Annotated in this window: 47 protein-coding genes, 2 tRNA genes and 2 pseudogenes; 36 read left to right on the forward strand and 15 right to left on the reverse strand. The window is 35.3% G+C overall.

Annotated features, from left to right (window positions below; genetic code table 11):
• The 9 genes and pseudogenes from iscB to FDO66_RS12725 all read left to right on the forward strand — a co-directional run.
• Positions 1 to 1,082: RNA-guided endonuclease IscB (iscB, locus tag FDO66_RS12680; RefSeq protein WP_141433031.1), on the forward strand; the 1,082-nt coding region annotated here is incomplete at its 5' end.
• Positions 1,083 to 1,801: 719 nt separating this feature from the next.
• Positions 1,802 to 2,353 (forward strand): DUF6241 domain-containing protein, encoded by a 552-nt coding sequence (locus FDO66_RS20905; protein WP_181444565.1) that lies wholly within the window; start codon positions 1,802 to 1,804, stop codon positions 2,351 to 2,353.
• A gap of 466 nt (positions 2,354 to 2,819) precedes the next feature.
• A complete protein-coding gene (locus FDO66_RS12695; protein ID WP_141433034.1) occupies positions 2,820 to 3,458 on the forward strand; it encodes a Crp/Fnr family transcriptional regulator in 639 nt (212 codons plus the stop codon).
• 17 nt (positions 3,459 to 3,475) lie between these two features.
• Entirely contained in the window at positions 3,476 to 4,372 is an 897-nt protein-coding gene (locus FDO66_RS12700) for a nucleoside hydrolase (protein ID WP_141433035.1), read from the forward strand.
• A 28-nt stretch (positions 4,373 to 4,400) separates the two neighbouring features.
• Positions 4,401 to 5,744, forward strand: a pseudogene (locus FDO66_RS12705) (sugar ABC transporter substrate-binding protein).
• A gap of 135 nt (positions 5,745 to 5,879) precedes the next feature.
• On the forward strand, positions 5,880 to 6,743 hold the full coding sequence (locus FDO66_RS12710; protein ID WP_141433036.1) for a carbohydrate ABC transporter permease: 864 nt from the start codon (positions 5,880 to 5,882) through the stop codon (positions 6,741 to 6,743).
• A gap of 14 nt (positions 6,744 to 6,757) precedes the next feature.
• The gene (locus FDO66_RS12715) at positions 6,758 to 7,597 is read left to right on the forward strand and encodes a carbohydrate ABC transporter permease (RefSeq protein ID WP_141433037.1); all 840 of its coding nucleotides are present in this window, start codon (positions 6,758 to 6,760) and stop codon (positions 7,595 to 7,597) included.
• Between the two features lie 88 nt (positions 7,598 to 7,685).
• A complete protein-coding gene (locus FDO66_RS12720) occupies positions 7,686 to 8,795 on the forward strand; it encodes an ABC transporter ATP-binding protein (RefSeq protein WP_141433038.1) in 1,110 nt (369 codons plus the stop codon).
• Between the two features lie 358 nt (positions 8,796 to 9,153).
• Complete coding sequence (locus FDO66_RS12725; protein WP_309475277.1) at positions 9,154 to 10,011, forward strand: dimethylarginine dimethylaminohydrolase family protein; 858 nt, start codon at positions 9,154 to 9,156, stop codon at positions 10,009 to 10,011.
• A gap of 345 nt (positions 10,012 to 10,356) precedes the next feature.
• Here the strand turns inward: FDO66_RS12725 and FDO66_RS12730 are convergent, their stop codons facing one another.
• Positions 10,357 to 10,815, reverse strand: coding sequence for a VOC family protein (locus FDO66_RS12730; protein ID WP_141433039.1), 459 nt, complete (start codon positions 10,813 to 10,815; stop codon positions 10,357 to 10,359).
• Between the two features lie 558 nt (positions 10,816 to 11,373).
• On the opposite strand from FDO66_RS12730, the gene FDO66_RS12735 reads away from it, so the two are divergent.
• The 7 genes from FDO66_RS12735 (at position 11,374) to FDO66_RS12765 (ending at position 20,105) form a co-directional block, all read left to right on the forward strand.
• On the forward strand, positions 11,374 to 12,009 hold the full coding sequence (locus FDO66_RS12735) for a metal-dependent hydrolase (RefSeq protein WP_309475278.1): 636 nt from the start codon (positions 11,374 to 11,376) through the stop codon (positions 12,007 to 12,009).
• A gap of 157 nt (positions 12,010 to 12,166) precedes the next feature.
• On the forward strand, positions 12,167 to 13,855 hold the full coding sequence (locus FDO66_RS12740) for a glycoside hydrolase family 13 protein (protein ID WP_141433041.1): 1,689 nt from the start codon (positions 12,167 to 12,169) through the stop codon (positions 13,853 to 13,855).
• A 291-nt stretch (positions 13,856 to 14,146) separates the two neighbouring features.
• On the forward strand, positions 14,147 to 15,049 hold the full coding sequence (locus FDO66_RS12745; protein WP_141433173.1) for a carbohydrate ABC transporter permease: 903 nt from the start codon (positions 14,147 to 14,149) through the stop codon (positions 15,047 to 15,049).
• The gene (locus tag FDO66_RS12750; protein WP_141433042.1) at positions 15,049 to 15,876 is read left to right on the forward strand and encodes a carbohydrate ABC transporter permease; all 828 of its coding nucleotides are present in this window, start codon (positions 15,049 to 15,051) and stop codon (positions 15,874 to 15,876) included. Before FDO66_RS12745 ends, FDO66_RS12750 begins: the two co-directional genes overlap by 1 nt.
• A 237-nt stretch (positions 15,877 to 16,113) precedes the next feature.
• Complete coding sequence (locus tag FDO66_RS12755) at positions 16,114 to 17,376, forward strand: ABC transporter substrate-binding protein (protein WP_141433043.1); 1,263 nt, start codon at positions 16,114 to 16,116, stop codon at positions 17,374 to 17,376.
• 163 nt (positions 17,377 to 17,539) lie between these two features.
• Positions 17,540 to 19,312, forward strand: coding sequence for a sensor histidine kinase (locus FDO66_RS12760; protein ID WP_141433044.1), 1,773 nt, complete (start codon positions 17,540 to 17,542; stop codon positions 19,310 to 19,312).
• 1 nt (position 19,313) lies between these two features.
• On the forward strand, positions 19,314 to 20,105 hold the full coding sequence (locus tag FDO66_RS12765; RefSeq protein WP_141433045.1) for a response regulator transcription factor: 792 nt from the start codon (positions 19,314 to 19,316) through the stop codon (positions 20,103 to 20,105).
• Positions 20,106 to 20,202: 97 nt separating this feature from the next.
• On the opposite strand, the gene FDO66_RS12770 is transcribed toward FDO66_RS12765, so the two are convergent.
• A complete protein-coding gene (locus FDO66_RS12770; protein WP_141433046.1) occupies positions 20,203 to 20,403 on the reverse strand; it encodes a cold-shock protein in 201 nt (66 codons plus the stop codon).
• Positions 20,404 to 21,090: 687 nt separating this feature from the next.
• Here FDO66_RS12770 and FDO66_RS12775 point away from each other — a divergent pair.
• The 5 genes and pseudogenes from FDO66_RS12775 to FDO66_RS12795 all read left to right on the forward strand — a co-directional run bounded on the left by FDO66_RS12775 (position 21,091) and on the right by FDO66_RS12795 (position 26,861).
• Complete coding sequence (locus tag FDO66_RS12775) at positions 21,091 to 21,858, forward strand: ABC transporter ATP-binding protein (RefSeq protein WP_141433047.1); 768 nt, start codon at positions 21,091 to 21,093, stop codon at positions 21,856 to 21,858.
• Positions 21,859 to 21,882: 24 nt separating this feature from the next.
• A pseudogene (locus FDO66_RS12780) lies at positions 21,883 to 22,862 on the forward strand (aliphatic sulfonate ABC transporter substrate-binding protein).
• A gap of 75 nt (positions 22,863 to 22,937) precedes the next feature.
• On the forward strand, positions 22,938 to 23,789 hold the full coding sequence (locus FDO66_RS12785) for an ABC transporter permease (protein WP_141433048.1): 852 nt from the start codon (positions 22,938 to 22,940) through the stop codon (positions 23,787 to 23,789).
• Between the two features lie 20 nt (positions 23,790 to 23,809).
• On the forward strand, positions 23,810 to 24,958 hold the full coding sequence (gene ssuD / locus FDO66_RS12790) for an FMNH2-dependent alkanesulfonate monooxygenase (RefSeq protein ID WP_141433049.1): 1,149 nt from the start codon (positions 23,810 to 23,812) through the stop codon (positions 24,956 to 24,958).
• 397 nt (positions 24,959 to 25,355) lie between these two features.
• Complete coding sequence (locus FDO66_RS12795; RefSeq protein ID WP_141433050.1) at positions 25,356 to 26,861, forward strand: NCS1 family nucleobase:cation symporter-1; 1,506 nt, start codon at positions 25,356 to 25,358, stop codon at positions 26,859 to 26,861.
• Positions 26,862 to 26,927: 66 nt separating this feature from the next.
• Here the strand turns inward: FDO66_RS12795 and FDO66_RS12800 are convergent, their stop codons facing one another.
• Both FDO66_RS12800 and FDO66_RS12805 read right to left on the reverse strand, forming a co-directional pair.
• Positions 26,928 to 27,260 (reverse strand): ArsR/SmtB family transcription factor, encoded by a 333-nt coding sequence (locus FDO66_RS12800; protein ID WP_141433051.1) that lies wholly within the window; start codon positions 27,258 to 27,260, stop codon positions 26,928 to 26,930.
• A gap of 25 nt (positions 27,261 to 27,285) precedes the next feature.
• Positions 27,286 to 29,043: a SulP family inorganic anion transporter gene (locus tag FDO66_RS12805; protein ID WP_141433052.1), complete on the reverse strand. Its 1,758-nt coding sequence runs from the start codon at positions 29,041 to 29,043 to the stop codon at positions 27,286 to 27,288.
• Between the two features lie 314 nt (positions 29,044 to 29,357).
• Here FDO66_RS12805 and FDO66_RS12810 point away from each other — a divergent pair.
• Both FDO66_RS12810 and FDO66_RS12815 read left to right on the forward strand, forming a co-directional pair.
• Positions 29,358 to 29,431, forward strand: a tRNA-Gly gene (locus FDO66_RS12810).
• 398 nt (positions 29,432 to 29,829) lie between these two features.
• A tRNA-Gly gene (locus tag FDO66_RS12815) sits at positions 29,830 to 29,903 on the forward strand.
• A gap of 142 nt (positions 29,904 to 30,045) precedes the next feature.
• Here the strand turns inward: FDO66_RS12815 and FDO66_RS12820 are convergent.
• Positions 30,046 to 30,717, reverse strand: a complete 672-nt coding sequence (locus FDO66_RS12820) for a B3/B4 domain-containing protein (RefSeq protein WP_141433053.1) — start codon at positions 30,715 to 30,717, stop codon at positions 30,046 to 30,048.
• Positions 30,718 to 31,100: 383 nt separating this feature from the next.
• Between FDO66_RS12820 and queG the strand changes: the two genes are divergently transcribed.
• From queG to yhbH, 6 genes are all read left to right on the forward strand, one after another.
• Entirely contained in the window at positions 31,101 to 32,237 is a 1,137-nt protein-coding gene (gene queG, locus FDO66_RS12825) for a tRNA epoxyqueuosine(34) reductase QueG (protein WP_141433054.1), read from the forward strand.
• 75 nt (positions 32,238 to 32,312) lie between these two features.
• Positions 32,313 to 33,188, forward strand: coding sequence for an amidase domain-containing protein (locus FDO66_RS12830; RefSeq protein ID WP_141433055.1), 876 nt, complete (start codon positions 32,313 to 32,315; stop codon positions 33,186 to 33,188).
• A 61-nt stretch (positions 33,189 to 33,249) separates the two neighbouring features.
• The gene (gene trmL, locus FDO66_RS12835) at positions 33,250 to 33,723 is read left to right on the forward strand and encodes a tRNA (uridine(34)/cytosine(34)/5-carboxymethylaminomethyluridine(34)-2'-O)-methyltransferase TrmL (RefSeq protein ID WP_141433056.1); all 474 of its coding nucleotides are present in this window, start codon (positions 33,250 to 33,252) and stop codon (positions 33,721 to 33,723) included.
• A 99-nt stretch (positions 33,724 to 33,822) separates the two neighbouring features.
• Positions 33,823 to 34,572, forward strand: coding sequence for an oxygen-insensitive NADPH nitroreductase (gene nfsA / locus FDO66_RS12840; protein WP_141433057.1), 750 nt, complete (start codon positions 33,823 to 33,825; stop codon positions 34,570 to 34,572).
• A 600-nt stretch (positions 34,573 to 35,172) separates the two neighbouring features.
• Complete coding sequence (locus FDO66_RS12845) at positions 35,173 to 37,068, forward strand: PrkA family serine protein kinase (RefSeq protein ID WP_141433058.1); 1,896 nt, start codon at positions 35,173 to 35,175, stop codon at positions 37,066 to 37,068.
• Positions 37,069 to 37,598: 530 nt separating this feature from the next.
• A complete protein-coding gene (gene yhbH, locus FDO66_RS12850) occupies positions 37,599 to 38,768 on the forward strand; it encodes a sporulation protein YhbH (RefSeq protein WP_141433059.1) in 1,170 nt (389 codons plus the stop codon).
• Between the two features lie 80 nt (positions 38,769 to 38,848).
• On the opposite strand, the gene FDO66_RS12855 is transcribed toward yhbH, so the two are convergent.
• From FDO66_RS12855 to FDO66_RS12865, 3 genes are all read right to left on the reverse strand, one after another.
• Positions 38,849 to 39,835, reverse strand: coding sequence for an HD-GYP domain-containing protein (locus tag FDO66_RS12855; RefSeq protein ID WP_181444566.1), 987 nt, complete (start codon positions 39,833 to 39,835; stop codon positions 38,849 to 38,851).
• Positions 39,836 to 40,150: 315 nt separating this feature from the next.
• A complete protein-coding gene (locus FDO66_RS12860; RefSeq protein ID WP_258535722.1) occupies positions 40,151 to 40,765 on the reverse strand; it encodes a spore coat protein in 615 nt (204 codons plus the stop codon).
• Positions 40,766 to 40,855: 90 nt separating this feature from the next.
• A complete protein-coding gene (locus FDO66_RS12865) occupies positions 40,856 to 41,512 on the reverse strand; it encodes a DNA-3-methyladenine glycosylase (RefSeq protein WP_258535723.1) in 657 nt (218 codons plus the stop codon).
• Between the two features lie 306 nt (positions 41,513 to 41,818).
• Between FDO66_RS12865 and FDO66_RS12870 the strand changes: the two genes are divergently transcribed.
• Together FDO66_RS12870 and FDO66_RS12875 are read left to right on the forward strand one after the other, a co-directional pair.
• A complete protein-coding gene (locus FDO66_RS12870) occupies positions 41,819 to 42,664 on the forward strand; it encodes a response regulator (protein ID WP_141433062.1) in 846 nt (281 codons plus the stop codon).
• Positions 42,665 to 42,667: 3 nt separating this feature from the next.
• Entirely contained in the window at positions 42,668 to 43,447 is a 780-nt protein-coding gene (locus FDO66_RS12875; RefSeq protein WP_141433063.1) for a diguanylate cyclase, read from the forward strand.
• Positions 43,448 to 43,622: 175 nt separating this feature from the next.
• On the opposite strand, the gene FDO66_RS12880 is transcribed toward FDO66_RS12875, so the two are convergent.
• Together FDO66_RS12880 and FDO66_RS12885 are read right to left on the reverse strand one after the other, a co-directional pair.
• Positions 43,623 to 46,637: an efflux RND transporter permease subunit gene (locus FDO66_RS12880; RefSeq protein WP_141433064.1), complete on the reverse strand. Its 3,015-nt coding sequence runs from the start codon at positions 46,635 to 46,637 to the stop codon at positions 43,623 to 43,625.
• Positions 46,638 to 46,857: 220 nt separating this feature from the next.
• Positions 46,858 to 47,424, reverse strand: coding sequence for a YitT family protein (locus FDO66_RS12885; protein ID WP_141433065.1), 567 nt, complete (start codon positions 47,422 to 47,424; stop codon positions 46,858 to 46,860).
• 262 nt (positions 47,425 to 47,686) lie between these two features.
• Between FDO66_RS12885 and FDO66_RS12890 the strand changes: the two genes are divergently transcribed.
• Positions 47,687 to 49,345 carry a M20/M25/M40 family metallo-hydrolase gene (locus FDO66_RS12890; protein WP_141433066.1) on the forward strand — a complete coding sequence of 553 codons (1,659 nt, stop codon included), beginning with the start codon at positions 47,687 to 47,689 and terminating at the stop codon, positions 49,343 to 49,345.
• Between the two features lie 57 nt (positions 49,346 to 49,402).
• Here the strand turns inward: FDO66_RS12890 and FDO66_RS12895 are convergent, their stop codons facing one another.
• Positions 49,403 to 50,401, reverse strand: a complete 999-nt coding sequence (locus FDO66_RS12895) for an inorganic phosphate transporter (protein WP_141433067.1) — start codon at positions 50,399 to 50,401, stop codon at positions 49,403 to 49,405.
• A 12-nt stretch (positions 50,402 to 50,413) separates the two neighbouring features.
• Positions 50,414 to 51,031, reverse strand: coding sequence for a DUF47 domain-containing protein (locus tag FDO66_RS12900; RefSeq protein ID WP_141433068.1), 618 nt, complete (start codon positions 51,029 to 51,031; stop codon positions 50,414 to 50,416).
• Positions 51,032 to 51,317: 286 nt separating this feature from the next.
• Here FDO66_RS12900 and FDO66_RS12905 point away from each other — a divergent pair, with 286 nt between their 5' ends.
• Together FDO66_RS12905 and wrbA are read left to right on the forward strand one after the other, a co-directional pair.
• On the forward strand, positions 51,318 to 52,148 hold the full coding sequence (locus FDO66_RS12905; RefSeq protein ID WP_141433069.1) for an aldo/keto reductase: 831 nt from the start codon (positions 51,318 to 51,320) through the stop codon (positions 52,146 to 52,148).
• 335 nt (positions 52,149 to 52,483) lie between these two features.
• On the forward strand, positions 52,484 to 53,098 hold the full coding sequence (gene wrbA / locus FDO66_RS12910; protein ID WP_141433070.1) for an NAD(P)H:quinone oxidoreductase: 615 nt from the start codon (positions 52,484 to 52,486) through the stop codon (positions 53,096 to 53,098).
• A gap of 44 nt (positions 53,099 to 53,142) precedes the next feature.
• On the opposite strand, the gene FDO66_RS12915 is transcribed toward wrbA, so the two are convergent.
• Positions 53,143 to 54,063, reverse strand: coding sequence for an RluA family pseudouridine synthase (locus tag FDO66_RS12915; RefSeq protein WP_141433071.1), 921 nt, complete (start codon positions 54,061 to 54,063; stop codon positions 53,143 to 53,145).
• A gap of 208 nt (positions 54,064 to 54,271) precedes the next feature.
• On the opposite strand from FDO66_RS12915, the gene FDO66_RS12920 reads away from it, so the two are divergent.
• Positions 54,272 to 54,670, forward strand: a complete 399-nt coding sequence (locus tag FDO66_RS12920; RefSeq protein WP_141433072.1) for a DUF5365 family protein — start codon at positions 54,272 to 54,274, stop codon at positions 54,668 to 54,670.
• Positions 54,671 to 54,803: 133 nt separating this feature from the next.
• Here FDO66_RS12920 and FDO66_RS12925 read toward each other — a convergent pair whose 3' ends face one another.
• Entirely contained in the window at positions 54,804 to 55,274 is a 471-nt protein-coding gene (locus FDO66_RS12925) for a thioredoxin family protein (protein WP_141433073.1), read from the reverse strand.
• The gene (locus FDO66_RS12930) at positions 55,271 to 55,705 is read right to left on the reverse strand and encodes a disulfide oxidoreductase (protein WP_141433074.1); all 435 of its coding nucleotides are present in this window, start codon (positions 55,703 to 55,705) and stop codon (positions 55,271 to 55,273) included. Before FDO66_RS12930 ends, FDO66_RS12925 begins: the two co-directional genes overlap by 4 nt.
• A gap of 263 nt (positions 55,706 to 55,968) precedes the next feature.
• Between FDO66_RS12930 and FDO66_RS12935 the strand changes: the two genes are divergently transcribed.
• Positions 55,969 to 57,510, forward strand: coding sequence for a bifunctional GNAT family N-acetyltransferase/carbon-nitrogen hydrolase family protein (locus tag FDO66_RS12935; RefSeq protein WP_141433075.1), 1,542 nt, complete (start codon positions 55,969 to 55,971; stop codon positions 57,508 to 57,510).
• The last annotated feature ends 161 nt before the right edge of the window (positions 57,511 to 57,671 follow it).

Here is a 57,671-nt window from a genome sequence, read left to right on the forward strand (position 1 = left end):
AAATAGACAAAACACCGATTGTATTAGGCATTGATGATGGAGCCAAATATACGGGGATTGCTTTGGTACAAGATTGTGCAACGAAAAATAAACCAGTGTTCAAAGGAACGATCGAGCATAGACAAGATGTGAAAGACAAGATGGATGTGAGGAGAGGGCATCGAAGATACAGAAGATCGCATAAAAAATATCGAAAAGAAAGATTCGATAATCGCAGGGCATCGAAAAGGAAAGGGAGAATCCCCCCTAGTATTAAACAAAAAAAAGAATCAACGCTTCGTGTGATCAAAAAATTAAATCAATGGTGTCGAATGGATCACATTTATTTAGAGGATGTTCAAATCGATATTCGTGCATTTAGTGAGGGGAAAAAACTATACCGATGGCAATATCAAAAATCGAACCGTTTGGATGAAAATTTACGGATTGCGACCCTTAAACGGGATCAATATACGTGTCAAAGCTGTGGGAAAACCGATTGTATGTTAGAGGTTCATCATATTACACCCAAACGTTTAAATGGATCTCATTCGATTAAAAATCTCATTACTTTATGCAGTTCCTGTCACGACAACATTAACGGTGAAGAAAGGAAACATGCAGAACGATTTTATGCCATCATCGGTGGAAAAAAGATAGATTTCAGAGTCGCTATGCATGTGATGCAAGGGAAATCATTTTTAAGAAAAGGACTAAATCAAGTCGCTCCTTTAACACTCACAACCGGAGGAGAAACAGCGAATAAGCGTATTGATTGGAACATTGAAAAGAGTCATAGTAATGACGCCATCGTAATTACAAATATAGAAGTCACTCAACTTAAATGCGAAATCAAGGATTGGGTCATAAAGCCAATGCGCAGAAAGAGCAAAGCTAAAACAGAGGAAGTAGCCGGTTTTAAACATCGAGATTACGTTTGTTATACCAAAAGAAATGGGGAAAAATATTTTGGCTACATTACAGCTTTATACCCAAAAAGAAAACAGTTTAATATGACAACAATCGATGGAAAAATTCTTAAAAGATATGGGATAAAACCTTTAAAATTAATTTGGAGATTCAACAAAATTTTCTGGTATTAAAAAAATAACTAAAGGAGGTGAGTCCTGGTCATTTTAATATGTTTTGTTATGAATTGTTATATTTTAATATGACCAGGTAGACAAAATTAAAAGTTATCACATAAAATTCTCTCTCTATATATTAGCTTTGATTGTCACTATTTTTCTACTATTTATACCGTTAATGACAGATATTATTATTGTTAATTCGTTTCGCTCAAAAGCTTTAGTTATCATACCATTTATATTAGTGATACTTGGAAAGTTGATATCTATAAGGGAAAAAATGAATACCAATAAGAGTTTTACAAAGGATGTAGCTATGAATATTGGCTTAATAATCGCATTAGCATTATTTCTTATTTCCTGAGCTTTGCTTCTTCTTCAACGGGGGCTTTAGTTTAATAACAATCTTTACGATCGGGCGCGATCGTAGTAAATCTTAGATTTCATCTACTTTATTAATATATTTTTAAGACAGAGAAGTATTTTAAATCCAAAAAAGTAAATAGTTTTAGTATAACCCTGTCCTAGAATCAGAACGGGGTTATAAATGTTTGGGGTTGTAAAATTAAATAACTTTATTGTCATTTTCCAATTAGTTGATTTATTTAAATACTAAACTTTTAAGAACATCTATTATTCTCTATGTTAATATAGTAAATGGTTACTCTAACCATAGAAGGAAACTGCATGAATCAACTTGGAGGGTTTTATGATAAAAAAGATTTTAATTATCTTTGGTATCTGTTGGTATTTTGGGACTTGCTGGTTTTGGTGCAGTCAAGGTAATAAATAATGCTAAGGATTATGAAAAGAAGGAAGAAATAAAAAAAGAAGAAGAAAGAGAAGCTCAAATTAAAATAGCTCAAATTGAAAAAGAAAGGGAAATTGAAGAAAAAGAGAATGAAATAGATGATAAGCGAAAAATAATCGAAAAAATTCAATACGATCTACCAATAGACAATAACTCTACAGAAGAGGTTGTTATGGATGTCATGCATCAAATGACTCATCAGAAAGTTCGAGCTGAGAAAAAAGAAGGTGCAGTTCCAATGAATCAAGAAACAATTAATCAAGTTTACGATATTGTGATTCAAAGTAATTTTAGTCATAAAGATGATTTGTTAAAGATTCTGGATAGATGGAAAAAGAATAATTTCGAAGTTGTAGCTGTTGATCATAACTATTTATGGCAGTATCAAGATGGAGAAGTTGGTAAAGCATATGGTGTTCTGAGCTTGAATGAAGAATTAGAATTCGCTAGAAATCATTTTCAAATAGAAGAATAACTACTTCGAAAATTTAATGTGATATTAATAATATCGTAAGAAAAGTAAGCTGCGTGCTATCGTAGCTTATTTTTTTTACTAATATAAAGTTTTAATTCTATGAAATGGACAAAAGTATTGCTTCGCTTGCTCTTAATAAGAGATTACAAAAATTTGAGCATGAAAGGAACAAAAAGAAAGTTATTCTTATTAGAAAGTTGATAATTCATTATCGGAGAAAAAAGTACTTATATTAAAAGGCACATTGAACATTTTTCATCCATGTAAATACAGTTTTATTAACTTTGTATACATACGGTTAAGGTTTTGTAAAATGTCGTCTTACCGACAGAATCGACAAAAAGTGTAGGATATACTTTGTTTGTGTTTAGGATTTCAACTCCAAATGTCTTTTTCCAATGATGGCATTATCTAGTTTTTACAGGGGAGAAAAATCGATTTAATACGATCAAAGGAGAATGATGATATGCCGGCAGATCAAAAGGAGAATCTGTTATATGAGCTATTTCGAAAGTACGGGACTTTGCAGGAATTTAAGAAAAACTCATTTGTTTATTCTAAAGGTGAGCCTTCAAAGGCAGCTTATTTTATAGAGAATGGTTTGTTGAAGGTTTGTCAGCTCACACAAAAAGGTCAAAATGTGACGTTTTTCATACGTAAAACAGGAGACTATTTCGGTATGGCGGAGATCATTCTCAAGCAAAATCATCCGTGCTATGCACAATGCTTAAATAACAGCCAAATTTGGGTATTACCTTCGTCGATTGTGGAAGAAAAGCTTGAATCTGATCCGAAGGTTAATAGGGAAATCCTCTATACTCTGACCAATAGACTAATCCAGCAGCAAACGACGGTAGAACAGCTTGTATCTAAGCCTGCTTCTGCGCGACTTGCTTGGCTGTTGGAACAGTTAGGCAAGCCAGGTCCGGCCGGCGAATGGTTGGTCAACATGATGTTAACACACGAAGAGATGTCGAATATTGTTGGGTGCAGCAGACAAACCATTTCAGAACTATTTAATAAATGGCGTTCACAAGGCATTATGAACTACACCAGAAACAAACTAACGATTTATCGACTAGATGACCTAATGGAAAACCTTTAGAAAGAGGGAGAACGTTTTTGTCGAGAATCATTTTAGATACAGATATCGGAACAAATGCGGATGATGCCGTTGCCCTTTCTCTTGCATTAAAATCTCCAGAAATTATCTTGGAGGGCGTAACGACTGTTTATGGGAACGTCATTACTCGAGCATCAATCGCACATAAGATTAATAGATTGTGCGGACAATCTACTAAAATTTATCCGGGGATTGAGCTTCCGCTGCTGCGCAACCGGAAAGTATTTTGGACGGGCATTGAAGATGAGCTAGTCGGGGAATGGGAGAGAGATTTCGAATTGTCAACGAAGCATGCGGTTGATTACATGGTAGAAACAGTTATGGAACATCCAAGAGAAATTACACTGGTAGGGATTGGTCCGTTAACGAATATTGCTGCAGCTTTAATTCGTGAACCGCAAATTGCTAGAAATGTGAAAGAAATTGTCCTTATGGGCGGTGTTACTCGTTTAGGCAGCAACGGAATCCATATCGAAACGCATGAACATAACGTAAAGTGCGATCCAGAAGCGGCTTTCGTCGTCTTTTCCAGTGGAGCCCCAATTGTCATGATTGGTTTAGATGTGACAAGACAGCTTGTCTTTTCAAGAGAAGAAAACGATAAGTTCGCCTCTTGTGGAACACCTCTAGCTTTAACTTTAACGAAAATGATTGAAAAATATATGAATTATATGAAGCGGGATTTTTCTTATATGTGTGATCCGCTGGCAATCAGTTTGTTATTAGATCGATCATTAGTAGAAACAAAAAAAATGAACGTACGTGTTGAGTATGATCATCGTGAAATGACTGGGCAAACCATTGCCGAACTGAGCGAGGACGGAAATGTAGAAGTAGCTCTAGAAGTCGATTATGATAAATTTTTTAAATTATTGAAACGCAGAGTTTTCTCATAAAAACAAAAATTAGGGAGGATTTAAAATAATGAAACGATTGTTGAAGCAAGTAAAATGGTTGTCGGCTATTCTTTTAATTGCTACTACATTAACTGCCTGTGGAAAACCGAATGCACAGTCAGAGGAAAAACCTAGTGAAAATAAAGAAAAAACAACTTCTGAGGTTACTGAAATATCATTTGTTAGTTATTCCAACTATGAAGCACCGTTAAAAAAAGTTATTGAAGAATTTGAAAAGGAAAATCCTACTATTAAAGTGAAGTTGGAATTAAGCCCTTTTAAACAATTAATGGAAACGATTGAGATTAAGATGGGAGCAAAATCGAAAGACGTTGATTTGTTGTTTGTCGATTCACCATTAACGATGAATTACACGTTAAAAGGATATTTGGAACCCCTTGATGAATTGCTAGGGGCTAAAGTGAAAGAAAAGTGGGTCAAGTCAGCAATAGATACGGCTTCCTATAAAGGGAAATTGATGTCTGCTCCAATGAACAATTCTAGTCAAGTACTTTATTATAACAAAGACATCTTTAAAGAGAAGGGTGTGGAGTTCCTTCCAGAAGATAAGCGTTTAACATGGGAAGAAATTGTGAAGACTGCCCAAAATTTAACTTATGATAATAACGGAGATGGTCAAACGGATGTATTCGGTTTTTCATTTGATCAAATTGGACGTCCTTATCAGCTTCTTGCGTTATCTGATAGCTTAGGCGCTAAGTAGTTAAGTAAAGATGGATTGAAATCTGCTGGATATATAGACTCTCCAAAATCGGTTCAAGCATTTGAGTTCTATTCTGATTTATTCAATAAATTGAAAGTAAGTCCGAAAATTAAACGAGAAGAAAGTATCGATTATTTTACTTCAGGTAAGGTTGCAATGTTCCTTGGTGCTAATCATAACTTACCTAAATTAAAGGAATCTAGCATTAATTTTGGTGTTGCCTTACATCCTTATTTTAAAGGTGGAAAAGTTGCTACTCCAACTGGTGCATGGAATGTAGGTATATCTAAATATTCAGAGAAAAAAGAAGCTGCTGCTGAGTTTATTAAGTTTTTAACATATGGTGAAGGTGCAAAAATTATGTTTACGGTAGGTGGTACATTACCAGCTCATACGGATATTTTAGATGAAATCGAAAAGGATCCAACATATGCTGAATTCCCGAACAAAGTAATCCGTATCGCTGCAAAGGAATCACGTGAAACTGCTATACCACGTCCGAAATCACCAGGATATTTGGAATGGGAAAGCAATATCAATCAGGCATTTGAAGATATTAAAAATGGATCAGATCCAAAACAAGCTCTAGAAGGTGCTGCGGTTATTATTGATAAGCAATTAGAAAAATATAAAGGTGCTGTAAAGTAAGTTTGATTAAGTAAATTATAAATTAGGGGAATTAGGTGGAGAGGCTACTCCACCTAATTTAAAAATTCCACCTTTCCTACGCTTAAGGCAGGGGGTCTGAACTCTAATTACACAATAAAGGAATGAGGACAATTCATGAAGGTGGAAAATAAACTAATTCCGTATCTTTTTCTGTTTCCCGCCATTATCGGATTGCTAGTGTTCAAGCTTTATCCGATTGCAAGCGGTCTAGTGGAGAGTTTTTATACAAATGCTTTTCTAACGGGAGAAAAATCATTTATCGGTTTACAAAACTATACGTCTTTATTTGCTGATCCCGTTTTTCAGGACTCATTAATCACTACATTGTGGTTTAATTTGGTCATTAATCCATTGCAATTTTCATTAGCTTTTGGGTTAGCGCTGTTGTTGAACGCGAAAATTAAAGCTATTGGAATTTTTCGTGGAATCAACTTTGTTCCAGTTGCCGTTTCGGTGCCAACAGCATGTATTTTGTGGAATATCATGCTAAGCCCTGAGCAAGGAGTTATCAATTCGATTTTAATTGGGCTTGGACTAGAACCGCAGCCTTTTTTAACAAGTAGTTCACAGGCTTTAGGTTCGATTATTGCAGTAGCTTCTTGGAAAGGTGTCGGCTATTGGGCTCTTTTTCTGCTTGCGGGATTACAAGATATTCCTCAATCCCTTTATGAAGCATCGGCGATTGATGGAGCAAATCGTTGGCAGCAGTTTCGAAATGTTACTGTCCCAATGATGAAGCGTTCATTAACTTTTATAGTCGTATCTATAACGATTGCTAACTTTTTACTATTTTCACCGATGTATATTCTTACTCAGGGTGGACCGGAGCGAAGCACAAATGTGTTAATGCTAGAAAGCTATAATAATGCATTTTTGTATTCAGATATTGGCAGAGCATCTGCTATTGTAATTATCATGCTTATTATTACACTAGTTGTTGTTGCAGTGCAGTTTAGACTGTTCCGAGCAAAACATTAGAAAGGATCATATTTATGAGACAGAATAAACGATCTAAATTTCTCATATACACCATCCATTTCGTTCTGGCACTAATTATTTTGCTTCCTTTGGCGTTTGCACTGTTTTCTTCCTTCCGCTCTTTAGAGGATATATTTAAATATATGTCGCCAATATCGTGGAGAACATTTTTTCCTACTGAATTTACCTTGGAAGCATATGTTAATTTATTTACTGAGCGTGGATTCGGTCGTATTTTTTTCAATACGTTCTTTGTTGCTGTTGCGAACGTTGTTTTCGGACTTATTGTTGGATCAATGGCAGCCTTTGCTTTTGCAACGTTTAACTTTAGAGGAAAAACGATTTTGTTTTTACTTGTACTGTTGACTTTTATGATTCCCTTTGAAATTATTGCGATTCCACTTTACAGTCTCGTTAATAACCTAGGCTGGATCGATTCATACGAGGCTCTAATCATACCAGGTATTGCGAATGGTTTAGTTATTTTCCTGTATCGCCAGTTCTTTTTGGATCTGCCAAAGAGCTTGCTTGAGGCGGCACGTATTGATGGTGCTTCATGGTTTAGAGTTTATTGGAGCATTGTCATGCCAATTTGTAAACCTGTTACAGTTAGCGCCGGTCTTTTGCTTTTCATTCAACAATGGGAGTCATTTATGTGGCCTCTTATCGCTACTCGTTCCGAAAAGTATAAAGTGATACAAGTCGCTTTAAGCGACTTTGTTACAGAATTTATGACTTATTGGAACGAAATGTTTGCGGCTGCGATTATTTCCGTTATTATTCCGGTAATTATTTTGTTGCCGTTGCAAAGATATTTTGTCAAAGGGATAGCCAATACAGGTTCGAAAGAATAAAGCAGTAAATAGCGTTGAGCTGTGAATGTAACAAGAATATTTAACTATTCTATCAAATTGCAAGCTATGTTAAAGGGAGGAAATTTTCATGGCTGAGCTTCGTCTAGAGAATATTTTTAAAATTTATGATAAAAAAGTCACTGCAGTAGATGATTTTAATCTTCACATTAAGGATAAAGAGTTTATTGTTTTTGTTGGGCCATCTGGCTGTGGAAAATCAACCACTTTACGAATGATTGCTGGTCTTGAAGAAATTTCAAAAGGAGATTTTTATATTGATGGAAAGCAAATGAATCAAGTTGCCCCGAAAAACCGTGACATTGCCATGGTCTTTCAAAACTATGCGCTATACCCGCATATGAGTGTGTATGATAATATGGCATTCGGCTTGAAGCTTCGTAAATTACCGAAAGAAGAAATTGATCGTCGTGTAAAAGAAGCAGCACATATTCTAGGACTTGAAGGGTATTTAAAACGTAAACCAAAAGCCCTTTCTGGCGGACAACGCCAGCGTGTTGCATTAGGACGTGCTATTGTCCGCGATGCGAAAGTGTTCTTAATGGATGAACCTTTATCTAACCTTGATGCTAAGCTTCGAGTTCAAATGCGTGCTGAAATATCAAGGCTTCACCAACGGCTGCAAACGACTACAATATACGTTACACATGATCAAACAGAAGCGATGACAATGGCGACACGCCTTGTTGTTATGAAGGACGGTCGCATTCAACAAGTAGGAACTCCAAAAGAAGTATATGACAAGCCTGAAAATATGTTCGTAGCTGGATTTATTGGCTCTCCTGCCATGAATTTTTTCCATGGTAAAATCTCTAATGGTTCGTTCCATATTGGAGCTGCAAAGTTTGAAATCCCTGAAAATAAAATGAATGACTTGAGAGCAAAAGGTTATGCAGATAAAGAGGTTGTATTAGGTATTCGTCCAGAAGATATTTATGAAAAATCAGGGTTAGCGGCACCTATAAAAGGCTCAAAATTGAATGCCGCCATTGAAGTAGCAGAATTAATTGGCTCTCAAACAATGCTGTACACACAATTAGAAAAACAACAGGTTGTGGCGAGTGTTGATTCACGTCTTAATATTTCAGCAGGTCAATCAATCGACTTAATCTTTGACATAGATAAAGCACATTTCTTTGACAAAGTTACAGAAAGTCGGATTCGTCCTGAAAGTGAATAAGAAAAACGATAACAATCACTATAAAATTTCAGAGGCAAATCAGGAAAGAGAATAGCTGAACTATAACCCGAATACCGGACACAATTGAAATGAGTTTCCAGATAGAGAAGTAGTTGCGTACCTTATAGAAGATGAAACTTCATACTCTGATTCGATGATACGGACACACCTTACTTTCAGTTGCTGATTACGATGATTTTGAGCGGATAGGAAGAGGAAAACATGCTTCTCATGGATTATATAGTAAACGATCTGTTAAAATGACATAAATAGGGTTAGACATTAATCTAGAGTTTGATCTAGGTAAATGATGGTAACAAAAAAGTGTTTATATTCAAAAATTTATGGAGGTGGACAGATGGCAATGTTAGAAAGTGAAAGCCTAAGTAGTGCAAACTGCAGTAACGAATATAATCAACTTAGGCATGTGATTGTGTGTTCACCGAAATATATGCGTATCGAAGAACCCATTAATGAGACACAAAAGCGTTATTTGTTAGATAATATTAATCGGGATCTTGCAATGAATCAGCATGAGAAGTTTGTTGAAGTATTACAAAAAAATGGAGTAGAGGTTTATATGCTTGCTCCCGAGAAGCGTTATAATGAACAAGTTTTTACTAGAGATATTGGCTTTTGTTTAGGCAAAACATTATTTATTGGGAATATGGCAAGCAGTATACGTAAAGGAGAGGAATCTGTATTCAAAAACTGGTTAGATCATCATGGATTCACATATAGCGAAATTACAACAGGTCCTATTGAAGGTGGAGATGTCATTGTTTCCGATAAAACAGTGTGGGTTGGTTTAAGTGAAAGGACTTCTCAAGAAGCAGTTGATGAATTGAAATCTAGCCTAAATACGCATAAAGTAATCGCTCTTCCTTTGAAAAAAGGGATTCTGCATCTGGATTGTGTATTTAATATTGTTTCATCTAATACAGCAATTATTTATGAAGATGCATTTTCCGAAGATGCACTTGCATTAATAAGAAAGAGATATAAGCTAATTGAGGTTGACGGAGAGGAACAATTTTCAATGGGACCCAATGTGTTATCGCTAGAACCAGGAAAGATGCTTAGCCTTCCTCAAAATGTGCGGATGAATGAACAATTGCGAAAAGCAGGTTTCCATGTGATCGAAGTTGATTTTTCTGAAATTATTAAATCGGGTGGTTCATTTCGCTGTTGTTCTTTGCCTGTCCTTCGCATGTAAGGTAACAAAATTCAAGGTACTAAACTGGGTTTATAAAAATCCAGTTTTTTGGTGTGTGCATAATAAGTACATCTATCGGGTGAATAGTAAGGATCGATAGCGATAAGGTTCATTTTGCTAATCAAAGGTTTGTATGACATAGTAAAACTCACGGCAGATAGAACGTGTGAACGAAAACTCTATCTAATGAGCTTTAGGGTGACCCTCCCACTGCTTGGGAGGGTCAATTTAGCAGTAAGTTTATTATCTATTAATATTGGTGTCTTATTGAAGAAACAGAGCAAAATAATTCAAAAAAACATACTATCGATCAAAAAGAAATGATGAGCAAACGAGTCAGTTTTGTTATTGCTGAATTTCACGCATTGAACCCAAAATGATGTTATATCCATCTGGGTCTTTTATACATGTGTTTTTAAACTCCCATTTTCCATGTATTCCAGTAAACGGCTCGATTGCAATATATCCGCCATTTCTACGTACTTCTTCGACTAGGGTGTCCAAGTCATCCCAACTAACGTGTATAAAAGTGTCCCATCCGTACTCAGGACCTTCCCAATCAGTTGGATAATCTGGACGCTTTTTTGATAATGCGTTTGGCCGCACATCATCAGAGGAGTTAGCCTGTTGAAGAATAATAATCATTCCGTCTCGTTCTGCGTGTCCCCAGTTATCTACCTTACATCCGAGGACATCACGGTAGTATTCCTGCGATCTTTTTAAGTCGGATACTAAACGAACTTGAATCGTTAGTCCGAATTTCCCTCTCTTTTTTGTATGAACCTTCTCTTTATGTCCGCTCATTTTCGTTTCTCCTTCCGGTTTCAGGATTGATTAAAAAGGCACTCATCATTATGTTCTGTATTCAACAATGTATTCCTGCAATTTATCTAGCTATTTTATTTCTCAAAATGGGAGATGGATTCCTTTTATACCGTCATTTATAAGCATCAATTTTAACATGTTAAATTAAAAGCCAGCATTTTGATTTTTTCGCATAAATTAAAAAAGCTTCTTTTTCTTTCTTTTAGGCTGTTTTCTCAAAGTTTGTTGCTTTTGACATAAAAAACATTGGGAGAAACGTTTCGGAGCAGCCTGTATACACGTAGACTCCTGTGGGAATGCGAGAAAGGCGAGACCCCGCAGGAGCGTATGCGACGAGGAGGCTTGACGCTCGCCCACGGAAAGCGAAGTGTATGCAGGCTGCGCGTTTAAAAGCAACAATCTATACGAAAATAGCCTTCTTTTAAAAAAACATAGCAGTAAATATAATATTCATATATACTATGAAAATAATAAATAAGAACTTGCATCATTCAAGTCTTGAAAGAGATCGTTTAATGTATAGTTTAATAGAAATAGGTGGATTTTTTGAACGGGACAGCACATTGTACGATTGGAGCAGCAGCGGGATTTGTAGTAGCGAATACATATCATGCGGATCTAGCTTCGACTCTTTTATTAGTTGGAATTGGTGGAGTAGCTGGGCTTATACCAGATATAGATATAAATGGAAAGCTAGCCAATAGAATCACGTTATCTCATAAGGTGTTTCGATCCATTGCTCAATTTATTGGATGCTTGATGATTATTTATAGCTTCATACAAGGAGTGGGCACTGAGAAGTGGCTTGGTATGGGTATAGGTGTTGGAATGATTATCCTCTCTTCTTTTCTTACTCAAAGGAGGATGTTATCGGTAACGGGTGTAGGAGTTTTGGTTGGAGGGTTATCTCTACATGAAAACTGGTTATTGCTATTAGGAGTATATATTATTATCGCTTCTTTTCTTCCACATCGAAGCTATACTCATTCCATTATCGGAATCCTTTTCTTTGGAGTGATTGCTTCGGAATTACAAGCTTCGCTTCAAGTGAACGGTGTATTTACTACTTGTGTGACAGGCTATATGAGTCATATAATGGCAGATATGAAGATTTTTCCATTTAATAAACGGGGTGTAAAATTGTTTTTGCCTCTTTCATCAAAGGAATTTTAAGATGGCAAATTAAAATCTTTCTTATTACGAATGAAAAAATGAAGAAGGTATAAGGGTTCATTTTTTATAAATGGATCCTTATACGATTTATGCGCAAACGATTGCGCAGTTTTGTGGATTATGTTAGTTTATTAGTAGAGACAGAGGAGGTTTTTTTATGAATAAAATATGGTGGAAAGAAGCAGTAGCTTATCAAATTTATCCACGTAGTTTTATGGATTCGAATGGTGACGGTATTGGCGATATACAAGGGATTATATCCAAGCTGGACTATATAAAGGAGCTTGGTATTGATGTGATCTGGATTTGTCCTATATTCTCTTCACCTAATGATGATAACGGTTATGACATTAGTGATTATAAGGGGATTATGAGTGATTTTGGAACGATGAGTGATTTTGACCAATTGTTGGAAGAAGTTCATCGTTGTGGAATGAAGCTAATTTTAGATCTTGTTATTAATCATTCTTCTGATGAACATCCTTGGTTTATTGAATCAAGATCTTCAAAGGATAGTCCTTATAGAGACTATTATATTTGGAAAAAAGGAAGAAAAGGCAGGAAAGCTAAGAAGAAGAAAGGGAAAGAACCAAATAACTGGGAGTCCATTTTTAGCGGCTCAGCTTGGGAATATGATCCGCATACAAAGGAATATTTTATGCATATATTCTCAAGAAAGCAGCCTGATTTAAATTGGGAAAATCCGAAAGTTCGAAATGAATTATATGAAATGGTTAACTGGTGGTTAGATAAAGGAATCGATGGTTTCCGTGTTGATGCCATTTCTCATATTAAAAAAACTCCAGGCTTCCCGGACTTGCCAAATCCGAAGAAATTAAAGTATGTACCATCATTCCAGGGACATATGAATCGTGAGGGGATCCATGTATTTCTTGAGGAGCTCAAGCGTGAAACCTTTGATAAATATGATATTATGACAGTTGGCGAAGCAAATGGGGTAAGTGCTGATGGAGCAGAACCGTGGGTAGGCGAAGAAAAAGGTGCGTTTAATATGATCTTCCAATTTGAGCATCTTTCTCTTTGGGGAAGAAGTGTAGATGGTGGAATTGATATTCATGCCTTGAAAAAAACGTTAACAAAATGGCAAAAAGCATTGGATGGTATGGGATGGAATGCTTTATTTTTAGAAAATCACGATCAACCGCGCTCTGTTTCTACTTGGGGGAATGAAGACTATCGAGATAAGTCAGCAAAAGCTCTTGCGACGATGTATTTCCTTATGCAAGGAACGCCATTTATTTATCAAGGTCAGGAAATAGGCATGACTAACGTCCAATTCCCATCCATTGATGACTATAATGATGTAGCGATTAAAAATATGTATAAGTTTGAACGAGAGAATGGGAAATCTCATTTAGAAATCATGGAAGTCATTTGGAAGAATGGAAGGGATAATTCTAGGACACCGATGCAGTGGTCTTCCGAAGCGAATGGCGGCTTTACGACAGGAACACCTTGGTTAAAAATGAATCCAAATTATCAAGAAATTAATGTGCAGGAATCGAAGGAGAATGCTCATTCCATCTATCATTATTATAAAAATCTTATTCAGTTAAGAAAGGAACATGATGTTCTCATCTACGGCAGTTATGATCTTATTTTAGAAGAGCATGATGATATTTATGCGTACACAAGAACTTTAAATGAAGAAAAAATTGTTGTGATTGTTAACCTCTTCTCAACGGCGACTAGTTTCCGTTTACCAGAAGATTTACAGGGTAAAACAAAGGAATTATTTATAAGTAACTATCCAGAAAACCTTGAGGAAAACGGAGATACGATTACATTTAAACCATTCGAGGCAAGGGTATATCGTTTAAGCTAAACAAAGCAAGGTTATATTTAAAAAGCTTCTATGCTCTTTGCCGCATAGAAGCTTTTTAATTTGAGAATAAAAAGGATTGAAAATGGTATTTATATATTTGTAGTGTACGAGCTATTATTATATGAAAAAATAATATAATTTACATCATGTCAAAATTGTATACCTATTTGGTCAATATCGTACATATGAATATTTGAGACCACCCATTATAATAAAAGAAAGCGTTTACAACAATGTGGGTGGTGAGTTATATTGAATACAACTGTAGAAATACAAAAAACGGAGGCAGTAATGAAGACAAAGAAAACTTATATTAAAAAAGAAAAAATGAAAAAGTTTCTATTGTATACTGCGTTTGTTGGTCCAGCACTTCTTTTCTTTCTCATTATTCAATTAATCCCTTTTTTCATGGGAATCTATTATTCTTTTACTTCATGGAATGGGGTTAGCTCGGTTGTAGAATGGGTAGGCTTTAAGAATTATGTAAAAGTTTTTACGGATGATCCTGCCTTTTTTTCTTCCTTTCTGTTTACAACGAAATTTATGCTTGCAGCTGTAATCATCAGTAATGTGATTGGATTTAGTTTAGCCTTGCTATTAAATGCAGCTTTAAAAACGAGAAATATTTTAAGAACAGTCTTCTTTATTCCCAATGTCATTGGTGGACTATTACTAGGATTTATTTGGCAATTTATCTTTGTAAAAGGATTTGCATCTATTGGGAATTTAACAGATATCTCCTTCTTTAAGCTTCCATGGCTAGGAGATACACAGACAGCTTTTTGGGGGATTGTCATTGTTTTCGCTTGGCAAATAAGTGGCTACATGATGGTCATTTATGTCGCTGCTTTACAAGGAGTCGACTCTTCATTATTGGAAGCAGCAAGAATTGATGGGGCGAATCATTGGGTTTTATTAAAAAATATTATCATCCCACTAATCACACCAGCTTTTACAATATGTTTCTTCTTAACTATTTCGATGGCATTTAAAATCTTTGATTTAAATCTTTCTTTAACAAATGGCGGTCCATTTAATTCAACACAGTCCGTTGCAATGAATATATACCAGGAAGCATTTTTAAATAATCGCTATGGACTTGGAACAGCTAAGTCAATCCTATTTTTCGTCGTAGTTGCGTTATTTACAACGATTCAAGTCATGATGACGAAGAAGAAGGAGGTTGAGGCTTAATGGATAAAAAATACTCATATAAAACATTTATTTTAGAAATAATCGGGATAACCTTAGCACTGATTTTCCTAGTCCCGTTCTATTTTGTCTTCATTAATTCAGTAAAAGATTTTGCTGATATCCTGATTGATGCAGCAGCATGGCCTAAGAAATTCTTATTTGCTAATTATGCAAAAGTCTGGGAAGTTATTAATTTCCCTAAATCGTTTATGAATTCACTCATTATTACGGTATTCAGTAATATTGGTCTTGTCGTTATTAGCTCCATGGCTGCTTGGAAAATGGTTCGAACACCAGGGAAGTTCAGTAAATTTCTTTTTATACTATTTGTATCTGCAATGGTGATTCCGTTTCAAACAGTGATGATTCCTCTAATGAAAATGGGAGGAACGCTGGGAATCATGAATAGTCTCCCTGGCATTATCATCATGTATTTTGGATTTGGTGTTCCTCTTTCATTATTTCTTTATCACGGATTTATGAAAGCGATTCCACTTGAAATAGAAGAATCAGCTAAAATCGATGGATGCAGTCAATTTGGGGTTTTTTGGAGAATTGTATTTCCGCTATTAAAACCGATCACTGTTACAGTTGTGATTCTAAATACATTGTGGATATGGAATGACTATTTACTGCCATTATTAGTATTACAAGATGCAAGTTTAAAAACGATCCCGCTAGCGACAAGTTCATTCTTTGCTCAATATACGAAGCAATGGGATATGGGGCTTGCAGCACTAGTACTGGGAATTGCTCCTGTTATCGTTTTCTTCTTGTTCCTGCAAAAGCATATTATTAAAGGAATTGCCGCAGGTTCTATTAAGTGATTTTGGTTATAAAATTTTTGTTATAGATAAGAAAGCATCGTTTTTGTAGGTAGACTGGTGTCTAGCTCCAATGTTCAGGATGTTAGGACGTTGTGTTTTAATCCGCCAGGCGCCATTGGCTTGAGTCATAAGTTAAATTATTCTAAAAATCAAGGTTTTCTGAGTGATTCGCTATATGCTTTTCTTATCACAAAAATTTTTATAAATAATAAATACAAACTTAGGGGGTTACAGATTTTGAAGAAAATACTACTTATATGCTTATCATTGATTCTAGTTTCTGGAGTGGTTGCTGGATGTTCATCAAAAGGAACATCTGGGACAAGTAATAACGATGATGTTGTAACCTTAAATATGTTTCAATTTAAAGTGGAAATTGCTGATCAATTGCAAGAGATGATTAAAGAGTTTGAAAAAGAGCATCCAAATATTAAAATAAAATTAGAAACTGTCGGTGGTGGAGCAGATTACGGTGCAGCATTAAAAGCGAAGTTTGCTTCAGGGGAAGAACCAGATATTTTTAACAATGGTGGATTTAAAGAGCTTGCTTTATGGAAAGAGCACCTTGCAGATCTTTCAAATGAGCCGTGGGTAGAGCATGTATTGCCAATTGGAAAAGTTCCAATGACAGACGCTGATGGGAAACTATATGGCATGCCGTTAAATCTTGAAGGCTATGGATTTATTTACAACAAAACCTTATTTGAAAAAGCAGGGATTACAAAAACACCAACTACGCTTACTGAGCTAAAAGATGCTGCGGAAAAACTAAAAAGTAATGGCATTACGCCTTTTGCTGCAGGCTATGGAGAATGGTGGGTAATTGGTCAGCATTTAATGAACATTCCATTTGCACATGAAAGCGATCCGGTTGCTTATATTGAAGGTCTAAATGATGGGCAACAAAAGTTTGCAGGAAATAAAGTATTTGAACAATTTAAAGATCTTATAGACACTGAAATTAAGTACGGAAATAAAAATCCAATTACAACAGATTACAATACTCAAGTAACTTTATTTGCTTCAGGAAAAGCAGCGATGCTTCAACAAGGAAACTGGACTGAAAATATGATTTACAAAATAAACCCTGATATGAAAATGGCATTCCTTCCAATTCCAATCAATGATGAAGAAGGTATGGACCGCTTGCCAATAGGCGTTCCAAATAACTGGGTATTAAATAAAGACTCTAAGCATCTTGAAGAAGCTAAAACGTTCTTAAACTGGATGGTTTCTTCTGAAACAGGGAAAAAATACATCACAGAAGAATTTGCCTTTATCCCAGCCTTTGATAATATTGAACCAACTGGAGTAGGCGATTTAGGAAAATCAATCTTAGAATATTCGAAAGCGGATAAAACCATTCCTTGGACATGGTTCAGATGGCCAGATGGAGCTAATAAGGAATTTGCTGCAACGATACAAGGCTACGCTGCAGGAAAGATTGATTATGAAACAGCATTAACAAAATTCCAAAAAACTTGGGATGATTTAAAATAAAGGAATATTTGCCAATAGGATGCCTGCCGTTTTCGGCAAGCTTTCTATTGGTATTCTTGTTTTGAAGTTTGATAGCAAATAATGTCAAATAGGTGATTGTTCTAGGAATAATGATATAAATTATATATACTTAAAGCAAGAATCCGTCAATGGAGGTCTTTCATTGCCAAGAACAAGTATTAGAAATAAACTTATCGTGCTTTTATTGTGTATCACGATTATCCCTTTTGGAATCTCAATATTTGTTACGTATATACAAACGAAGGGAACTGTAACTGATCAATTGGTTAATGAAAATAGGAATTTGCTTTCTCAAGGAAAAGCGAATATAGAAGAATATTTGAAGGAATTAAATAGAAGCAATCTCTCATTATATAGTCATGAGGAATTTTTTCGGTATATACGAAATGGTGAACAAGACGATGATTTTCAATCCATTAACTTAGTACGAAATGTTTTGCAAACGCTTTTATATTCCGATGAGTATATCGAAAGGGTTTATATTTCTTTTTCTAAAAGTCGTCAGATCGTGTCTGTCTCAAAAGAATCAACGATTGTTTTTTCAAACAATAGAAATAATCTAGAGGATGATTTTTATAGAAAGGTAGAGAATAGTCCTTTCAAGATGTACATTGAGCCTACCCATCTTCAACAAAAGGATAAAGCATTAATAAATATTAAAAATCCTAAGAAGGTTTTCACTATTCATCGAGCATTAGTTGATTTTCCCACAAACAATGTTCTAGCGTATATATCTTTAGAAGTGTCTCCTGAGAAAATTGTTCAATTAAGCAAAACCTTATATAATAACAAAACCGAGTCGTTTTATATTTTCACTCCTGAAGGAGATCGAATCTTAAGTTCTAATAATAAAAAAGAGAAATGGATGGATAAAGTATTAAAATCAAAATTAGAAAACGGAACGTTTGATTGGAAGGATCATGATTTTAACGGGAAAATCATTTATGATAAAGTAGCTTCTACAGCAGGAGGATGGATTTTAGTAAAAAAGCTGTCTTACTCACAATTATACGAAAGCGCATTCATTGTAGCGAAAATTAGCATTGTCTTTGGTCTCATTGGCTTAATTTTAGTTATTTTATCTACATTGTATGTTTCCAATAAAATTACTTACCCTATCCGCATTCTTTTAAAAAATATTGATGAAATTGAAAAAGGACATATGGAGGTAAAGTTCACAACATTAGGAAATGATGAAATAGGCATGTTAGGCCAAAGATTTAAAGAGATGGTTGGAAAAATTAATGAACTAATTAATCGTGAATACAAGCTGAAGTTAGAAAACAAAACGAATGAATTAAAAGCTCTTCAATCTCAAGTTAATCCGCACTTTTTATATAACGCTCTTCAATCTATCGGGACTGAAGCTCTAAAAAGCAATGCTCCACAAGTGTATACGTCAGTTACTCATTTATCAAAAATTATGAGATATAGCATGAATATGAATGAAGAAATGGTTCCGTTAATAAAGGAAATCAATCATTCTAAAGCCTATTTATTGTTGCAAAAACAAAGATTTGGCCAACAATTTGAATTTGAAATAGATTTGGATCCTTCTATCGCAAATTGTTTTGTTCCAAAAATGATTATACAACCGCTCCTTGAGAATTACTTCAAACATGGATTCGAAAATCGAAACGAAGTAGGAAGGATTAAGATTTCATGTAATAAAAAAGAGAAGCATCTAATAATTAACATAGCTGATAACGGGACCGGAATGTCTAAGGAGAAGCTTGAAGAAGTAAATCGTTATTTGAAAGAGGAAGTAGAAGATAGAGGAAACATAGGATTAAAGAATGTGTATGTTCGGATTAAACTTTATTATCATGGAAATGCCACTTTGCAGCTTGAAGATCTAGAATCTGGGGGAATAAGTGTTACGATGATCCTTCCAATCGATACGGAGAGTGGATAAAATGAGAGCAATCATTATTGATGATGAGAAGCATGTGCGAGAAGGTCTTCTTTTATTAGGAGAATGGACTTCATTTGGAATTGACACAATCTTTGAGGCGAGCAACGGAGAAGAGGCAATAAAAATCATTACAGAGTCTCGCCCAGAGATTATTTTTACCGATATGAAAATGCCAAAAATGGATGGGATTAACCTTTTGAAATGGTTAAATGAATCATCTATTCAAAGCAAAATTATTGTCCTGAGCGGATACGATGATTATCACTATATGAGAAATGCTATTCAATATGGAAGCTTTGATTACCTATTAAAGCCAATTGATCCAGAAATGTTGAATGAAACACTAGAAAGAGCAGTGATCGATTGGAAGATTCAAGCAGAAAATAAAATTTTAAGATTCGAAGATGATCTAGAAGTGTACGATGGAATATCAGATGAGGAATATCGAAAAGAAAAAACAAGCATTCAGCAAATTGAAGAATATTTACAGCAAAATTATAAGGAAGACATAAAGCTCCAAGGGATTGCTGATAAGTTTTTTTTAAGCAGAGAATATATTTGTCGAAAATTTAAACAGGAATACCAGATAACCATTACAGAATATTTAACGAAAGTAAGAATGGAAAAAGCACAGATGCTTTTGCAAAACTCACACTATAAAATTTATGAAATAGCTGATCTTACAGGGTATCAAAATGATAAATATTTTTGTAAGGTGTTTAAAAGGTGGACTGGATTAACACCAAATGAATATAGGGATTCAATAAAGCCATTATCTCGCGTAAACGGTTGAAGCATGATGGAAATTATCATGCTACAAGCATATAATATCCTCTTTATATAAAATAAAAAACAGGCTCCGTGAAGAGCCTGTTAACATTTGGCTGTAATTACGCTTTTTGAACGTTTGCAGCTTGAGGGCCACGTTGACCTTGCTCAACGTCGAAAGTTACAGATTGACCTTCTTCTAAAGTTTTGAAGCCGTCGCCTTGAATAGCTGAGAAATGAACGAATACATCATCTCCACCTTCGCGCTCGATGAAGCCAAAACCTTTTTCTGCGTTAAACCATTTTACTTTACCTTGTTCCATTGTTGTTGCCTCCTAGTGTGTTACACACACAATTGTAATACTATCCTTGCTCAAAACTTCAAGATAGAAAGTTCAATCACTTAACAATCTTTAACGAACAAAAATAATTCACATTAAGAGTAACAGAAATTGAATCTGAATGCAAGTGCAGAAATAAAAAGAAGTAATCTTATGTATGGAATCCTTAGCTAGGTGAGATGGAAAGGGTTCATTTTATTTGACTTATCTATTTTTCAAAACTCTAGTTGACAGGTAGGAATTGTAGGTTTTATAATGTTTTTATTATTTCTACAGGAATAATAATGAAAAGCCGATTGGACTTACCAAAGGCCCTTAACTCGAGATAAGTGAAAGAATTTCTTATGGATTATAAAAAATATTTTTAATAAATGAATGCTGATCAGTCAACTGAAAGCACTAAACCTTGTTTTTATATGCAAGGTTTAGTGCTTTTTTTACTAGGTAAGAAAGTATAAATTTTTATACTTCGACGAGAGCTTCGACGTACAGGACGTACTAGTGCCGATGAAGACATGTGGATGTGGCGTTTTTAATCGGCCAGCGCCTAGCCGCTCGGATCATAAGCCACAATCCGAAAGTCAATCAGGATTTCCTACGGATTGCGTCTTATGTCTGTCGCGGCTAATCAAGCGCTTGCGCATTTCTTATAAAAAAGGGGGAGTGGAAATGGCTGTATTTATAGATGTTAAAGAAAAGTCATTTACGAAAGACAATAGCAAGTCAATCGTTCTCGAAGATGTTAACCTCACGATTAATGAAGGAGAATTTCTTACGATTATAGGTCCAAGCGGTTGTGGAAAAAGTACTTTGCTAAAGATCATAGCTGGACTTGATACAAGCTATGTAGGAAATATTCATGTTAATGAGAGGGAGGTATTCCATCCTGGTATTCAGCAAGGGTTCATATTTCAGGAACATCGGTTATTTCCATGGTTAACCGTTGAAGAAAATATTGCGGCTGACCTTTCTCTAAAAGATAAGGAAGTTCGAAAAAAAGTTGATGAGTTAATTGAAGTTGTGAGATTAACAGGAGCTGAAAAAGCATATCCAAAGGAATTATCAGGAGGTATGTCACAAAGGGTAGCCATTGCACGAGCTCTGTTAAGAGAGCCTGAAGTATTGCTTTTAGATGAACCATTTGGTGCTCTTGATGCATTTACAAGAAAACACCTTCAAGATGTTTTATTAAATATTTGGCAAGAAAAAAAGATCACAATGATTTTAGTTACACATGATATTGATGAATCAGTCTATTTAGGAAATAGATTAGCTATTATGCAAACAAGTCCTGGGAAAGTAAGTAAGCTGATTTCGATTGAATTATCTTACCCTAGAACTCGTACTTCAGCTGATTTTCAGAAAATAAGACAAAAAGTATTATCAGAATTCGAAAAAACCGAAGAACATAAATTTTTAAATGGATCTGGGATTTAGATCGAATATTGGAGGAAGCTAAACATGAAAAAATTCATATTATTAATCGTTGGACTTATATTCATTTTATCTGGATGCGGCACGAAGACTTCTTCAGGCAGCAATGAAAAGCCTAAAGTCATTAATATTGCCATTCAGCAGAGCTTGACTCCGCTATTACTTGCCAAAGAAAAAGGCTGGTTTGAAGAAGAGTATAAGAAAGCTGGAATCAAAGTAAAATGGACAGAATTTCAAAGCGGACCGCCTCAATTTGAAGGAATTTCAGCAGGGAAAATTGATTTTGCCGGTGTAGGGAATTCTCCCGTCATAGCAGCCCAAGCAGCAGGAATTGAATTTACAGAATTGAATGTCTATCAGGATGGATTAAAAGGGAATGCTATTTTAGTCAATAAAGATAGTGGAATAAAAAGCATTAAAGATTTAAAAGGAAAAAAAGTAGCCGTTGCAAAAGGGAGCAGCGGATTTGATTTCTTGTATAAAGCAATCGATAAGGCGGGATTAAAGCCTGAGGATGTGCAAATCATTCAGCTGCAGCCTGATGAAGCGAAGCCTGCTTTTGATAGCGGGTCAGTTGATGCATGGTCTATTTGGGAGCCGTTTATCTCGATCGAATCGATTCAAAATGATGCAAAAATCTTAGCAAATGGCGAAAGTCTTGATGATTTATATTCACCAGCCTTCACCTTAGTGCGTAAAGAGTTTGCTGATCAATATCCAGAAGAAACAGTCACATTTCTAAAAGTATTTCAAAAAGCGGTTGATTTTCAAAAAGAGCATCGTGAGGAAGTCGTTGATATTTATGCAAAAGCAAAAAAATTAGATAAAAATATGTTGAAAGTGTGCTTAATAACACAGAAGCACAAAGTTTACCTGTTAGTGAAGACATTGTAAAGGCTCAACAAGAAACAGCTGATTTCCAATATTCGATTGGAGCGATAAAGATAAAAATAGATGTGAAAGAAGTAGTAGACAACTCTTATTATGATAAGGCACAAAAGGAATAAACTCGTGTCAACAGAAGAATTTTAAAAAATGAGTAATGAGGTTCAAAAAAAATAAAACTGCAAGGAGATGAAAAAATGAGCCAATCCAGATCTATTTCACCAACCTTGGGAACGATAAGAAAAAATAAGACAGAGGCAAAAATAAGAAAGAAACATCCTTTAAGCAGTATTGGAAAAGGGCTGATTCTCCCTATTGTTGTCATCGTTATTTGGCAATTTATTGGCTATTTAGAGCTCGTATCCAAGACGGTATTACCAACCCCTTTAAGCATCCTTATCGCTTTTAAGGACCTTATTGTATCAGGGGAGCTATTCTCAAATCTAAAAATTAGCGTGTGGCGAGCTTTACTCGGATTTTTGCTGGGCGGCAGTTTAGGTTTAATTATTGGAGGAATCGTAGGATTTTCTCGTAAATCAGAGGATTATTTAGACCCTACCTTGCAAATGATCAGGACCGTTCCACACTTAGCGGTAACCCCTCTGTTCATTTTGTGGTTTGGATTTGGCGAGCTTTCAAAGGTTTTGCTCATTGCTATGGGAGCTTTCTTCCCTATTTATATTAATACTTTTCTTGGGATAAGAGGGGTAGATTCAAAGCTTTTTGATGTTGCTAGAATATTAGAGTTTAGTCCGATAAAGCAAATAACAAAGCTGATCCTGCCGGCTGCACTTCCCAATATCCTTCTAGGCGTTCGTTTATCTTTAGGAATTGCTTGGCTTGGCCTAGTTGTGGCTGAATTAATGGGATCGGATGCAGGTGTAGGCTATATGATTATGGATGCTAGACAATTTTCTCAGACAGATATCGTTTTTGTAGGCATTATCATTTTTGCTGTTGTTGGAAAATTGACAGATTCTTTTGTAAGAGTGCTTGAAAGAAAACTATTAAAATGGCGCGATAGCTATCAAGGCGAAAAAAATAAATAAGCGGAGAGGGTTAATTTAATATGGAAATTTTATGGTTTATTCCTACACATGGTGACGGACATTACTTAGGATCTTCTGTTGGAGGAAGATCAACTGAATATAGTTATCTAAAACAAATAGCTCAAGCAGCGGATCGGTTAGGGTATACAGGTGTCTTACTGCCAACTGGAAGGTCGTGTGAAGATCCATGGATTACGGCATCCGCTCTGTCAAACGAAACGAGATATTTAAAGTTTCTAGTAGCTGTAAGGCCAGGTTTAATGCAGCCAACGGTAGCTGCAAGAATGACTTCTACTCTCGACCGAATTTCTGAAGGAAGATTGCTAATAAATGTTGTCGCGGGAGGGGATCCAGTAGAACTTGCTGGTGACGGACTATTTGTTTCTCATGACGAACGCTACGAGGTTACAGAAGAGTTTTTAACAATATGGCGTTCGTTATTAAGTGGTGAAAACGTGAATTTCGAAGGGAAGCATCTTAAAGTAAAAGATAGTAATTTGTTATTTCCATCAGAGCAAGCTCCCCATCCACCTCTTTATTTTGGAGGATCATCTCCTGCTGGACAGCAGGTTGCCGTCAAGCATACAGATGTATATTTAACATGGGGTGAGCCGCCAGCTCAAGTAAAAGAAAAAATTGATGTTGTTAAAGCAAAAGCTGAAAAAGAAGGAAGAAAAATGAAATTTGGTATTCGCCTTCATGTTATTGTAAGAGAAACAGAAGAAGAAGCTTGGGCAGCAGCTAACCGATTAATTAGGCATTTAGATGAGGAAACCATTGCAAAAGCGCAGTCAGCTTTAAGCCGTCAAGATTCCATTGGCCAAAAAAGAATGATGCAGCTTCATAATGGAGATAAGAGCAAGCTTGAAATTAGTCCGAATCTTTGGGCTGGTATTGGTCTTATTAGAGGAGGTGCAGGGACAGCACTCGTTGGAAGTCCTGAATCAGTCGCACAAAGAATAAAGGAATATCAGGAAGTAGGGATCGAATCATTTATTTTTTCCGGCTATCCACATCTAGAGGAAGCTTACAAGTTTGCAGAGCTGGTATTCCCTTTAGTAGACTTCCATGGGAATCGTCCAAGCTTTTCCAATAGAAAAAATTTAGTAGGAGAAGCTGTCGCAAACACTCATTTCCCAGAAAAAGATAAGGCCGTAAACGTTCGATAGTACATTGTGTAGGGTATTTAAGCTATTAATTAAACTTTCATAAATTTAAATCATCTTGCAAAATGGGTATGCTTTAATGCGTACTCATTTTTTTGAGTAATTATTCCTTGTTTACTTTTTGATAATAATTGTGTAAAGTAATCTGACATAGTATCGCAAAATTCAACATAATATACATAAAAAATGAGAAATTGTTTTACATAATGTCCAATGGTTAAACACTTCTTATAAAATATAATATTTTTCAACGAAAGCATTTATGCAATAGATGAATGGATATCAATAACAACATTACTTAGGATCGTTTAAAATATGGAATCATTTATATTTGAGCGATTGATATCATCAAATTCATTATGCTTCTTACAGTTTAAATGACAAAAAAGGAGGTTTTTTTTTGAAAACACAGATTGAAAGAAATGGGATTGTTGCTTTGACAGAGGAAGCTAGCAGTCAATTGAGTCATAGTGAGTTATGGAATGATGACTTACGACCGACAATGTTTAAAGAACATTCTTGGACTGGACTTAATTTTGCCACATTGTGGATTGGGATGTGTTTATGTATTCCAGCTTACACAATGGCAAGTGGATTGATTTCGATAGGAATGAATTGGTGGCAAGCGATTGGAACCATTTTTCTAGGAAACGTGATTGTCCTTATTCCTATATTGTTGAATGCACATGCTGGAACAAAGTTTGGAATTCCTTATCCCGTTTTTGCAAGACTCTGGTTTGGAGATAAAGGTGCTCATATTCCTGCATTGGCACGTGCCTTTGTAGCTGCTGGATGGTTTGGAATTAATACTTGGATAGGGGCAGGAGCCATTGATATATTGCTTTCAGCTTCTTTTCCTGCTTGGGGCAATCTATTCGGACATACAGCTATTGTTTTTGCTTTATTTTGGCTATTAAATGTAGGAGTTGCTTATAAAGGTCCACAAGCCATTAAAGTATTAGGTACCATTGCCGCACCGGTTGTAGGGATCGCTGCGATTATCCTTTTTATTTGGGCATATACAAAGTCTGGTGGATGGGGACCGATTTTGGAAACTCCTTCTAAATTTAAGACGGCTGGTGAGTTTTTTAAAGTGTTTTTCCCAGCATTAACAGGAGTCATTGCTTTCTGGGCTACTCTTGCATTAAACATTCCTGATTTTTGTCGTTATGCAAAAAGCCAAAAATCGCAGATGATTGCTCAAAGCTTTTCTCTTCCTATAACAATGAGTATTTTTTCATTCATTGGAATTGTAGTTACGTCCGCAACGATCGTTGTTTTTGGAGAAGCGATTTGGGATCCTGTTCAATTAATTGCCAAATTTCCACCATTTATTATCTTTTTAGGAACATTAATTATTGTTATTTCTTCTGTAACGATAAATGTTGGAGCTAATATTGTGGCACCTGCTCGTGCGATTAGTAATCTTTCACCAAGAAAAATAACGTTTGCAATGGGAGCTATTATTACTGGGATTTTTGCTATTTTGCTTCAGCCTTGGTACATCATGTCTAATTTTGGGAACTACATTTTTGGCTGGCTTGGAACATATGGTGCTTTACTTGGACCAATTGATGGAATTGCTATTGCTGATTATTGGCTCGTTCGGAGAAAACAAATGGCTTTAAAAGAACTATATGAATTGGACGGCCGTTACAATTATGCCTCTGGTTTTAATAAAAATGGTATTTATGCACTCATCATTGGAGTGGCAATACCAGCACTTGGGTTAGTAGTTCCAGGTTTACACTTCCTATGGGAAAATGCATGGACGTTCGGTTTATTTATTGCGATATTTGCTTATACGTATTTAATGAAGGGGGACAGCAGCATCCTTACCAAAGCTGAATACGAGAAGATAACCATTATTGAAAATATTACTGTTCAAGATAGAAAAACAGTATAAGTTTAATTTCAAGATATTAAAAGGGACCTAGATTAAAATTATAATTTGATCTAGGTCCCGATCTGTTTAGGAATCACTTTCAGATATTTTATCCAGCATGGTTATGGTATCAACTAGATGGTTATTAAATATTTGTTTTGCCACAATGAGTAATTCTACGATCATCGGATCTCTTAGTGCATAGATGACACGGTTTCCATCTTTTGTTCCAGTTACAATATTTTTTGCACGTAAAACGGTAAGCTGCTGAGAAACAGCAGAACCTTCACTACCTATAAGGCTCTGTATTTCGTTTACACTCTTATTTCCTTCTGCTAAAATTTCTAGAATTTTTATCCTTAAAGGATGAGCTAGAGCTTTAAAAAAGTCTGCTTTAAATTGTTGCATTTCAAGATTCAAAACGTGATATCCTCCCTCTTTGGAGTTAAGTGATTAAGATAGCTCTTTTATTAGCATTTGGCTCTTTATCTACAGTAAATGAGGAACACTCATGAAAAGCCAAATGTTTACATCCTAAGCATTTCTCTACATTTCTATGCTGTAAAGCATATTGAATCGCTTCTCCAGTATGTTTAAAGAAGTGTTCTTCTCCAATAGAATGATATAAGCCAGTTTTCATTAATACTTTTTTTGGTTGTGGGTTTATGCCAGCTACTAAGACCATCCCGTTTTTCGTGAAATCCTTTACAATACTTGAAAAACATGCTTCTCCTGTGATGTCCATAAACGGGACTTTTCCCATTCTTAATAGCAAAATCTGTGGCTTATAGTTGATGGTTGACATAATACTTTGTTGAAAAGTTTGTGCTGCTCCAAAAAACAACGGTCCCTCTACATTATAAATGCTTATTTGAGGACAATCATGAGTTGCAGTTACAAATTGGCTTTCAATCTTTGATTGTTTATGATCTGGATTAGGCAATGCTTTTGCTGTTACCATTATATCACTCATTCGTTTTGTGAATATAAGAACAGCTAAAATGAGACCTACTTCTACAGCTACTGTTAGATTTACAAATACCGTTAATAAAAATGTCACAATGAGTACAAAAGTATCACCTGTTTTTGTTTTTAATACATGAAAAAAAACGTTGCGCTCACTCATATTCCAGGCTACTACCATTAAGATGGGTGCCATGCTTGCCAACGGAATTTTAGAAGCATAAGGTGCAAATAGGATTAAAATTGCAAGAACAATCACTCCGTGAATAATACCAGATAAGGGAGAAGCTGCTCCATTTTTTATATTCGTTGCGGTTCTTGCAATCGCACCTGTGGCAGGAATTCCCCCAAATAAAGGCGTGACCATATTCGCTATCCCTTGACCAATTAATTCTCGATTGCTGTTGTGCTTACTATTTGTCATCCCATCTGCTACAACAGCAGATAAAAGAGATTCAATCGCTCCTAGTACCGCAATAACAAATGCCGGTCGAATAAGCTGCTGAATTCGTTCAAGTGAAAGGGTAGGCAGTTCGAATTCTGGAAGAGTATTTGGAATCTCACCAAATGTTGAGCCAATTGTATCTACTTGGTTAGGAAAAATAAATGTTGCCACCAAAGTTGAAAAAACAAGACCAATAAGTGGACCTGGTATTTTAGGAAAAAGTTTTGGTGTATAGATAAGTGTGATCAGGCAGATCCCGGCAGTTATAACACTGTAAAGGTTAAAGCTATTAAGATGAATCATTATTTCATGAAAATTAAGAACAAAGGATTCATGCTTTTTTATCTCTGTGAGTCCTAAAAAATTAGGAATTTGTCCTACAAAAATAATAACAGCGATTCCGGTTGTAAAGCCGATAGTTACCGGTCTGGGAATAAATTTTATTAAAGCGCCTAATTTAAAAATCCCCATTAAACAGAGCATCATCCCTGCCAAAAAACCTGCAATTAATAAATTTTCAAATCCATAGGTCATGACGATACCAAATAATATTGGAATAAAAGCCCCTGTTGGACCTCCTATTTGGTATTTTGAACCACCGAGAAGGGAGATAAGAATCCCTGCAATAATGGTCGTATAGATACCATATTCTGGTTTAACTCCGGATGCAATAGCAAATGCCATACCTAAGGGAATCGCAATGATTCCAACTACAATTCCCGATAGTAGATCTTTTTGAAATGATTGAACAGAATATTGTTTATATCTACTACTAGAAAACAACTTTTTTAACATAAAAACCTTCCTTATTTTTATTTATTGTATATCTGATTATTTGAATATTATATAGTTTGAATGTACATTTCATGACTTATGAAGTCAAAGCCTTTTTTGTGTAGATTTTATGAAGATTGAGCTATTAAAAGGGGACGATTAGATTTTTAGAATAAAAAAAGAAACGATAAGGATCTACATGGAGGGATAAAACTTGTAATTAAAAAGCCTTAAAGTATGATGAACTGAGATATTAAAAAAATTTTAAAAAATGTCGAAAAAGGGTTGCAAATTGTTGTAGGAATGAATATAATAAAAAACGTTCTGAAAATAATGCGGGTGTAGTTTAATGGTAAAACTTCAGCCTTCCAAGCTGATATCGTGGGTTCGATTCCCATCACCCGCTCCATACATATTGATATCAACGCAGTGTTTCGTTTAAAAAAACGAAGTATTGCGTTTTTTATTCTTCCAAATGTTTGATTTTTTTATCATATCAGAATTTTATATTTGAAGTTAGATTACTGTCTAGCTCCGACGTACAGGATGTACTAGTGCCGATGAAGACATAAGGCCGTGGCGCTTTTAATCGGCCAGCGTCTATCGACTATCAAACTTCAGGACTTCTCCCTACGATAAGTCAACATCGATTCGCTAACGCTTATCGTGTTTCCTTTATCTCAGTCAAAGTCCCTCCAGTTTGTACGTCGATGATCAAGACGCTTCCGCTTTTCTTATAAAAAATGTCGAAAAAGGGTTGCAATTTGTTGTAGGAATGAATATAATAAAAAACGTGCTAAAAATAACGCGGGTGTAGTTTAATGGTAAAACTTCAGCCTTCCAAGCTGATATCGTGGGTTCGATTCCCATCACCCGCTCCATACATATTGCTATCAACGCAGTATTTCGTTTGAAAAAAAACGAAGTATTGCGTTTTTTAATTCCAAAGAATTTTACATTAAGGTTGGAAAAACAATGGAGCTGAAGACACGTAAAGTGTCTTCAGCTCACTTTAAAGTTTCCCTAGCATGTTAATAGTTTATATGTACCCTCGCCGCCATGTATTTGAATAAACATGTTCATTATGGATTCAAGCAATTCTTTTGATTCCTCTTCGTTTATGGAAGGTCTTAAATAAACAATATGGACAGCATTTTTCGTTTCCATACTAACAGGTGCTTTATTAGAATCGACAAATGGACTTCCAAAAGCACCGATTTGACGATCCTCTGTCACAATTAGATTTTGTATGGAATTACTACGTCCATTTAATCCTTCATACTCTTCACCTTTTGCTCCAATTCTCATGATTAGTTCATTAGAGAGCTTATCCCTATCATAAATCCCTAATGGAATTTGATACTGTAATGAGAAAAAGCTATTTAGATCAATGGCGCTATTGATAGGTTGAAGGTAATTTTGCTTTTTTACTCGACGATACAGTGCCTCTGCTGAATGGCGGTAGCGATTAGGATCTTTTCCGGTTCGTTTAAACATCTCTCTCCATTCTTTAATGCCCTCTAGCTCCGTTACGTTTTTTCCCTCTAAATCAATGTAGATCGATTCTTGAAAAAGCTGGAGTCTACCTTGTAGCATTTGCGGTGAATCTTGCACTTGGATATGATCATAGACAATCACACCAATTTTAAAATGAGGAATTAAGGAACAAAGCTCTTGAGAAAGCTGAATTTCCAACGATTCCACCTCCTATATTATATAAAAATCGTTTATGATAATAAGCGATGCTACTTTTACAAAAAATGATTGGGGTAAACGTATTACATTGCCTATATATAAACACTATTTTAAGTATCAATATAAATGAAAGACTTGTCAAAATATTTCTCGTTGTGAAGGTAATTATAAATTAGTTGGTCGTGAATAATTTTAAAGGTTATGTATCGCCGTCCAGCTCCAGCGCCTATCGACTATCAAACTTCAGGCCTTCTCCCTACGATAAGTCAACATCGATTCGCTATCGCTCATCGTGTATCCTTTATCTCAGTCGAAGTCCCTCCGGTTTGTACGTCGATGATCAAGACGCTTGCGCTTTTGGTTCAAAAGAAGGGAGGATAAAAATGAATGTCACACAGTTAAAAAAAGAGGTTATTGAATATAGCAAACAAATTGGCATTGATAAAATTGGTTTTACAACGGCAGATCCTTTTGATGAATTGAAAAATCGTTTATTAAGACAACAGGAATTAAATTATCAATCTGGATTTGAAGAAAAAGATATTGAAAAACGAACGACTCCTTCTCTCCTTCTAGATCAGCCTATGTCCATCATTTCTATAGCACTTGCCTATCCAACGAAAATGAAGGAGCGGGTCGCCAGTAAGAAAGGAGCAAGAAGAGGGATTTTTTGCAGAGCGTCTTGGGGAACGGATTATCACGTCGTTTTAAAAGATCGTCTTCAAAAGCTTGAACAATTTTTAATGGCAAAAATTCCTGATGCTATCTGTAAATCAATGGTGGATACAGGAGAATTAGTCGATCGTGCGGTAGCAGAAAGAGCAGGGATCGGATGGTCAGGTAAAAATTGTGCCATCATTACCCCGGAATTTGGATCTTATGTTTATTTAGGAGAAATGATCACGAATATTCCATTCGAGCCTGATCAACCAATCGAAGATCAATGCGGATCGTGCAACAAATGTGTGGATGCATGCCCAACAGGAGCACTTGTTCAAGGAGGACAATTAAATGCTCAAAGCTGTATTGCTTTTATCACTCAAACAAAAGGCTTTGTTGCAGAGGAGTTTCGTGAGAAAATAGGCAATCGCTTATATGGATGTGATACATGTCAGACGGTCTGCCCTAAGAATAAAGGCAAGGATTTTCATTTGCATGTTGAGATGGAGCCTGATCCTGAAATTGCAAAGCCCCTATTAAAGCCGCTGCTTCAAATGAGTAATCGAGAATTTAAAGAAAAATACGGTCACGTTTCCGGGGCTTGGCGTGGTAAAAAACCGATTCAAAGAAATGCAGTAATGGCTCTCGCTCATTTTAAGGATGAAACAGCAGTAGAGGAACTCATTCAAGTGATGCTTTATGATCCAAGACCTGTTTTAAGAGGAACAGCAGCGTGGGCATTAGGGAAAATTGGGGGAGAAAAGGCAAAGAATGCTTTATTCAAGAGCTTAGATCATGAGGTTGATGAAGAAGCTCGAATGGAAGTAGAAAAGGCGATCAAAATCCTTTTAGAAAAATAAGAAGGAATTTCTTTATTTTTTGATTGTTCAAGCACTCCTTTTCATATGAATGATATTGAAAGGAGTGCTTTTATTATGAAAAAGCAACTGCACAATCTTCTTCAATCAAGAGTTCAGCAGCTTGTTTCCAACAGCGGTAAACGAGAATTGGCCAATGATAAAATGATAAAGAAAAATGAGCTATTGCAAAAGCGATCAGGCCAAATCGTAAAGGCAAAGGCTTGTGGAAGGATTGATCAAATCTCGTCTGAAAATGAAGTATGGTATCATGTGCATTTTCAATATTTAATTAAGCAGAAAAATTTTCTTTATATTGAAGAAGAAATTGAATATCGAAAAGGGATGTTTAAGGATCATCTATTAATAGAAGACAAGGAAGTTTATCCTTTTGACGTAGATGAAAAAGTAGAGGAAGAAGACAATCATTTTGAGGAGATCAGTGAGGAAAGAAAATCCTATTATTACAATCGATTAAAGGCTGTTCAATATGCAGAGAAATGGTGGAATAGTTACAATCCAGCTTATAAAAAATTTGATGTCGATTGTACGAATTTTATTTCACAATGCTTACATGCCGGGGGAGCGCCAATGCGAGGATATCCCAATCAAGGAACAGGTTGGTGGATGAGGAGCAATCAATGGAGCTATAGCTGGACTGTGGCGAATTCATTGAAGAGGTATTTAATGAATTCAAAAATTGGACTTCAAGCCAAAACAGTGAAATCGCCAATGGATTTAAAGCTGGGTGATGTGATTTGTTACGACTTTCAGGGTGATGGCCGATTTGATCATTCGACCATCGTTACAGGAAAAGATGCAAATGGAGAGCCTCTTGTGAATGCTCATACGACGAATAGCCGCTTGAGGTATTGGTCCTATGAAGATTCAACAGCTTATACTCCAAATATTCGTTATATGTTTTTTACGATTCTTGATAATGAAACTACATGATTGTTTGATTGATAATGAATGGTATAATAATATAGAGAGAATATTTTTAGAGGTGAAAGTCGTGGCAATACATGTTGTTCTATATCAGCCAGAAATACCGGCTAATACAGGGAATATTGCTCGCACATGCGCAGCAACCGATACGGTCTTACATTTAATCCGTCCGCTTGGATTTTCTACAGAAGATAAAATGCTAAAAAGAGCGGGATTAGATTATTGGGAATTTGTTCAAATTGTTTATTACGACTCCATTGATGAGTTTTTTGAAAAAAATGCAGGCGGAGAGTTTTTCTATTTAACTAAATTTGGAACGAAGCCTCATTCAGCCTTTGACTATAGTGATCAAGCAAAGGATTATTATTTTATTTTTGGCAAAGAAACAACTGGGCTTCCAAAAGATGTGATTGAACAAAATAAAGATCGGAGCCTGAGAATTCCGATGAATGATCATGTAAGATCTTTAAATTTATCTAATACAGCGGCCATTTTAGTCTATGAAGCATTAAGGCAGCAAGAATATCCTCATTTATCATAAGAATTATCATTTTTGGAGCCAAAAGTTAAGGCTCTTTTATGATTGGGGACAAGCTTCTATCCTACATAGTCATTATAAAATTAAAGGCAGGTTGGGTATATGAATACGGTTATTGAAACCATTTTGAATCATCGATCTGTAAGAAAATTTGAGGATAAATCATTAACACAGGAGCAAATAGAAGCAATTGTGGCTTCTGCTCAGGCAGCCTCCACTTCAAGCTTTATTCAAGCTTACTCTATTATTGGTGTAACGGATAAAGAGAAGAAACAGAGGCTTGCTGAGCTTGCAGGAAATCAATCATATGTAGCAGAGAACGGTCATTTCTTTGTTTTTTGTGCGGACTTACATCGATTTGACATAATAGGTGAGATGGAACAAAAGAATGTTTCAACTTCCCTTGAAAGCACAGAAAAGTTCATGGTCGCACTTATAGACACAGCACTAGCAGCACAAAATGCAGCATTGGCAGCAGAATCGATGTCTCTTGGCGTTTGTTATATTGGAGGCATTCGAAACCATTTAGCTGATGTATGTAAACTACTTAAGACACCAGAAAAGGTAATTCCATTATTTGGCTTAGCGGTTGGCTATCCAGATCAAACAGCAGATAAAAAACCGAGGCTCTCTTTTCAGCATATTTATCATGAAAATAAATATGAGCAGGATATTGAACAGTATAAGGGTCAGCTTGAAAACTATAATCAAATTGTTTCTGCCTACTATAATGAACGTACTAATGGAAAAAGAGCTGATACTTGGACATCTCAAATGGCAAGCATGCTTGAAAAATCATCTAGATTGTATATGAAGGAATTTATTCAACAACATAAGTTAAATGTTAAATAGAAGAAAAGAGCTGCTATTAGCGGCTCTTTTCTTCTATTTGCGTTTATCTTTTCCAAGTAAAAATGGTTTATCGTTATACCCTGAAACAAAAATAGCAGTTAAGAAAGTGATCATGACTCCGATAATAATTACCGTTCCCACATTGTCATCCCCCTTATAAGAAAAGCGTAAGCACCTTGATCAGCCGCGACAGACATAAGACGCAATCCGCAGGAAATCCTGAGTGACTTTCGGATTGTGGCTTATGCTCCGAGCGGCTAGGCGCTGGCCGGTTAAAAACGCCACATCCTGTGGCAACATCGGCACTAGTACGTCCTGTACGTCGAAGCTAGACACTCGGCGAAGTTTAAAAAATTTATACTTCTTATCCCTTAATAGATAGATGCATCAGTAAACCTTCTGCTGTTATTATATATTAAATATTATGACAAGAGAAATAGAAAAAGAAATAAAGAAAACCATTCTACCTTGATAACACAGGGAATTGACACTTATATATGAAAAAGTTTTCTCTAAACATATATTCGATAAGCATGTTCACCTCCAAAGAAGCATAGAGTATATTAATCGTCTCTGAAAACGTGACAGGGGGAGGTCCTTATGAATATTTTAAAAAAAATTGAAATGTACCGACATGAAGAAGAAAAGTTGAAGTGGGAAGGGACGTTTGGAGAGTACTTAGAAATTATAAAAGAAAAGCCATGGGTTGCTCAATCAGCGCATTCGCGGGTATATAGTATGATCAAAGATGCAGGGATAGAAGTCGTTCAAGGGAAAAAGAAATACAATTTCTTTAGCAATCAGCTTTTTGGATTAGAGGAGCCGTTAGAAAGGCTTATTGAAGAATATTTTCATCCGTCAGCTAAGCGTTTAGATGTAAGGAAAAGAATTTTGCTTCTTATGGGCCCAGTAAGTGGAGGAAAATCAACGTTAGTTACGATGTTAAAAAGAGGCTTAGAGACATATTCACGATCCGATAAAGGAGCAGTATTTGCGATCAAGGGATGCCCTATGCATGAAGATCCTCTTCATTTAATTCCACATCATTTACGTAGCGATTTTTACGAAGAGTCTGGGATTCGAATAGAAGGAAATTTGTCTCCGCTTAATATGATGAGGCTGGAGCAGGAATATGGTGGAAGAATTGAGGATGTTTTAGTTGAGAGAATCTTTTTCTCAGAGGATCGCAGAACAGGAATAGGAACCTTTAGCCCTTCTGATCCTAAATCACAGGACATTGCTGATTTAACAGGAAGTATTGATTTCTCGACAATTGCTGAATATGGATCCGAATCAGATCCAAGAGCTTATCGATTTGATGGGGAGCTCAATAAAGCGAATCGTGGGATGATGGAATTTCAGGAAATGTTAAAGTGTGATGAGAAATTCCTCTGGCACTTGCTTTCTTTAACTCAGGAAGGAAATTTTAAAGCAGGTCGTTTCGCTTTGATATCTGCAGACGAATTAATTGTAGCCCATACGAATGAAACAGAGTACCGTTCCTTTATTTCGAATAAAAAGAATGAGGCCCTGCACTCACGGATCATTGTCATGCCTGTTCCATATAATCTCAAGGTTTCTGAAGAAGAAAGAATTTATGAGAAGATGATTAGTGAAAGTGATGTGGCCAATGTTCATATTGCTCCACATACCTTGAAGGTAGCTGCCATGTTTACTATTTTAACACGGCTAAAGGAACCGAAAAAAGGCGATATTGACTTAGTGAAAAAAATGAGACTTTATGATGGGGAAAGTGTTGAAGGCTATAACACTGCTGATGTGGATGAATTGAAAAAAGAATATACAGATGAAGGAATGAGTGGAATTGATCCACGGTATGTGATTAATCGAATCTCCTCTACTATCATCCGAAAAGAAATTATGAGCATAAATGCGCTAGATGTGCTTCGCTCATTAAAAGAAGGTTTAGACCAGCACCCGTCCATTTCAAATGAACTAAGGGAAAAGTATTTAAACTTTATTTCAGTAGCTCGTAAGGAATATGATGAAATAGCTAAAAAAGAAGTACAGAAAGCATTTGTGTATTCATATGAAGAGTCGGCAAAAACATTAATGGATAATTATTTAGATAATGTTGAAGCTTACTGCAATAAAGCAAAGCTGCATGATCCATTAACGGGTGAAGAGATTAATCCTGATGAAAAGCTAATGAGATCGATTGAAGAGCAAATTGGGATTTCTGAAAATGCAAAGAAAGCGTTTAGAGAGGAAATTTTGATTCGAATATCTGCATATGCAAGAAAAGGAAAGAGATTTGATTACAATTCTCATGACCGCTTGCGTGAAGCCATTCAAAAGAAACTCTTTGCTGATTTAAAGGACGTGGTTAAAATTACAACTTCCACGAAAACACCAGATGAACAGCAATTAAAGAAAGTAAATGAAGTAGTTGCTCGATTAATTGATGAGCATGGATACAACTCTGCTTCTGCAAACGAATTACTTCGATATGTTGGCAGCTTATTAAATAGATAATATTAGCAAGTTAGAATGTTTCTACATCATATAGATAGAAATAGCTACTGAGGGTGACCCTTACATGGTGACAAGCACCTCTAAGAGTATATCGTTTTTATTGATATCTTAGAGGAGGTAAATCACTTTAGGGACACCCTCTTCCATTCTAATATTTTAATCGTCAGTGTGATCATGCAAAGGAAATGAAATATGTACGTTTTTTATAGACAAAGGCCCAATTGTCGAAATAATTAGTAAATTATCTGAATCTCTTGCATAGTATAAAGTAGTCATCATCTTTTTAAATAAAAAAAATAAATCATTTTTAAGCTTAACTGACGTCAAACTCTGCACCCAGTCGCACGGATGAAAAACTGTAACGTTTCAAACATACTGTTTTGATTTATGATAGCCGACAATAAAGGATGCCTTCTGGTTTTACAAGAATAGGTTTTTAGAAATAGTTATATTTTTTCGCAAAAAACATCCAAAATAGTATATGTTCCATTGATGAAATGTGTGAAACAAAAATTTAGGAGGGGTAGGAAATGGAAAATACGGATAATCATCAATTTGTTATTTCAAAAGAAGATTGGTCCCTCCATCGAAAAGGGCATGATGACCAACAAAGACATCAGGAAAAGGTTCAAGAAGCGATTCGAAATAATTTACCGGATCTTATTACGGAAGAAAGTATTGTGATGTCTAATGGTCGTGAAGTGGTAAAAATTCCGATTCGTTCTCTGGACGAATATAAAATTCGTTACAATTACGATAAGAATAAGCATGTGGGCCAAGGGGACGGAGATAGTAAAATTGGTGATGTTGTTGCCCGTGATGGTTCAGAATCATTAAGAGGGGTAGGAAAAGGTCAAGGAGCAGGAGACCAGCCAGGCGAAGATTACTTTGAAGCAGAAGTTTCACTTATGGAAATACAGGAAGCCCTGTTTAGCCAACTAGAGCTTCCGAATTTAAAGAAAAAAGAGCAAGACGAAATATTAATTGAGGACATTGAATTTAATGATATTCGTAAGACGGGTTTGATGGGGAATATCGATAAGAAGCGAACAATGATGACGGCCTTCAAGCGTAACGCCATCAGTGGAAAACCTAGCTTCCACCCGATTTATACAGAGGATTTAAAATTTAAAACATGGAATGAAATCATAAAACCAGAGTCAAAAGCGGTTGTTTTAGCTATGATGGATACAAGCGGTTCGATGGGAATTTGGGAAAAATATATGGCAAGAAGCTTTTTCTTCTGGATGACGCGATTTTTGAGAACAAAATATGAAACTGTTCATATTGAATTTATTGCTCATCATACAGAAGCAAAGGTTGTCTCTGAAGAAGATTTCTTTTCTAAAGGTGAAAGTGGAGGAACGATTTGTTCATCTGCTTATCGAAAAGCACTCGAATTAATTGAAGAAAAATATAATCCTGAACGATTTAACATTTATCCATTTCATTTTTCAGACGGCGATAACTTAACTTCTGATAATGCACGTTGTGTTAAGCTCGTAGAACAGCTTATGAAAATATCGAATATGTTTGGATATGGAGAAGTCAACCAGTACAATCGCCATAGCACGCTAATGTCAGCTTATAAAAATATTCAAAACGAGCAATTTCGCTATTATTTATTAAAACAAAAATCGGATGTTTTTAGTGCAATGAAAAGCTTTTTTAGAAAAGAAGAAGATAAAATGTATGCATGATAACCTAAAACCAACTAGCAAGTAATGATGTGGCTAGTTGGTTTTTATATCTTTTTGATTAATAATAATGAAATCGGTTTTTAGTTTGCTAGTTTTGCTTTTTGCTTTTGCTCTAAATCGATTTTAATAACCTTCTTAATAAATAAAGTTAATAGTTTAGAGTCTAATTTCGTTCCAGCCATATTTAGCATGATCGCAGCGGCTTCTTTATGACTAAGTCCTTTTCGATAGGGGCGATCAGATGTTAGAGCATCCCATACGTCTGCAATTGCGATGATTCTTGCCTGCAAAGGAATTTGCTCATAGACTAAGCCTTCTGGATAGCCGGTTCCATCCATTGCTTCGTGATGATATTTTACACCAGGGACGATAACGGACAAATTTTTCAGTGGTTGAATAATTTCGGCACCAATGATCGGATGCTGTTTTATTATCGAGTACTCTTCATCAGTAAGTTGACCAGGTTTATTAAGTATTTCCTCTGGAATCCCTATTTTTCCTATATCATGGATTAAGCTTGACCACTTGATTTCTAATAGTTCTTTTTCCGACATATGCAGCTGCTTGGCGAGAGCAACGGACATTTTTTCTACATTGTGACAATGTCCCAATGTGTAGGGATCACGAGCTTCAATGGCATTTGCAAGTGACGAGATAATGCTTGTTCCTATCTCTTCATAGTATTTTTTTAACGTACGCAGTTTGTAAAAAAGTATTCCTGATATGTATCCAAAAAAAGCAAAGAAAATACAACGAAAGGTCCATGATAAAAAGGATTGGCTAATATCTTTCTCGACATCAAAAGGCATAAAGGGACCGACCAGTAAACCAGCGATTATTCCTGTTATAAACCCTCCACTAGCGCCATATCCATAGGAAGCTAAAATGATAGGTATGTAAAATAAATGAGTGAAAACCTGGCTTGATCCATTTGTTAAAAAAACGACCATCGTATCAAGAGTGAGCAAAATCGATATGACAATCGAAAATCTCAAAGGATGTCTTCTAAAATAAAGAATATAGTTAAATAGTTGTTCAATCACATTTTCTTGGGAAATTTTTTTCATTTTTTCACCCTGTTTGCTTCTCTTTTGATCCATATTATCACATTTACAACTTATATAGCAGAATAAACCTTTTTTATAATATATTTCATATAAAAGTGAAGGGATTTTTTAATCATATACGTTTATTATATAAGTAGGAAAAAAGAAGGGTGTATTTATATGAAAGTGTTTAAAGTAATTTGGTTTGGAACTATTTTTATTTTTACGTTATTATCTTTTAAATTGGGGATGCTAGATCGAAAGGGTTAAAAAAGAAGTGCCAGGCTCCCTAAAAAGAGGAGCCTGACACTTCCGTACGACAAAGGATAAAAATGTTTAATTCATCATAGTTCTGTTTGCCCCAGGTGCATACCCATTTAGTAATTGTTGCATGTCTTGTGGAGCTAATTGAGGTACTTGATAGTATTGGTGTTTATTTTGATACAAGAAAACTTCATATGCCATTTCTACAAAATTTGGTATGCTATCCGCCAGAATTCTTCGTAAAACTGGGTTCGTACATTCAAGTGAAGCCATTGTTAATGAACCAGCACCTTGCTTTAATAAGCCAAGCATATGCCCTGAAATGCCCTGTTCATTTAATTCAGATACATTTTGAATTGGCTTTCTAGGCTGTGATGGATTTAATCCATAGACGACTTCATTGCTCTGTGTCATTTTATAGCTTGAAGTAGGACGAGATGGGTCCTGCCCAGATTTGAATGATTCAACCATGATGTTATATTGGTCAAGGATAAATTGGTGCTGACGATTAATGATATCAACAAGCTCAGGATCTTTAGTGTGCTGTTGCAACAATAGATATTGATCCAATGTGTCAATGATACCTGAAAGAACTTCATGAACATCAAAGACAGAGTGGCCTCCTTGATTAACTTGTGGAGTCATTGTTGCTGTTTTGCTTGTGTTATTATTCATTGTCAGTTGCATTCTCTTACCCCCGTTATCCATTTTGTACGACTAAACCGTACAAAAGATATTTTGGGTATTTAACAATAGATACATACAATGAATATTAAGCTAACTCGAGTAAATATTAGAAAAAACGTTTAGCGCGTTGTTCCTTTTTCTAGATACAAACTCATTATTAGTAATCCAAAATCTCCATGGATAATCCTTGGCATCTCCAGAATTTTCGATGCCAATTCTTTTTCCAGATGAAATGCTGTGTGGACGGAAGCCTTCGGTAATATACAATGGAGGTTTTGTAAAGGTATGACCATAATCTTCCATTGTAATATTAAGAGCTTTCGTTAATTTTCCGGGACCATTTGTAAGATTTTTTATCTCATTCATGTTTCTGCGTTTTTTCATTAATTCGATGCCGCTAAATGGCTGCAATGCACGAATTAACACCGCTTCTGGACTATTTTTTAAACCGCTTACAACGTTGACGAGGCAGTGGGTATGCATAGTATATGTATAGACATGACTAGGCTCATAAAACATTATTTCAGTTCGCTTTGTTCTTTTATTTTGAAAGCTATGAGCGGCTTGATCAAAGGGGCCGATGTATGCTTCTGTTTCAACTATATAACCAGTTGCTATTCCCTCAGGAGTTTCCTTCACTAACAAACATCCTAATAGGGAAATGGCAAGCTCCAATGTCTGTTTTTGATAAAAGTCTTTTAATAAAGGTTTTCGCTTCTCTTTGGCATCATCTTTCTTCTCCATCATACACCTCTATTCAAACGAACCATTTTTTAAAATTCTAATTAGCTGAAAATATTATTTGTATCAGTGAAAAAATTATATCTGATTTTCGATGTGGAAATAAAGTTTCTTTTAGAAACAATGTAAATTCATCTTGCATAGAAATTAACTAAATAATACAATTTTTATATTGGAATTAATTTAAATAGCATTTGGATTGATATTTCTTGTAAATTTATTTGAAGAAAGAGCTTTGCACCCTATTTGGGTTATATTTTTAATGCTAATGTTAATTTAATAAAGATCATTACCTGATGGGGTGTAACAAAAGTGAAGGTCGATAAAGATAAAACTCTCCTTTTTCAATATATGAAGGAACAGTTTGCTAAATGGTTTAAATTAGAAGAAATAGAGCATATTGATGGTGCCGAAGTATATCAATTTCTTCAATCAATACAACATGAAGCAATCATTCTAGAAATGGGAGGATTGTTTCAAACCATAGCTGGATTAATGGAAGATGCAGAGAACATGAATAATAGCAGCTGGTTAAAGAGTGATTTAAAAAGCTTTCTACATGGATTGATAGAGCTTAGTCATGAATGTGAGTTTTTCTTCGATCATGATGAATTTAAAAAGCTCCCCATTAGAAATGAAGATGTACCTCTCATACAATTGATTGATGAAGATGTGTCCATGTTAATTGTTTTAAAGGAGATACTGGAAAATAAAGGGTGGATGGTGATTGCTAGTACGGATACTGAAAAAGCAATCGAACAATTTTATGATATGCACCCTGATTGCTTAATTATTGATCTAAATTTACCAGAAAAAAAAGGCTTTAAGATACTAGAAGATGTTCAAAAGCATACGAATCAAAAGTTTATCCCAAAAATTATGGTTAGCGTTCTAAGTGATCGACAAACTAGAATAATGGCATATAAAATGGGTGTTGATGATTTTATTAAAAAACCGATTGATATCGAAGAATTTTTGGTACGGGTTGAACGTCATTTAGAACGGAAAAAATATTTTGATCAATCAGTTCTTATAGATGAGTTAACGAAGGTATACAATCGAAAGTATTTAAAGTATGCCTATGAACGGAACATGAACGACCTGATAAGGTCTAATAATTACTTTACAATTGCTGTTATTGATTTAGATCGCTTTTAAAGAGTGAATGATTTATTTGGCCACATTATTGGAGATAAAGTACTTTTAGGATTTGCTCAATTTTTAAAAGAAAATGTCCGTGGAACAGACACTGTTTTCCGCTACGGTGGTGAAGAGTTTATTATTCTCTTTTCTCGTTTAACAGACGTCGAAGCAAAGGTAACCTTGGATCGTTTATTAGACCAGTTTGCCCAAAGAAAATTTAATGCGAGTTCAGAAACGTTTTCATTGACCTATTCTGCAGGTGTTTATATGATCAATGATCAGGATATTTCCATTCAATCAGCGATTAAAAAAGCAGATGAGGCGTTATACTTTTCTAAAAGGAATGGGAGATCAAGAGTTGAATTAGCAAGTAAATTAAAGATTTTGCAGTTAAAAAAGCCGCTATATGTTTCAATCATTGATGATGATGTCGCTATGAGAAGAATGCTTCTGAGAATTATCCAATCAATGGAATTTGATCATGTAGAGCTAAAGGTACAAGTGTTTGAGGATGCGATAGAATTTATTAAATCTAATCTTGTTGAGGAATATGGAGAACATTTATTAATTCTTGATAAAATTTTACCAGGAATGAATGGAATGGAACTTCTTCATAAGATTAAGAAGTTAAAAAATGCACAACATATCCATGTCCTCATATTAACAGGGAAGAAAATAGAACAAGATGTTGCACTTGCTTTGAGTCTTGGAGCAGATGATTATGTGACAAAACCTTTCACCATATCAAATTTTAAAGCAAGAGTTCAAAAGCTAATTTTAAAAATATCTGTTAAATGAAAAAGCGTGGGAGTATTGATCCCACGCTTTTCTATTTCATAATTTGAATGTAGACTAGTGTCTAGCTTCAGCGCCTAGCCGCTCGGATCATAAGCCACAATACGCAAGTCAATCAGGATTTCCTGCGTATTGCGTCTTATGTCTGTCGCGGCTGATCAAGGCGCTTACGCATTTCTTATGATGCTTTTTGTTGATTTAGACGTTGTTTTTTTGATTTTTTAAAGTGCAGCAATTCGTATAAAACTGGAATGACTACTAATGTTAATAGTGTGGCGACACTTAACCCACCAATAACAACAATTGCAAGACTTTGTGATACCATGCTGCCCGTTTCAGCTTTTTTGAATAAAAGTGGAAGCATGGCAGATACAGTAGCAACTGCTGTCATGATAATTGGGCGCATTCTCGTAGTTGATGCTTCTACAATTGCGTCTCTCATAATCATTGTACGTTCATTTTGTTTTACTCTGTCTAACAATACAATAGCATTTGTCACGACAATACCGATTAACATTAATGCACCTAACAAAGCTGTCGTATCAACTGGAATACGGCTGATTAATAGACCAAGGATCGCACCAATTGCAGCAAGTGGAAGCGAAAACATGATGGTTAATGGTGTTCTAATGGATTTGAAGGTAATAACCATGATTAAAAATACGATTCCAATTGAAACGAACATAGTGATAAATAGATCGGAGAAATCATCCCCTTGCTGTGCACTTGCACCGCCAATAACAACATTCACTCCGTCTGCGATCTTAATTCCTTTATTTTTTTGATCTCCAAAAATCTTAAGTTTAATTTCTTTATCAATGGTAGATAGTTCTTTCGGATTAACCTCTGCAGTCACGCGAATGTAAGGATCTCCATCCTTATGGAATTGATTCGTCGGTTTTTCATCATTCACAAGAGAAGCAATATTTGACACAGGTGTCATTCCAGATTGAGTCATAATCGGAATATTTTTCAACTCATTTGGAGAAGTTGGGTTGAGCAATGCTTCTAGCCAAACACCTGTTTGTTTGTTTTCAATATCAACTGTTCCAATAGGAGTTTTATTTAACATAGCTCCAAGCTGTTGTGCGACTTGCTGTGTATTCGCTTTAGATGGGTCTACTGTTAAAGAGTAAACGGTTTTCTTTTCATCCTGATTTGTAAATACTTTTTCAACCCCATCAATGTTATTAATTTTTGATTTAACTTCATCAGCTGTATTTTCAAGTTCTGTTAAATCATTTCCAATGATATCAATAGTAATAGATGTTGCAGCTGCACCAAATAGCGAGGATGCTTGAACGCTGAAATCAGCACCTGAATAATCCTCTTTTTGTTTTTCAATTCGATTGATAACAGCATTCATATCTTTTTTATCTTTTAAAACCATCATAAAGGATGTGGAGGTAGGGGACCCGATATTACCCCATTTAGCACCTTCAGATGTATTTCCCATTTGAGTGTATAAATATTTTACTTCTTTTTGATCAAGTAGATAATTTTCTAGCTTAAGGGTATTTTCTTTTACTTTGTCGATTGGTGTTTCGTTTGGATAGCTTAAAGTTGTTTGGACAAAATCAGAAGAAGAATTATCTACTGCTGCTTTTGGCATTGCAAAATAAGCACCGATAGAACCAATGAATAACAGTAATGAAAATAATAAAACAATCCATTTATGGTTTAAAGACCATGTTACAAATTTAGCAAAGCGAACAGAAGGCTTATGCTCCGGCAGCTTTGTTTTCTTTAATAAACCAGAACTCATTAATGGAACAACTGTTAAAGCTACTACCAAGGAAGATAGTAATGAATAGGTAACGGTTAAGGCAAATGGCAGCATGAAATCCTGTAGTCCGCCATTTACTAATCCAATTGGTAAAAATACAGCAACTGTTGTTAAAGTCGAAGCAGTAATTGCAGGACCGACTTCTTTTGTTGCTTCCATAATTAATTGAATAGAAAATTTCTCTTTTTGCATTTTACGATATATATTTTCAATGACAACAATGCTATCATCCACTAATCGACCGACGGCAACTGCTACACCGCCAAGTGTTAAAATATTTAACGTAACACCTGATCTTGATAATAAGAAAAGCGTAAAGCATAAAGATAACGGAATCGAAACGATTGTGATAATGGTAGAGCGAATACTGCGAAGAAAAAGCATAATGACGACAGTAGCGAAAAATGCTCCGAGTAATACTTCTCTCATCATTGACTCAACAGAATGTTCAACACTATCAGCTGTTGAAAAGAAAACAGCAGCATCGACGTTATCATAATCTTTGTTGATTTGTTTTGAAAGTTCTTTTACTTCATCCGAGATCGTAACAGCGTTGGATTGACTATCCTTTGTAACGACAAGAAGAAGTGCATCTTTTCCATTTATATGGGTCATGGATTCTTCTGGTTTTTTCATTTCAACCTTCGCAATATCATTAAGTGTTACATTTGGAGCAACATTCAATGCTTTTACTTTATCTAAGCTATCGACTACCCCAGTAACATTAATATTGCTTGTTTTATCATCAATGACTTTTTCTCCAATAGAGACAGAGGAATTTTTCCCTTGTAGTACACCCATTACATCTTGAAGGGATACTTTCTTTTCAGCCATTTGTTGATTATTAGCCGTAATGGATACATAAGAATTTGCTGCTCCATACGTTTGAACACTAGCAATTCCTTCTATATCCTTAAATTTTGGAATAAGCTTCTTTTCTGCTAGTTCAATGTTTTCTTGAGTAAGTCCTTCATCAAAGTTGATTGAGATATCGGCAATCGGAATCATTGAAGTATTTAACTGTACAATATTTGGTTTTGAAACATTTTGTGGAAGTTGAACGGTAGATAAGGCATCCTGTACTTCTGTTTTTGCTTCCTTCATATCTGTTTTTGAATCAAAACTAATCGTTATGTTCGTGTAGCCATCACCAGTTGTAGAAAAAATATTCTTTTTCCCTTTTACTCCAGCTACCGCTTCTTCAATAGGAGTAGTAACTTGTTTCTCCATTGTGTTTGAATCAGTTCCCTGTCCCATTACAACAACGTTTACCTGTGGCTGATCGGCAGTTGGCAAAAATTCCATTGGAAGGGTGAAATAACTCACAACCCCTAAAATTAAAATAAGCAGGGTCATGATTGAAATGGCGGCCTTATTAGTAAAGGACCATTTTGTAAGCCAAGACATAAAAGAATTCTCCTTTCGTGTGAAAAATAATCAATCCTTCTATGATTCATTCAATCAGTTTAGATATTGACTATTTTTCCTGTGTGTATTTATACAGAAATATCCTACAAAGAGAATTCTAATTTAATTTTAGTAAAACAATAAGTGACCTAAGTCATTAAAAAAGTCATATTTACCAAAATGACAAAAAAAGAACGAATTCTTTACAAAAATGATGCATTTACTTTTTTCTTGTAACTGTTAACGAAGTCATAATGGCCCCGCAAAAGATCGTGATAAAGGAGTAAAGAAATTTATCGAAACCAATTACATCTAGTCCGCTGAAAATAATAAGAGCGTCAATGAAAAAAATAATGATTCCAACATGAATATGAATTCGTTTTGTTAGCAGCTGGGCCAACAAATCAGTTCCTCCTGTGCTTGTTTCGTATCGAAGCATGACGCCAATTCCAATGCCTACAAGCATTCCACCGATCATGGAGCTAGGTAATACGGAGAGTAATAGCTGGTCTTGGATAAAAGAAACCATATCTATAAGAAAAGAAGAGATTAATAATCCATGTAAACTATAAAAAAAATAGCTCTTCTCGTAAAACCAAGCAAGGATAAAAAGAGGTGTACTTAATAAGACCATACAAAGTCCTGTAGGTAGTTGAAAATAATAGTGCAAGATTAGACCTAATCCTATGATTCCACCGTCTAGTAAGTGATGAGGGATTAGAAAGCCGTTTATTCCGATACCCATTAGAAAGCTTCCTATAATTGTAGCAGCAAGTTTTTCAAACATAGCGCATCATCCTTACTTGTCCTCTTCTAATAAAAGATATGAGATAAAGGATAAATTAGACTAAAATAATCCTTAGGGGAAGTATTTTAACAGATTATGGATGAATCTGTTTTTGTTTCAATGAACGGATTCATATTGGGAAGGCTTCATGATATGCTAAATAGAGCAGCGAACCTTCGCCGAAATATAAAAAGACATAAAAGGATGAGGGATCCTTTTTGAAAGCAGACAGCTAATAAACATAAGAAAAGGGATGGAGAATATGTACACGAAGCTTCAACCGCTATCAATGGGTGAACAAGTTGAGTTTTTAACAAAAGCACTCGTCAAAAAGAAAAGCTATAACCATACAGAGGGAGAAAGAGAGAAAGCAGATTTTATCCTTTCTATTATCCGTTCTTTTCCATACTTTAAAGCACATCCAGAGTTAGCATGGTTTCAAGAAATCGAAAATGATAAACTGCAGCGGCGTAATGTTTTTGCTTTTATTAAAGGGAAAAAGCAGACGAATAAAACCATCATTTATCATGCCCATTACGATACTGTAGGAACGGAGGATTATGGAGCTTTACAAAATATATCAAATGACTCAGATGCACTGCTGACTTACTTTTCTCAATACGATGGAGATGCTGAACTTCGTCGGGAAGCATTGTCTGGAGAATGGCTTTTCGGTCGAGGCTCTCTTGATATGCAGAGCGGGATTGCGATCCATTTAGTTAATCTTCTTTATTTTTCCAATCATTTGGATGAGCTTGAAGGGAATTTACTAGTGTTATTTAATCCTGATGAAGAAAATCAGCATGTAGGTATCAGAGGTGCGTTATCTGAGTTCGTTCGTTTAAAAGAAAAAAAATCACTTGAATATGTTGCTGCGATCAATAATGATTTTATTTCTCCTTTATATGATGGTGACGTAAATAAATATATTTATACTGGAGGTGCTGGAAAATTATTAGCTTGTTTTTATATTGCAGGCAGGGAAGCCCATGTTGGAGAAAGTCTGCTTGGCATTGATCCAACACTTATAGCTGGGGAACTCAATCAAAGAATAAATCAAAATTTTCAGCTTGTAGAAAAGCTTCCAGATGATCTAGTCCTTCCTCCAAGCTGTTTGTATTTAAAGGAAGATAAAAAAAGCTACGATGTACAAACACCTGTAAGCTGTCGTACGTATTTTAATTATTTTATTTACAATAAAACACCAAAAAATGTGTTAGAAGATCTAACTGAAATTGCTAAAAAGGCTTGCCAGTCTGTTGAGCATAAATTAAAAGAGAACTTTGATGCTTATCGAGAAGCGAATGGATTGCCTGAAAGACAGATCCATTGGAAAGTCGGAGTAACCACACTAGAAAGCTATTTGCAATATCTTCAAGAAAAAAATATAGATCCTAAAAACACGATAGAAAAAATAGTAAAGAATTGTTTAAGAAGTGAACTTGATGATCGAATGATTGCATTTCAAATTGTGGAGGCTTTACATAATTTAGATCCAGAAAAAAATCCAAAGGTCATTTTATTCTTTGCTCCTCCATTTTTGCCTTCTAACACGTTAACAGAGGATGAGAGAGATTTATCCATTAAAGCATGTATTCAAGCCGTTTTAGACGAGGAAGGTGAAAATCTAGGAGAGCCATTTAAATTAAGAAAATATTTTCCGTATTTATGTGATGGAAGCTTCTTATCCTTTAATGGTTCAATAGACGACATTCATTCTGTGATAAATAATTTTCCTGCTATGAATGAATTATTTCCAATTCCGCTTAAGGAAATGAAATCGTTAAATATTCCTGCTTTAAACTTTGGTGTCTATGGAAAAGGCGGTCATAAATGGACGGAAAGAGTTTATAAGCCATATTCATTTCACGTATTGCCTACATTAATTAGGAAAGTAACCAATCGTTTGTTATCTTTATAAGAATGGAATGAAAAACCCCGCTATAGATAAATGCAAAAGCGGGGTTTTTCATTCTAATTAAAAAATAAAATTTAATAAATAATATACAATGCCTGCGATGGTTGCAGTGATTGGTAAGGTGATCACCCATGTAATAAGCATTCTTTGTGCTGTTCCCCATTTAACTCCCTTTAAGCGATGAGAAGCTCCTACGCCTAATATAGAAGAGGAGATGACATGAGTAGTACTAACAGGTAAATGAATGAAAGTTGCGCCAAAAATGATCATACCACCCGTTAAATCAGCAGCTACTCCATTTACAGGACGAATCTTCATAATATTCCCACCAACAGTTTTAATAATTTTCCAACCCCCTACAGAGGTTCCTAAGCCCATAGCTAATGCACATGAAAGCTGAACCCAAAAAGGGATATCATCTGTTGATAAATAGTTATTTGCGATTAGTGCCATTGTAATAATACCCATAGCCTTTTGAGCATCATTTGTGCCGTGAGTATAGGCTTGTAGTGCTGCTGTAAAAATCTGGAAATATCTAAAATTACGATTTGTTTTTGTTAAATTAAGATCTTTAAATAGAAATTTAAAGATGCTGTACACAATAAACCCTATTGTAAAAGCAATAATAGGAGAAATGATTAAGGCTTGTAATATTTTGATAAATCCTTCGTAATGCAAGGCTTGAAAGCCTGCTGCGGCAATGGCTGCCCCAGCAATAGAGCCAATAATAGCATGTGAAGAACTACTTGGAATTCCGTAATACCAAGTCAATAAATTCCAAAAAATAGCTGAAATAAGTGCAGCAAGAATTACAACAGACCCATTTTCTAACGTAAAAGGATTCACTATATCTTTTGTTATGGTTTTAGCAACCCCTGTAAAAGTCATTGCACCTACAAAATTCATTACAGCAGCTAAAATAATGGCGTGTCTAGGCTTCAATGCTTTTGTAGAAACGGCAGTTGCGATTGCGTTAGCTGTGTCATGAAATCCATTAATAAAATCAAAAGCTAAGGCACCAATTACAATTAATAGGGTTAATATTAACATTTCATCCATATGTAAGGCTCCTTATGCATTTTTCATTATGATGGTTTCCAAGGCATTGGCAACACTTTGGCAGTAATCTGCTATTTCTTCCATGTTTTCATAGATTTCTTTATATTGAATAATCCGAATCGGGTCTTTTTCAACTGAAAATAAGTGTTTGATGGATTGACGTAAAATCCCATCACATTTTGATTCATAATCCTTGATTTTAATGGCATGCTCTCTAATTTCTTGAAGCTTTTTCGTTGTTAAAAGCTCTACTGATTTTTCTATTTCACCTGCACAGCTTTTAATGGCTTTGACAAATTTAAGCATAAAATCGTCTGCAGAAGTGATCGAGTACATTTCTAAAAGAGCCGAACAGTGCTCGAGTCCGTCTAGTACATCATCCATACTCATCGTAAGAAGAAGGATATCTTCTCTTTCAATAGGCGTAATAAATGCTTTGTTTAATTCTTTTATTACCTCGTGCACATAAGCATCGCCTTTTGTTTCATATTCTTTCATAGTTTCAGAAAATATTTTTAAATCACTGACGTTTTTTAGCTTATAATCAGTGAAATAATTGGCACCCTCTTTTAAGTTTGTTGCTATATTGCTTAGTAAAATAGCAAACTTGTCCTTCTTTTTAAATACCATACATGCAACCCCCAAATGATTTTCAAAAAACCCTTCACCCTTTTTAAATCTTAACAAAAGAGTGACTCAAACGTTTTATATTTTATCTGAAAGCCTGTAAATTTAATAGTAAAAACAAATAATCTTTACAAAAACTTTACAAAGTCTTAACATTTCTCGGAAATAGACTTTACAAAAATTTGCTTGTGAAAATACCTGTAAGGAAATAAAGAGTATTTTTCATTTCTTTAGAAAACGATCAAATGGTAAAATAATATTGACATTATATTTCGGAGGTGTATTTATTTTGGTCAATAGCATTGAGCAAACGGTAAAACTACATAATGGTGTTTTAATGCCTCAGCTTGGACTTGGTGTTTATAAAGTAGAAGAGGGGAGTCAAGCGGTTGAAACGGTTAAAACAGCCCTTCAATTAGGCTACCGTTCTATTGATACAGCCGCATTCTATGAAAACGAAGAGGGCGTGGGTCAGGGTATACGGGAGAGCGGTATACCAAGAGATGAGATCTTTGTGACAACAAAACTTTGGAATGATGATCATGGATATGAATCTACTTTAAAGGCATTCGATGAAAGCATGGAAAAGCTAGGGCTAGATTATCTGGATCTTTATCTGATTCATTGGCCTGGCAAGGATAAATATCTAGACACATGGCGTGCATTTGAAAAGCTTTATAAGGATGGAAGAGTAAGAGCGATCGGTGTAAGCAATTTTAAAATTCATCATCTGAACACCTTATTAGAAAATTCAATAGAAAAACCAGTTGTTAACCAAGTTGAATTACATCCTCATTTTTCTCAACCGGAATTAAGAGCTTTTTGTGCAGAGCAGGATATAAAAGTCGAAGCTTGGTCACCTTTGGCTAGGGGTCTCTCATTAGAGGTGCCAATTATTAAAGAAATTGCTCAAAAGCATGAGAAAAGTCCAGCCCAAGTCGTCCTAAGATGGCATTTGCAAAACGATACAATTATTATACCAAAATCTGTTTCACCAATTAGATTGGCAGAAAATGCGAATATTTTTGACTTTGAACTTAGCAGTGAGGAAATGAATCTTATTCATTCTGTAAATGTAAATGAACGCACTGGTAAGGATCCAGACGAGCTTTTATTTTAAGTAGGGTAAATTGTAAATGGAGTCTGAGATATCTCTTTGGCTCCTACTACATTTTTTGTTTGACGATTAAAGATTTCTGATTTATAATTACTTTGAATTCAAGATTACTTAATTAAATATAAATGCTGTTTAATGTAAATAGCCAAAAGAAACATGTATTTTTTTATTAAATACCTTGAATTCAAAATAACTGACATCGAAATAAAATTTGTTTTTTCAATTCGCAGTAAGAAGAAATACCAAAATGTTAGTATCTAGAAATCTTTCACAGCAACAACTGATACGTATCATTTTGTTATAAATAAAAAATTTCAATAGAAAAAGGAGACAAAGAAATGTCAAACGTGAAGCTTGCGATTATTTACTATAGTTCAACAGGTACAAACTACACACTTGCAAAATGGGCTGAGGAAGCAGCAAAAGAGATTGGAGCGGAGGTAAAGGTTTTAAAAATTCCAGAGCTAGCACCACAAGCAGCAATCGATTCTAATCCAGCTTGGAAGCAGCATGTTGAAGAGACAAATGATGTTCCAAATGTTGAATTAACTGATTTAGAATGGGCAGACGCATATATTTTTAGCGTTCCAACTCGTTTTGGAAATGTACCAGCTCAGTTTAAACAATTTATCGATACGACAGGTGGATTATGGTTTAATGGAAAGCTAGCAAATAAGGTTGTTAGCGCGATGGCATCAGCTAGTAATGCACATGGAGGCCAAGAACAAACGATTACACATTTATATACAACGATGATGCATTGGGGAGCGATTATCGCTGCACCTGGCTATACAGATCCTTCGGCTTTCACTAGTGGAGGAAATCCGTACGGAACATCTGTAACTGTTGGTCAAGATGGAAAAATTGTTGAGGATGCCTCCGAAGCAGTCAAGCATCAAGCAAGAAGAACAGTACAAGTGGCTCAATGGGTGAAAAAAGGGCTAAATGAATAAGCATTAATTCAGTTAAATCCCGAATGATCATCATTCGGGATTTTTTAAAACTTATATGAGTCAACCCTTTTAAAAATGGCAGGCTCGTCTAAAAATGGAGCGTGGCAAGTGATTAATTCTTCTGTAAAAGGATGCTGAAATTCCATTTTGACAGCATGAAGTGCCTGTCTAGAGAATATGGCATTTCCACCATATAGTTGATCACCTGCAAGAGGGTGACCAATATAACTAAAGTGAACTCTAATTTGGTGAGTTCTTCCTGTATCTAATTCACATTTTACTAATGTAAGCTGTTGATTCGTATCTTTTTGAACAACTTCATAATGTGTAATTGCTTGTTGTCCCCCTTTAGATACTCTTCTTCTCGTAGCATGATGCCGATCCCGACCGATTGGCTCCTTGATCGTTCCTTTTTCCTTCTTCATGATTCCATGAACGAGTGCAACGTATGTTCTTTTAATCAATCTTTCCTCAAGCATTCTATCTAGTATACTCCCTGCCAGAGCATGTTTAGCAAATAAGACAGCACCTGTCGTGTCTCGATCTAATCGATGGATATGCTTTAATTGACATCGCTCGCCTTTTTTTTGTAAGTAATAAGTAGCGCCATTGATTAATGTATTCATTTGTTGTGGTTCGTTTGGATGTGTATCCATATGAGAAGGCTTATTTAATATGAGCATGTGATCATCCTCGTAAATCACATTTATATCAAAATGTCCTGTTCTTACATTTTGTGGTGTATCTGAAAACATTTTGATGTTAAGTAAATCTTTTTCTAATAATGGCGTAACCCAATTAGCGGGAACGTTATTGACCAGTACCTCTTTGTTCATACGTAATGTATGAATGTGTTTTTTTGGAGCCTTCCATATTTGTCGTAAGATATAATCGACAGAATGACCTGCCCAGTTAGGTGGTACGTTCATTTTTAGCCAATGTCCTTCTCTTGTTGTTGTGATCATTTTGTCACCTCATCTTATTTTTATTCATGTTTAAATATTCATTTAGATTGTGTCATATAATGATTCAAATTAGACATATATGATTGTGATGGATGTAACTTCTTCGAAATCTGTGGGTATAATTACCACGGTGTGTTTGTGAGCGAATATGCTATTCTATTGTTATCGTGTAATATGTTAAAAAAAGCTATACAAAGGTGGGTTTTTCGTGAAGATAGTTTATGCATCAACTCCAATTCAAGAAAAAAAGATAAATGATCTCATCCACTACTTTTATTCTACTATTTTTCCAAAGTATTTTTTAGATGCTGAAATCATGAATTTTAAACAATCCAAAGTACTCGATGTATCACAGGCTCCTTCAGAATCGTTTGGAACATTAAAGGAAGCTTATCAAGTAATCACATGCTTACAAACAATTATCTCAATTTTAGAGTGTAATCATTCTCTGCTTGAGTATAAAGCGACTTTCTATAAAAATGTTCAAATGTTAAATGAATATGGGCTTCATTTTCCAATTCAATTTGATCATTTTACTAAGATGAACGTACCTGAAGAGAATGTTATCAGCGTGTTTTCAAAACCAGATAATGAGTTCTTAATTTAAAAAATCAGCCTTGCTCATTTCTGGCAAGGCTGATTTTTTACTGGCATCAGTGCTGAATAAAGTCCTCGCGACGTACAGGATGTACTAGTGTAGGTGAAGACTTGAGGCGTGGCGTATTTAATCGCCCCTTTTCTTACAAGCTATTTTCCTTCAACCATTTATCAAAGACTTCTTTTTCATTAAAGCCAGAGATGCGATTCGTTTCTTTTCCGTTCTTGAATTGGATAAGTGTAGGAGTCCCTGTAATTTGATACTGATCCCAGCCATCTTCAAATTCTAATAAATTAAATTTATACATATTAACACCCAAATCCTTTGCTAAAGGGGCAAGGATGGGAGTCGTTTTTTGACAATGAATACATGTTGGACTATAAAAATAAACAGTTGCATCCTCCTGATCAGCTAATTTTTTTTCTAATTCATTGGGAAGAATAATGTTTTGATAGTTTGGATCATCTAATTGAGCAACTGTTTCAGCATGCAGCTCCTTTTTTCCATACGGATTTTTTTCAGATACTTTATCTTCCGTTTGCATTTTGGTTAACACAGCTACTGCAACAAAAAGTACAATAATTATAGAAAGAAAAATGATGATTTTTTTCATAGGTATAATTTCTCCTTTGATTTCTTCAATATAATAACACTACAAATAAAGATAATGACAAATCCATTTAAAGCTAAAAACGGAATCGTGATGAACCCAAACCAATTTATGTATTGACCTGTACAAGGAATTCTTCCGCACACAGGTGCATGCTCGGAAAGAAAGCTAAATTTTTGAAGCGAGTAATGGTATAAAGAAATACACCCTCCGATAAAAGAAAGGATCATCGAATATAAGGCTATTTTGTAATCCTTTTTGATTACTGCTATCCCTAATATTAGAACAAAAGGATACATAAGAATTCGTTGGTACCAACATAGCTCACAAGGTTCAAAATGACGTATTTCTGAAAAATAAAGGCTTCCAAACATGGCTATTACCGAAGCTGCCCAAGCCGTAAATAAAAAATGCTCTCTATTGTCTTTTCTCATGATTTAACTCCCGTAGTTTGATATTAGTACAAAACATTATTCTTTTATTATTAATCTTAAGGAAAAAATAAAAATTGTTCAATTTTCTTTACTTAATATTGAAGAAAAATTAATAAAACTGTGTTTTATTTAACATAGAAAGGGAAAGTAGTAACAATTGAACTCTTTATTCATCGATGACTAAAAACGAAGCATCGTGAAAAAATAAAGCTAATTCCTTTTACAATTCGTTCAATGAAACAGAGAAAATAGGAGCTGACAAAATGACCAAGCTAGATTTATCGAAATTTGAGAAGAGAATGATCATCCGCAATACGAAGAAGGAGGATATTGAAAAAATCATTCAACTTCAAGAATTATGCTTTCCTGGCATGGACCCATGGAAAAAGGCACAGCTTGAAAGTCATCTTGATATCTTTAATGAAGGACAATTCGTTGCAGAGTATAAAGGTGAAATTATTGCTTCTTGTTCAAGCTTAATTTTGAATTTCGATGAGTATGATGATCGTCATTCATGGGTTGATATAAGTGATAATGGTTATATTAAAAACCATAATCCAGAAGGATATAATTTATATGGGATTGAAGTGATGGTACATCCTGATTATAGAAGAATGAAAATTGGCCATCGATTATATGAGGCAAGAAAAGAACTTGTAAGACAGTTGAATTTGAAAAGTATTATTATTGGGGGCAGAATCCCAAATTATCATAAGTATGCAGAGAAAATGACACCTAGAGAATATGTAAATGAAGTTTCCTTACATAAAATATACGATCCAGTTCTTTCCTTCCAGTTGTTAAACGGCTTTACATTAATGAGGATCAACCCAAATTACTTGCTTGATGATGTTCAATCGGATAAATATGCAACATTGATGGAATGGAATAATGTTGATTACCATCCAACGACTAAACGATTTTACCAAACAAGTAATCCTGTTCGCATTTGCGTTGTACAATATATGATGAGACAAATCGAATCTTTTGAGGATTTCAGCAATCAAGTTGAATACTTTACTGATGTAGCTTCTGATGCTGAAGCAGATTTTGCGGTATTTCCGGAAATTTTTACGACACAGCTAATGTCATTTATCGATGAAAAATCACCAAGCTTGGCTATCAGAAAAGTAACAGAATATACCGAGCAATATATTGAATTGTTTACAAATCTTGCGATAAGGTACAATATCAATATCATTGGCGGATCACATTTAGTAAAAGAAGATGATGATGAAATCTATAACATTGCGTATCTTTTTCGACGAGACGGAACGATTGAAAAGCAATATAAGCTGCATATTACACCAAATGAACGTAAATGGTGGGGGATCAGTCGAGGCAATGAGTTGAAGGTTTTTGATACCGATTGTGGAAAAATTGCTATACAAATTTGCTATGACATTGAGTTCCCAGAGCTAGCTCGAATTGCAACGGATAAAGGGGCAAGAATTATTTTTACCCCTTTTTGTACGGAGGATCGACAAGGGTATTTACGTGTCCGATATTGTGCTCAAGCAAGAGCAGTAGAGAATCAAATTTATACGGTTATCTCAGGAACTGTAGGGAATCTTCCACAAACGGAAAATATGGACATTCAGTATGCACAGTCTGCGATTTTTTCTCCTTCTGATTTTGAATTTGCACGCGATGGGATTGTTGGTGAAACGAATCCAAATATAGAAATGGTCCTTATTGGAGATGTAGATTTAGAAACATTGAGACGGCAGCGACAAGATGGCACCGTTCGCCAGCTGAAAGATCGCCGTCATGATCTTTATAGAATTAACTATCGAGGGTATTAAAAGTTGGGAAAAAGATCTTTTTGAGGATGCTGGTGAATGGGCATCCTCTTTTTATGTTTTCTTATCTACTCCTTTAGTCGTAGAAAATATTCATTCTTATTGCTATCGAAGGATGTTTATTAAGCGTTATAATAAATAAGAAGATTAACTAGGGGGAAGTA

Origin of the sequence: Bacillus sp. 03113 (genome assembly GCF_006546985.1) — a bacterium.
In the GTDB taxonomy this organism is placed as follows: Bacteria; Bacillota; Bacilli; order Bacillales; family Cytobacillaceae; genus VATK01.

Excerpts from the sequence above, each read along its gene's own strand:
- FDO66_RS12695 (WP_141433034.1), top strand. The coding sequence starts at position 2,820 with ATGCCGGCAGATCAAAAGGAGAATCTGTTATATGAGCTATTTCGAAAG.
- FDO66_RS12710 (WP_141433036.1), top strand. The coding sequence starts at position 5,880 with ATGAAGGTGGAAAATAAACTAATTCCGTATCTTTTTCTGTTTCCCGCC.
- FDO66_RS12715 (WP_141433037.1), top strand. The coding sequence starts at position 6,758 with ATGAGACAGAATAAACGATCTAAATTTCTCATATACACCATCCATTTC.
- FDO66_RS12720 (WP_141433038.1), top strand. The coding sequence starts at position 7,686 with ATGGCTGAGCTTCGTCTAGAGAATATTTTTAAAATTTATGATAAAAAA.
- FDO66_RS12725 (WP_309475277.1), top strand. The coding sequence starts at position 9,154 with ATGGCAATGTTAGAAAGTGAAAGCCTAAGTAGTGCAAACTGCAGTAAC.
- FDO66_RS12730 (WP_141433039.1), bottom strand. The coding sequence starts at position 10,815 with ATGAGCGGACATAAAGAGAAGGTTCATACAAAAAAGAGAGGGAAATTC.
- FDO66_RS12740 (WP_141433041.1), top strand. The coding sequence starts at position 12,167 with ATGAATAAAATATGGTGGAAAGAAGCAGTAGCTTATCAAATTTATCCA.
- FDO66_RS12745 (WP_141433173.1), top strand. The coding sequence starts at position 14,147 with ATGAAGACAAAGAAAACTTATATTAAAAAAGAAAAAATGAAAAAGTTT.
- FDO66_RS12750 (WP_141433042.1), top strand. The coding sequence starts at position 15,049 with ATGGATAAAAAATACTCATATAAAACATTTATTTTAGAAATAATCGGG.
- FDO66_RS12765 (WP_141433045.1), top strand. The coding sequence starts at position 19,314 with ATGAGAGCAATCATTATTGATGATGAGAAGCATGTGCGAGAAGGTCTT.
- FDO66_RS12770 (WP_141433046.1), bottom strand. The coding sequence starts at position 20,403 with ATGGAACAAGGTAAAGTAAAATGGTTTAACGCAGAAAAAGGTTTTGGC.
- FDO66_RS12775 (WP_141433047.1), top strand. The coding sequence starts at position 21,091 with ATGGCTGTATTTATAGATGTTAAAGAAAAGTCATTTACGAAAGACAAT.
- FDO66_RS12785 (WP_141433048.1), top strand. The coding sequence starts at position 22,938 with ATGAGCCAATCCAGATCTATTTCACCAACCTTGGGAACGATAAGAAAA.
- ssuD (WP_141433049.1), top strand. The coding sequence starts at position 23,810 with ATGGAAATTTTATGGTTTATTCCTACACATGGTGACGGACATTACTTA.
- FDO66_RS12805 (WP_141433052.1), bottom strand. The coding sequence starts at position 29,043 with ATGTTAAAAAAGTTGTTTTCTAGTAGTAGATATAAACAATATTCTGTT.
- queG (WP_141433054.1), top strand. The coding sequence starts at position 31,101 with ATGAATGTCACACAGTTAAAAAAAGAGGTTATTGAATATAGCAAACAA.
- FDO66_RS12830 (WP_141433055.1), top strand. The coding sequence starts at position 32,313 with ATGAAAAAGCAACTGCACAATCTTCTTCAATCAAGAGTTCAGCAGCTT.
- nfsA (WP_141433057.1), top strand. The coding sequence starts at position 33,823 with ATGAATACGGTTATTGAAACCATTTTGAATCATCGATCTGTAAGAAAA.
- FDO66_RS12845 (WP_141433058.1), top strand. The coding sequence starts at position 35,173 with ATGAATATTTTAAAAAAAATTGAAATGTACCGACATGAAGAAGAAAAG.
- yhbH (WP_141433059.1), top strand. The coding sequence starts at position 37,599 with ATGGAAAATACGGATAATCATCAATTTGTTATTTCAAAAGAAGATTGG.
- FDO66_RS12855 (WP_181444566.1), bottom strand. The coding sequence starts at position 39,835 with ATGAAAAAAATTTCCCAAGAAAATGTGATTGAACAACTATTTAACTAT.
- FDO66_RS12860 (WP_258535722.1), bottom strand. The coding sequence starts at position 40,765 with ATGCAACTGACAATGAATAATAACACAAGCAAAACAGCAACAATGACT.
- FDO66_RS12865 (WP_258535723.1), bottom strand. The coding sequence starts at position 41,512 with ATGATGGAGAAGAAAGATGATGCCAAAGAGAAGCGAAAACCTTTATTA.
- FDO66_RS12880 (WP_141433064.1), bottom strand. The coding sequence starts at position 46,637 with ATGTCTTGGCTTACAAAATGGTCCTTTACTAATAAGGCCGCCATTTCA.
- FDO66_RS12885 (WP_141433065.1), bottom strand. The coding sequence starts at position 47,424 with ATGTTTGAAAAACTTGCTGCTACAATTATAGGAAGCTTTCTAATGGGT.
- FDO66_RS12890 (WP_141433066.1), top strand. The coding sequence starts at position 47,687 with ATGTACACGAAGCTTCAACCGCTATCAATGGGTGAACAAGTTGAGTTT.
- FDO66_RS12895 (WP_141433067.1), bottom strand. The coding sequence starts at position 50,401 with ATGGATGAAATGTTAATATTAACCCTATTAATTGTAATTGGTGCCTTA.
- FDO66_RS12900 (WP_141433068.1), bottom strand. The coding sequence starts at position 51,031 with ATGGTATTTAAAAAGAAGGACAAGTTTGCTATTTTACTAAGCAATATA.
- wrbA (WP_141433070.1), top strand. The coding sequence starts at position 52,484 with ATGTCAAACGTGAAGCTTGCGATTATTTACTATAGTTCAACAGGTACA.
- FDO66_RS12915 (WP_141433071.1), bottom strand. The coding sequence starts at position 54,063 with ATGATCACAACAACAAGAGAAGGACATTGGCTAAAAATGAACGTACCA.
- FDO66_RS12925 (WP_141433073.1), bottom strand. The coding sequence starts at position 55,274 with ATGAAAAAAATCATCATTTTTCTTTCTATAATTATTGTACTTTTTGTT.
- FDO66_RS12930 (WP_141433074.1), bottom strand. The coding sequence starts at position 55,705 with ATGAGAAAAGACAATAGAGAGCATTTTTTATTTACGGCTTGGGCAGCT.
- FDO66_RS12935 (WP_141433075.1), top strand. The coding sequence starts at position 55,969 with ATGACCAAGCTAGATTTATCGAAATTTGAGAAGAGAATGATCATCCGC.